Origin of the sequence: Streptomyces sp. NPDC102402 (assembly GCF_044765765.1) — a bacterium.
Taxonomy (GTDB): Bacteria; Actinomycetota; Actinomycetes; order Streptomycetales; family Streptomycetaceae; genus Streptomyces.
The window spans coordinates 1-57,671 of sequence record NZ_JBIWKR010000001.1; the positions used below are offsets into that span (position 1 = coordinate 1).

Genomic DNA, 57,671 nt, shown 5'->3' on the forward strand with positions numbered 1-57,671 from the left:
AGCCCTCCTGGCAAGTCCCATCGCCGCAGCTCAGCGGTACTCTCCGCCTATCTGATCAAGGTCCGCGCCGGCCCGCCCGTGAAAGCCCGAGGCTAATGAGGTCGGCACCGATGCCTCGAACCTGTGGATCATCGACGAGCGGCTCGCGTTCCACGACTACCTCGCCTCGGACAAAACCCTCAAAAGCATGCCGATAACGGGTTCCGATTCGACGAGGGAGCCCGACCTGCTCGCGACCCGGCTCGTCGGCTCGCCGGTCCTGGCCTCGGAGGGGCAATCGCTGCCGCTGCCGTCCATCGTCGTGGTCGAAGTCAAGCGGCCGATGCGCAATGACGCCTCGGAGGACAAGGACCCCATCCAGCAGTGCCTGGACTACGTCAAGCGTGTGCGCGCCGGCGGAGTGAAGACCGCGCTCGGGCGGCCGATTCCCCCTACACGTGAAGCACCTGCCTTCTGCTACGTCCTCGCCGATCTGACGAAGACGATGGTGGACAGATGCGAGTACGCGACTCTGCGGCCCACGCACGACGGCATGGGCTACTTCGGCTTCAACGAACCGCTCAAGGCATACATCGAAGTGGTGAGCTTCGACCGCCTCGTCAACGCCGCTACCGAACGCAACCGGGCGTTTTTCGACAAACTCGGGCTCCCCTCCAGTTGATCAGCCAATGGGGCCCTCCCCTTGGGTGTCGGTTTCAGCCGGTGTTGTTGCCATGGGCAGCGAAGGCAGCCTCCGCGGCCAGCTCATGCAGGACGCTCCCTCGTCGGAGGAGACCAGATGTCTTCCTCGTCCCAGTAGCAGCGCATCCATCTGGTCACCAGGCCATGGTGCCGGGCCAGATGCGCCGCCCTACTCCGCTCTGTCTCATGACTGGGCGATGAATCCTGCCGATCGGTCGAGCTGGAAAGGAGAACCGACCCGGGTTGGATCCCAGCCTTGATCCCGTGCCTCTCGCATGCTGGCAGCAACGTGAGCCGGACGAATGGGCTCCGTCTCGACGCCCACCCAGTTGCTGGGATGGGCCTGACCGCTGTTGACGATCAAGGTCGTGCCCGGCTGGTTGCCGCTGGCCGCTTCAACCGCATAGGTCAGCGGTGTCCAGCAGAGGCCCTGCATGTAGGAGGGCTTCCTGCGGATCCGCCAGCGGTACTCGATCCCGTCAACGGTTACGCGCCGGGAACCCTTCCTGTTCAGCGCCATCCTCGCCTCCTCCGCTGTGGGACTCTGCTCTATCGCCGCGGTCGCGAAAAGCAGGTTACGCGCGAACGTACCGAACGTTGTCGCTGACAAGCGCCTCCGGGACTACGGATCGGTTGATCAGCCCATAATCGGAGTCAGTGCCGAGCGACCCGGCACATCGCACCCGCCCCGGGTGCGCTCACCGCGATCGGAGAGCATCTTGAAGAACAGCCCGTTGTGGCGAGTGGTTGACAACGAGAGTGGTAGCCAGTCCCTCGTCAGCACGCCCTCCGAGGCAGTCGCGTTCGTCAACAGCCGGTTCGACACCGATGACGACGACGAGCCGTTCAGCATCACCGAGGTCGGTCCTCTCCTTCCGAAGCCGCTCGGGGTCATCACCGCATGGGCCGCCGAGAAGGACGGCGAGCGAACCGACGGGCGTACTGCCCCGATCACCATCAGGCCGGTTGTGACGGACAACGCCGGCGAGTGCGATGCCGTAGTGCTCTGGCGCGACGTGTACGTCTCCTGGGACCACGACATGTACACCGTCGAGGAGCCGGACAGCTCCGAGTACAGCGAGGCTTACAGCGCTGCCGAGTTGAGCGCGATCCTCGACGAGTACGCCGACGACTACGAGCACGCGCCTGAAGGGCCCGAGAGCCACAGGTGGCCGAAACCGGAAGAGTTGATTCCCTACGGCGCCCAGGAGTGCGCCAAGCGGTTCGGGCATCTCGACGACGACGCGCTGCTGTGGCTCGCTGCCACCCGCATCACGCTCGCGGTGTGGCGCAACACACCCATCGAGAACTGGCATGCCGGGAAGAGTCCGCTACACGACGGCACAATGATGCGGATCAACACGGCAACCACCCGACTCGTGCGCTCGCTGCTGTCGTTCGACCATGTCGACTGGATCGGTCTCGGTCTCACGATCATCAACCCGTCCCGGGTTCTACCGACCGGGCAGTCTGTTCTCGAGCTCGGGCTGGCCTGCCACAATCCTGACGATCCGGCGCACGAGGCTGATCCGCGCGAAGAACTCGCGGAGATGGCACAGGACGCGATCGCTTGGGGGCGGGCGTACTGCCTTCGCGAGAAGACGTTCGGCCTGCGAACCCTGATCGAATTCTTCTGCGCGTCCGACAACGGCTGGTTTGGAACACCGAGTTGGGGGCGCGTCGTCGATCGGTTCACTACGGCTGTCGACGACCGGGAGAATGCGCGCTGGAACGTGCACCGAGACAAGCCTTGGTTCGACGAGTGGTTCACCAACCGCCCAGCCGACATCGCGGACACCACGGAGCTCCGTCGGCTGCTCCATGCCGGGCCCGACCTGCTGTCCGAGGAGGCCGCCGAATGGTGCGTGGATGGTGGCATCGGCTACGTCTGCGGGGACGACCACGCGAACGGCTGCTGGCGGTGCGGCATCCCGCTGGCAACGGAGTCCCCCGACGAGTGAACGTGGGCACTGGCACGCTTTCTTGAAGTGGTAGCCGTAGGTGGACGCGGTGGGCGTCGTGCTCTTGCCGTGGGAACGCGGGGAGAAGAAGGCTTCAAGCCTGCGCTGCTTGCCCCTCTGCCCGATGAAGATCACGGGCACCGGCTTTCATGTCGACAGATGAGCCTCCATCTCCTGATCAACAAAGAGGGCAGTCGGGACGTCGCGATATTCACCCTCCGTCCGATTCTTAAGCGGCACGAAGACCGTGCGGCAGTCCGCACGGTGGGCCATGGCGCTGACCTGCCAACGGATCCTGACGAATCCGGACCGTCGACATTCGGTGGAGAAGGCGAGGGCCTCGCTTGGACGCTGGCCAGTACCTGCCTGCAGATAGACCGCGAGCCGGTAATGCGGCGATATATGCGCGCAATGACGCCCTGACTACCAGGGCCTGCGCGTCGGTGTCTTCGCGGTGGGTCGACGGCCAAGATCAACGGCCGGGAGGCGGGCAGCAGCGGGGTCGTCCGCCGCCTCGAGCGTCTCGGGGCCCGCCCGTTGCGCCCAGGGGAGGAACCGGCTCGCTGGCTGGCCGAGATCCTGCCGGCATCGGCGTGCCCGCGCAGCTCGTCACCCCGGAATCCTGCGGTTCTGCAGACAGTTCCGACGTGTTGCCACTCCCTGACGCCGCTACCAGGATGCCCACGCCGCAACGCCCCTGCCCGGTACACATCCAGGGAGGGTGGTGAGACGGTGCCCGGCCATCTGTGGCACGGGCCCGTGTATCTCGGTGTCGTCATTCGAAAGGGCCGAAGTCCGGCGAGGAGGCAACACGACTGGCCCTGAGCACCTGGGCAAGGGTCGAGAGCGCTTCGAAGACACCAAGGACCTCGCCGAGGAACTCGAGATACGTCATCCCGGAGGGGCTCTCATCGCTGACGACGCGGCCTGTCTGAAGGTCGTGATGTGCTGTCGCGTGCCCGATCGTGTTCCGGCGACGGTTGTTGAGCAAGCTCTCGAATGGCTCCCAACCCGGCACCTGTGCCACATATGCGATCTTGAAGGCATTCGGCAACTTGTCGAACTTGTCGAGGTTCCTGGGGCGCTTGTTCTCGGGTACGCGGTCGGGGTGGGCGGCTCCGAAGTCGTCCGGGCTTCCGCGCTTCACCGTGTTCTGTGCTGCAACAAGCGGCCACAGGCACTTGCAGGCGAGCTCGAATCCGTGCTGGTAAAGGTCCCTCACCATCGAGAACTCGTCGCGGTAGAGGACAAGGTCGTCGAAGGCATTATTGCCGCCCGGGCCGAAGAACCTCCCCAGGAGCCCCATCTCCCAGGACTCGTGATGTTCTACGAAACGGTTGAGCTCGGTGAAGACATCTCGTTCCAGAGCCGCCGAGGACTGTCCTCGACGCCGGAAGGTCGCGAGGTGATCCTTGTGTCGTTTCATCGCTGCGAAGTGCTTGCGCGAGAAACGGCCGATCACGTTGGCGCTGGTGGTCCCCGTGGTCCCTGTGATGACCGTCGTCACTGCGCCCATAGCCTGGTAAGCGACGGTCGTCCGCTCATGGCTCGTGCTCGGTTCCCATGCGAGTCCGAGCTGCTGCTGCGCGATGCGAACGAACATCGCAGTGTTGCCCTGGAGGTAGTACTGGAACAACATGCGGACCGTGGGCCATTGATCGCGGCCTGCTTCGAGCGCCGAATGCCGTTCGGACTGGAACTCCGCGAAGGCGTGGTCGCCGAGGGCCTGGAGGAGCGTCATCGTCGGGAAAGACCCCATCGGCGTGAACGTGTCGGCGTCGTAGCGCGACGGCACGAACGGATTGATGGTCACGACGCGTCCGTCAGGCGACTCTGGCGCGGAGTCGCTCAGCACCTCGCACTCGATGGCGATACGGTGGTCTTCGAGCTCAGTGCCCGACATCGAGCCCCGGATCGGCAGTCCGCAGTGCGGGCACGGCAGGTAGAAGCGCGTTCCGCGGGTCGGCTCCACACCGAGTCGGGCGTCGAACGCCTCTGCACATCCCGGGCACTTGAGGTAATAGCGGGAGATCATGGTGCCAAGCTAGACGCCCCGAACCAGGGCGGCCAAGCTCTTTCGATGAAGGCCGCTGCCAACGAGGGTGATGACCACAGCGAGCACCGCCTCATCCTTGATGTGCGTGACCGTGCCGTACTACGGACGGACTTGCCCCGACGGCGGCAACGGCCCAACCATCTGCTGGCAACTGTTGACCACGTGACTCCGCCAGTCGCGCGAGCCGAAGGGCGCCGGGCCATCGTCCAATCTCCTTCCAGCCGAGACGGCCGTAGAAGTCTTCGAGCCCGACCCCGCCCCGGGCAGCGAGGTGCAGCTGCTCGAGGTTCATCCCGTCGGGGGCGATCTCACGGGCCCTGTTCAGGGCGTATCACCGGTGTGGTGGAAGCAGCACGTCACGCCGGGGGCCGGTGCTCGTGGTCCCTCGGGGTGGGGGGCATACAGTGTGCGGCCGCCGGGGAATCGCCCGCGTTCGGCAACCAGGGCCGCGCCATTGTCGATCTCGTCCTTCGTCCAGTCCGTGATGTCCAGAAGCAGCCCGTCCAACGGCCCGCCGGTGAGCGCGGCATAGGTCCGCCACGGCGCTGGGACCGTGCCGGGGAGGCCGCGGCCGTCTCCGTAGACCCGGCGTCGCAGCAACTCCCAGCGCATGTTCATGCGGCCCAGCGCCTCCGGCGCCGACGGCATCGAGGGCTCACCGGTCGAGGTGGTGAACTTGTCCGCACGTGGTGTGGGCGGCTGTGTGATGTTCTGAAGCTGGCCGAACGAGATGCGCCAGGCGTAGGTCAGGGATGTCAGGCCGAGGGCGAAAAGGACCGGCCACAGGAACCAGCCCGGGGGCCAGCTTTGGCTGAGCATGAGGCCGGAGAGGGTCGTCGACGCGATCGTGAACAGCGGTGCGGTCCAGGAGATCGCAGAGGTTCCAGGTCGGCGGCCGCCGAAGACGCTCGCGATGGTCAGGTGCATCCCCACGTTAAAGGGAACCAGGAGCCACATCACCCAACCGTCGTCTTCGGTGCTGGTGGTGAGAGCGACGGCGGAGGGGACGGCCGCGACAAGTACCAGGTGGCAGAGGCCCAGGAAAGTGATGACGATCCGGGTGAGCCGGCCGACCTGTGGTTTGACGAGGACAGGGTGGGCGTCGCTGGCGGGCGCGTCCGGGGTCGGCTGTTGTGGAGTGTCGTCCTCCGGGGGGAGAGGGGCGCCGATCAGTTCCTGCAGGTCCCTGTCGTCGGCGGTACAGGCTTGGGCCTCGCTGATAAGGCTGGTGGCCCACTGGTTGATGTCGGGGTCGCAATCCGGATCGGCAGCCCGGTCGGCGACGGCGTGTTCGAGGTCGCTGAGCCACTGGCGGGCGTGGTCGGTGCTGAGTTCAGTGGTGGCGGTCTGGACAGCGAGCGGCAGGAGACGTTCGGGGTCGGCGGCGACGGCCCGGTGGGCACCGGCAGAGAGTCCGGGCTGGTCCTTGGCGGTGCGGGCGACGGTGCTGAGTGTCTGGTGACGTTGGCCGGTCGCCAGGGCGTCGTGCTGGAGGAAGGCTTCGATGAACTCCTCGCCGCTGTCGGCCTCGACTTCGGCGAGCCAGGCGGCGGCGAGCGGTTCACCGACGGATCCCCAGTGGGCTCCGTCGGTGGCCGGGTAGGCGGCGGTCAGGACGTCGTCGAGTGCGGCCAGCTGGCGGGCATCGGGAGGGGCGGTGGCCCCGTAGCCGCGGTGGTGGGTGTCGAAGCCGGCCCGGATGGCGGCGCGGCCCTCTTGCGCGGTTCGTGCTCCGGCGAGGAACTGGGCGGTGATCAGGGAGCGAAGCAGTTTGTCGTCAGCGGTGCCTGCAGGGAGGCGGGCTTCGGCGACGCGCCGAACGTACTCCACCTCGTTGGCGAGCAGGACCTCCATGGGGTGATCGTTAAGGGCGAACTCGGGGTTGGCGTGGGCCAGCACGTCGGCGAGTGCGGCGATGTAGAGGTAGATGACCGGTTGCCGGGTGCTGTGCTCGACGTCGGCTCCGTAGTAGCGCGGTGCATCGGCGACGACACGGTCCGGCCAAGTGCCGTCGCCGTGTCCGGCCTTCCGGAGCAGACGGATCCGGCGAGCGAAGGCCGCCTTCGCCTCTACATAGATGTCCTCCGCCGTGTGGCCGTCCAGCGCATTGTCGGGTGTAAGGGTGAAGGCATGTCCGATGGGGCCGACGCTCCGGGTGCGCAGGTGCCGACGCAGCGCCGGCCACCAGGTGTCGTGTGCACGGGCCAGGAGCAAAACCCTGACTGCGGCACCGTCGTGGGAGGCAGCCAAGGCCGCCATGAGATCGCGGATCTGAGGCAGGCGGGCCTCTGCAAGGTCGACGGCCAGGAGCAGCGGGTAGTTGGCCGCGGCAAGAACCTGGTAGTCGGTGTGGCTGGGGTGATCGGCGAGGAACCCTCCACTCCACGGCCGCTGATCGCCTGCACCTGTGGTGAGCCGGTGCAGGACCTCGATAAGAAGCCGGGATTTTCCCGTGCCACCCAACCCGGTCACGGCGGCGACGTCAAGGCGGTCCGGGCCTTTGCACCACTGCTCGATCTGCCGGACAAGTCCATTGACGCCGGTGAGTTCGGTGACCTTGGAGCGTGGATCGAGCAGGTAGGTGGAGGACAGCTGAGGATCGGGGGCGTTGTCCATCAGGGGCCGGAGGTCGGCGGGCTGGAGGCTCGGGGTCATGCCGGTGTGGGCAGCGACTGCGAGGATGAAGCCGTCGGCGGCCAGCAGATGCGAGAGGGGCACCACCATGAGGGTCCGGTCCCACTGGCGGTCGACGAGGCGGACGAGGCCGATCAGCACGCTGTTACAGAAGACCCCGGCGCCGGACAGTCCCTGCCAGTTTTTCACCTCGGTCGGCAGAGTGCCGTCGACTTCGAGACCGTACAGCCTTGAGCGGGATCCGGTGTGGGGAGCGATGATGCCCTCCACCGTCTTCAGGTCGTCGATGTACTGCTTGGAGCCAGAGGAGGCCCGACGGCGCATCGCTTTGGGGAACCCCGACGTCGAGCACACGGGGCGACGCTCCGGGTAGTCACAGACCAGCTCGCCCCAGCGCACGATACCCAGGTTCGCTCCGACCAGTGCACTGTCGGCCTTCAGCAGCACCGCGTCCAACTCGGTGTCCTCCCACACCACCACCGCCTCGGTGAAGTCAGAACTCGCGGTGTCCCGAACGGCGACAGCGCCCTCCCCGGGCCAGGCTACGTGGTAGGCGGTGAGCACCAGGCCCGGCGCGATCAGGCAGCCGGTCCCATAGGAGTCCTTGTCATAGTTGGTGACTTCAACGGTCCGCCGAGCCGCTGCCCCCGCCCTCACGCCGCCCCCTACCGCAGACCGTCCACCGGTCCGCCGCGGCCTCCACCCAGGTCACCGATCAGCAGATCGCTGCCATCGCCATCAGGAGTCACCGCCAAAGTGACCGTCATGCGGTGCGTGGCTGTCTTCGCCCGCTCTCCCTTGGCGTCTGCGGAGACCACGAACGCCTTTACTCCGCCGCTGGCCGACGCGGTGTGCCGCAGCTCGATTCCCAGGTCCAGCACGATCTCCTTGACCGTGAACCGGACCGGTGACCCGTCCCCATCCTGTTGCGCGGCGGCCAAGCCCCCACGCACCGCCTTGATCGCATCGGACAGTTCGGTGGGCTCCAACTCCATGATTCCCCCTAGGTTCTCCGTTACGGAGAGCTAGTTTGCCGGGCAGTGTCCGGGAGCGGAAGTACAGGGTCAGCCTGTTGAAAGCACCTGGTTTCTCACCTAGGCCGGTGTCAGGTCGTTCAGTGCACCTTGAAGGGCCGCACCGGTCACGGGTGCCGCCTGAGCGACCCTCCGGAGGTCTTCACCGGTCAAGTACCGGTAGCTCTGCGGTGGATGGAACGATCCCGAGGCACGCAGAGCGGCCAGCGGTACCGGGGCCTCGAAGGTGATCGGTTCTTCGAGTGACAGACCGCTGGCCTGGGTCGCTCCACTCATGTACTCGTCGTACTCACGCCGACTGATCCCAGCGCTCGTGCGGTTGGCCGACCAGACTTCCCGCGGCGAGGCTACTTGTACGGAAGAGATCCGCGCCATGCCCACAATGGCCATCGTGGGCGCGGTCGCGTACAGGAGCACAGGAGTTCCCGGTGAGGCGGCGACGCGCTGCCGGCGAACCTCGACCGTCTTGGTCCCAGCCAGGATCGCTGTGGCAAACCGAGGGTGGACGGACAGCAGCATCGCGCGTTCCGGATCACTCACGTCTTTCGGTGCCCCTCTTCGTACATGGCCTGGAACAGCGTGTTGCTGATCTTCGACAGCTGCATCGGCGGTACCCACCGTAGTCCCAGCCCCTTGGCCAACGCGGTCATTCGCGCATGCGTCACCTGGACGGGAAAGATCTCCGTGTCCGAAAACCTCAACGCCATGGCCTTCCCCGACCCGTCGGCTGCATCACGCACTTCGACATGACCATATACGCCCAGGTGTTCGAATCGCGAGAAGAGGGTGTCGGGGTCGTCGAGGACCACCTCGTCGAGGCGCGAGCAACCGATGACCATCTTGCCCTGCTGCCCGGAAGCCCCCTCACTGACGTACCACAGGATCCTGGCGGGAACGCTCTCTCCCCGGCGACCAGACGAACGGTAGTAGACGTGCTCGCGACTGATGCCCAGGACGTCGTCCCGGGGAACGAGCATGGCCGGAACGTCGAAGAGCTCCGTAGACCATCGCGGCTTGATGGGCGCGATGAAGGAGGGCAGGGCTGTGTCGATCAATTTGGCCGGCCACCACACCCGCTCGGCCATGCTCGCGACCTCCGGCGACACGCGCTCATCCAGCCGAGGAGCCGACCGTCTCATGCGTCCTGCGATCTCCGCCGCCTTCCGCGACACGGCCTCGGCAGGTCCGCAGACGTCGACCAGCAGGACGGTGTAGCCGCTCTCGTCCTCGGTGAAGCCGTCGGCACCGGCCGCCGACATCGCGGCCGGCGACAGAAACGGATCGGTCATGCGGATTGCCTGCGCCCCTCGCTCTCGGCCGAGCCGCTTGAGCATGAACAGCAGTTGCCGTGCAAGGGTCTCCTCCAGCCGGTGCGATGCCGTGCGGAGGAACGCGACGTTTAGCGTGCGGCCGTCCATGGCCCAGACGTAGAGGGCTACCGGATGTCCCTCACCGTCCCGGAGCAGCTCCCTGCGCCACACCACCCTGTCATTGGCGAGACTCCTCAGCCGTTCCGCGAAGGCCGTCCCACGGTCGCCTTCGGCCTGCTCGAAGAAGCCGACCAACTCTCTTTCACCGCCCGGCGCAATCTCCTCGGCGGAGAAGGTAGTGCCCATGAGATCGGCTGGACGGTACACCTGGGCCTGGCGCAGTTCGTCCACATGCAGCGTGACCACCGCCGGGGAGACGACCTTGACCCCTGCGATGTCCAAGGCGATATCTGCCAGAGCCGCCAGTGCAGGATCGCGCGTCACCAGTACCTGGAGCCCGGCACACGACGTCTCGGCCACGTAGCGCAAGCGGGCACGCTGCCGACCATCGAGAGGAACACCAGGCACCTCCTTCCCCGTTGTCGCGACCAGCTCCTCCAAGCGGACGGCAACGGCAGCACTGTCGGGAGACAGGGACCGCAGCTCGGCAAGGCCCGCCCGCTGATGGGTGCGCGCCTCACGTTCCTCGACATCACGCACGTCATGCAGAAGCTGCGGAGTGAAGGCAAGCTCGATCAGGTCGGCGAGCCATCCCGCTTCGAGAGCACGCGACTCCTCAACAGCGCGTTCCGTCCCCGTACCGCGCAGCCCGGCGAACACACCGTGGTCCACGGTCACCACCAGCAGCGCATCGCTCTGGGCCTCGGTGAACAGGTCCTCGTGCCCCAGATCGAGCCACCAGGTGTCCAGCGTTTCCTTGTCTTTGCCCCGCCCCAGGCTCTCTCCCCTGGGGACAAAGCCCAGCGCCGTCCACATGCTGCTGAGCCCGTAGTCGCGCCGGCACTTCGCACGGATACCGAGCCTATGGGCGTGCCGCGCACGGATCGCCTCGATCAGCTCACGAGCGACACCCTGGCCTCGGCGCTCCTCTGCAACGCATAAGTGAGCCAGCCTCACATGCAGACTCCGCTTGGGAAGCCCGAAGAGCGCGTAACCGACCACCTCCTCGCCATCCAGGGCCACCAGCAGGCCGTCGTCCTCGGCGTGCTTACGGTAGGCAGGCGGCGTCAGCAGCCCCAGGTACTTCGTGTACCGGTCGCCCAAAGCGATGATCGCGTCTAGCAGCTCCGACTGCTCCGCAGACACCGGCAACACTCTGATCGCCATGTTCCCCCTCCGGTCCTTCAACCGACAATGCCCCAGGACGGCATACTGCCCAACAGCGTTGGTAGCGAGCCACCGATTGATCAAAACCGGCTGACTGGCGGGAAACTGTCTGCTCTTGTTTCGTTCGAGTGGATGGGCGGCGGTGTTGGGGGGTGTGCCTGGCGGCGGCTTGACCAGGACCGTCGGTTGCTCGTCGGTGGTATCCCATGGCTTGCCTCAGAGCGGCCATCGCCGCCGCACCACGCGAGCCCACGCGGCTGGCCTCGGAGCGTACGCGACACGCACCCCGTCGGTCTCTCATGGGCAGAATCCGCAAGCTGGTTGACCAAGACCGTTCTTCCCCACGGCCGCGTAGGCGCTGCTTCTACGCTGACCGTCATGTGCGAAGTCGAATACCGGAGCAGTGGGGTTCCGTTGGAGGTGTACGAACTCACCCGTAGGGACCACCGTCGTCAGAAGCAGAGCGAGGAGAGAAGCGTATCGATTCGACGACAGGTCGAAGAGGACAATGCCAGATGCCGGGCAGACCCGGCGATGGCAGAGGCCCGCTTCACCCAGTCCCGCACCGCGGTCTCGGTCAGCTCGACGTCCTTGGCGACCTGTCCGACCGAGCGGTCACCGCGTCGGCACAGCCCGACGATCTCGGCCTTGAACTCCGGCGTGAACGAACGGCGAGGGCGGCGAGGCTTCTCTTTCCCCATGCTCTCCATGATGGACATCCTCCCGGGGATGAACCCCTGATCTCGAATGTCCGTCAAAGCGGATCAGGCTCAGGGTGAAGTCGCCGGCAACACAGATCAGGCGGGGGGCGCTCCACAGGACCTGCGCTGCGGTCGGCACTCCGAGCCTGTCGCGGACCAGGCTGTCGAAGGCGCTCCGGTACCGGGTGAGCCACGACAGGTAGTAAAGGCCCTGGTTGATCACGCGTTCTCTCAACCACGAACCTCGTCAGTGCCGGACGACCCGGGCCCGGGCAGGGAGCCGTCCGCAACCTCAGGTTCCTAGAGGGTGGTACTCCGTACGCTCGGGGTCGGGCCGGACGATCGTTCCCTCTTCGGTGAGTTCGCGCAGGATCCGGCGCGCTTCCTTCTCGCCGGCCTGCGAGGTAGCTGGCTCGTAGCCGGCGAGACGCAGTGCCAGAGCGGCGCGCGGTGGGTCCCACGTTCCGCCGAGAGCTTGTATGACTGCTGCCAGGGCTTGCTTGTGCGTTAGGGGCTTGGTCACCGTGAGTTCCTTCTCGAGGCTGGTATCGGCAGCGGTGCTGCTGGACCGGGGCGGTGGTCGGCCGCCGGCAGCGTACCGCCAGGCATTCATTGAGCTAACGCGCGTCCGTGGGTGCCGTCTCCTGTATCTGGCTCCTGCACTACCATCCAGAGCGATCATCGGCAGACTCGCCGGAGGGGGAGCCATGAGGAAGCGCATCGCGATGCTGGTGCTTGCTGGCGTCGTTGCCCTGACGGGGTGCGACGGGCAAGGCGGCACGGGAAGCCCGCAGAGCGACAAGGCACCTCCGTTGGCAAGTCAGGAGGGGAGGTCGTTCAATGATGCGGCGCTGACCGCCAAGGCGGCGGGTTACGCGACACGCTTGGACACGGGGGCTGGAGGGCGTGATTACAGCTCCCTGGACGACCCTGGGGGCGAGTGGACCGTCTGCTGGCATGAGACGGAGCGGGTCAAGGGCGATGAGACGACGGACGGGGATTTTTGGTCTGTCCTCTTCTACATGGTCGAGGACCCCGCTGACTGCGAAAGCGGCAAGCTCACGCCCGACGCCGAGCGACGGTACCGCGACATCGCGCGGGATGGTGTCTCGGCGTCGGAGGGGGCCGACGACGGTAGTGACTTCGCTCGCGACACCGGCCTGCCTGATCCTCAAGAGCGCAACCCCGATGGCTCCTACAAGTACAGCCTCTGTGAAGGCAGCGACCTTGCCACTGCCGACGACTGCTATCCATACATGGACGAGTACGAGAAGTACCTCGAAGATCACGAGTAAGGGCTGGCCCATTCTGGCCCGGTGAACCTGCGCTCCTGGTCGATCTCTGTCCTTCAGGGTGTTCTGCGTTCTGATGCCAGACAACGTGTCTGTCAGTGGTGGGTGAAACACTGCGGCGCATGACGACACGCGATGCCCGTCATACAGCAGCACCCCGGGCCCTGTTGCGGGACGGGCGGGTCAGCGAGGGCGAGCGCGCTTCCGCAGCCTGCTGCACTCCGATGCGCGGGCCACGCAACACGTCTCATCCGAACGAACGTCCTCTCATAACGCTCGGAATTACCGCGGAAGTTACGGGCATCATCTCCGGGGCAACACACCCGGGAGCCGCGAGAGGTCCACATGCACCAGACCCTCAACGAGCGGCAGCAGACCGTGCTCGATTGGGTGGGCCAGGGATGTCCCGACGGAGTCTGGCCGGACAGCACTTTCAAGGTCAGCGCTCAGGCACTGCAGAGTCGCGGACTCATCAGAATCACCAAACGCCGAGGGCACTGGAGCGCCAACCTCACCGCCAAAGGGCGGCAGCATCTCACCGACCGCGGCATCTGCCCCGTCGAGCAGAACGCCGCGCCACCCGCACAGCCCAGCCGCAAGCCGGCACCGCCACGCGCCAAGAGCGCACTCAGCGCCCGTACTAACTACACCGACCAACTCCTCGAAGAACTGGCCGCGAACGACGGCTGCCTCATCAAGCCCATCGAAACCGGACCGCACGCAGTGAATTGGACATCACGGGTGAACACCGCCCGCAAGTCCGGCAAGATCCCGCGCACACAAGAGCTCTACGCATACCGCACCCACCGCGGCTACGAAATCAAACTCGCCGACATCCCCGCCTGGCGCCTCGCCGAACTCAACCCGCTCCCCGTTCCGGCCAGACTCACCAAACCCCACCCCCTCGTGGCCGCCCTCCAACAACAGCCACAGCCCATGGGGCTCACCAAATCCATCCAAGGCCGAGCCCTGCGCATCATCCAGGCCCTCATCACCGCCACCGAATCACAAGGCCATAAGGCAGCACTCGGAACCACGCAAGGCGCTCCCCCACCCCACCGTCGCCGCAGCGCACCACCGCACTTCACCATCACCGCCCAAGGCGAAAGCGTCGGATTCCTCGTCCTTCAAGAACAGGACCGCAGCGAACACATCCCCACCGACAAGGAACTCGCCGACGCCAAGAAGCACTCATGGATGCGCATCGCCCGCTTCGACTACACCCCCTCAAACCGCCTGCGCTTCATCCTCCGCGGCGGCAGCCCGCACCGTGCGAGCGAATGGGCCGATGTCCCCGACCGGCCACTAGAAGACCAACTCGCCGAAATCGCACAAGAAGTCGACCTCCGCGGCAAAGCCGCAGAACACAAACGCCTTGCAGACCAGCAGGCCAGGGAAGCCCAGCAGAGACGCTGGGAAACCGCCATGGAGGAAGCGCGCACCGCATACGCCTACGCCTATCGCGTCAAGCACCTCGAAGAACAAGCAGACACCTGGCACCAGACCAAGCGCCTGACCGAATACGTCACAGCAGTACGCGACCACGCCACATCGCTGCCACCCGGACAGGAAAGAACAGAGATCGGCGCGTGGCTCGCCTTCACGGACGCCCGGCTCCAGCACCTCACCGAGTCCGCCGCAGCGCCGAAGCTGCCCAACCCACCCAAGCCCAGTGCCGACGACCTCAAGCCTTTCCTCGGCCACTGGAGCCCTTACGGACCCCGTTCCTACTGAGCCTTAAAACAGGCGATATCGAACACGGATTCACCAAGAGGCGATAAAGAGGCCCCCCCTCAAGCCGTACTCGACACACCGTCACCTGCAGTAATTATTACCTGACGCCTCATCAGAACGTGCGTCAAACGTGCGTCAGGCGTGCGTCACGTGCGTCGCTCATGCGTCAAGATATCGCCCGTAACGCCCACAGCGCACATAACGCACACTCAGCGAAACCGCAGGTCAGACGCCCTTTGCGGCAGGCTCAAGGATCGCGACGCACTCGACATGGTGGGTCATCGAAAAGATGTCGGTTCCAGCAGGCCCGGAAAAGCGCAGTTCAGAGCCTACTCAGCGGCCCGCTCTACCGTCTGCGGGCGTCAAACGAGCGTCATGGCCAGCAGCCACCCCCCTCTTCGGGAGGGGAGATTCGACATGAGTCACCGGCTCGAGCCGTGCGGTGCGGGCCCCTCCGCAGGCGTGGGTGTACCCCGGACCCGGCGGCGGGGCGGTGCGTGCCGGATCCGGGGTGGCTTTGGGGTGTTGCGGATGGGCTACTTGACGGCTCCGGCGGTCATACCGCGGGTGAGGGAGCGCTGGAATATGAGGAAGAAGACGACCATGGGGACGATGCCGAGGAGGGCTGCGGCGCTCATGGAGGTGGGGTCGCTGGTGTATTGGCCTTGCATGACGGACAGGCCGAGAGGGACGGTCTGGTTGTCGTTGGAGATGAGGAGGACGAGTGGGTAGAGGAACTCGTTCCAGCTCCAGACGAAGAAGAAGACGCACATCACCGAGAGGGTGGGCCAGCTCATGGGCAGGACGATGCGCCACAGGATGGTCCATCGGCCGGCTCCGTCCATGGAGGCGGCTTCGATGAGTTCGCGGGGGAAGCTGGCAAAGACGGAGGAGAGGAGGTAGGTGCCGAAGGCGCTGTAGGTGATGCCGACGAGGATGGTGTAGCCGAGTTTCCCGTCGTAGAGGCCCATCTCCTTGAAGAGGTAGTAGATGGGGTATACGAGGCCCTCTTGCGGCAGGACGTTGACGCCGAGGAAGAAGATGAGGAAGGGGGTGCGCCAGCGGATGCGGCCGATGCCTATGGCGTAGGCGTTGAAGAGGGCGAGCAGGACGGCGATGAGAACGACGCCGAGGCTGATCTGGATGCTGTTGAAGAGTTTCTGGGTGAAGCCGACGCGGTCCCAGACTTCGGCGATGATGCTCCAGTTCCACTGGGCGGGCAGGGACAGCGACCCGTTGGTGCGGAAGTCCGCGCTGGTTTTGAACGAGTTGAGCAGGATGACGATGAAGGGCGCCAGGAACGCGAGGACGAATACGGCGACGGCTGCCAGGACGGCGTAGGAGCCGGGGCTGCGGCGGTTGCCCGTCGCTTTGGCTTTACCCGCTTCAGCCTTGACCGCTTTGCGCCGGTGGCCGGGGGGTGCCGTGGAAGTGGTGTGCGTGGTCATGGTCATCCGTCCTCGCGCGCCTGGCGGGTGAGCATCGTTCCGGCGATGATCAGCACGAGCAGGGTGATCGTGCTGGAGATCGCGGAGCCGTATCCGACGTCGGCGCGCTCGAAGAAGTTCTGGTAGGCGAAGTACGCGGGGACGAGGGTCGAGTTGCCGGGGCCGCCGCCGGTGAGGACGAAGATCTGGGCGAAGACCTTCAGGCCGGCGATGGTGGTGGTGACAAGGACGACGTAGACCTCGGGCCGCAGGATGGGCACGGTGATGCGGGTGAAGCGCTGCCACCAGGTGGCGCCGTCGAGGGAAGCGGCTTCATACAGTTCGGGGTCGATGCGCTGGAGCCCGGAGAGGAACAGCACCAGGGGGTAGCCGAGCTGCATCCAGACGAGGACGGCGAGGACCATCCACAGGGCGAGGTCGGGGTCTCCGAGCCAGTTCTGGGCGAGGGAGTTCAGGCCGATCTTTTCGAGGACGCTGTTGACGGCGCCTTCGGGGGCGAGGATCCAGCCCCACATCAGCCCGGTGACGGCGACGGGGATGACCTGGGGGAGGTAGAGGCCGGAGCGGAAGAGGCTGACGAAGCCGTCTCCGTGCTTCTTGCCGATGTAGTCGAACAGGAGGGCGGCGAGGAAGAGCCCGAGCAGGGTGGGGACGACGGCGATGCCGACGATGACGAAGGCGATGTTGCGGAACGAGGCCCAGAAGTCGGCGTCGCTGAAGAGTCGGGTGTAGTTGTCGAAGCCGATCCAGGTGGGCTCTCCGACGCCCTGCCATTGGGTGAGGCTGTAGTAGAAGGTCATCACCAGCGGGACGACGAGGAAGAGCAGGCTCAGTAGCAGGCCGGGGGCGAGGAAGACGGCGTATCCCGTGGGCCGCGGGTGACGTGTGGTTTTCACTGTTGCTCCAAGAGGGGCGGGACGGCGGCCCGGTGCGGGCGGGCCGCCGTCCCCGGGAAGAAGGGACTGACGCGCGGGTTCGGGCGGGTCAGTCTCAGCGCCGGGTGGCGGTGTACTTCTCGTAGGGGGCCTTGAGCTCGTCGAGGACGGCGTGGGGCTTGCCGCCGTTCATGAGGTTCTGGGTGGCGCCCATCCAGGTGTCGTAGTAGCCGGGTGCCGGCCAGTCCGGGTAGAAGGCGAGCCCCTTGCCGTCCTGGTAGGTGTTGAACGCGGTGATGAGCTCGCGGGACTTGGGGTTTTCGATGGAGTCCGGCTTCACAGCGAGCGGGACGTTGCCCTCTTCCCCGAGGATTTTCTGGATCTTGTCCGACATGGTGATGTCGATGAAGTCCTCGGCGAGCTTCTTGTTCTTCGCCTTGGTGGGCACGACCCAGTGGTTGCCGCCGGAGCCGAGGGTCTTCTTGCTGCCGGGGTAGGGGGCGGTGGACCAGGTGAAGTCGGTGATGTCGGTGGTCAGGCCGCCGAACCACCAGTTACCGCCGACCATGATCGGGCGCTTCTGCGAGACGAACTGCTCGGTCATGTCGCTGCCCTTGAGGCCGACGTCCTTCTTCTCGAAGTAGCCCTTGTCGAGCCAGTCCTTGTACGTTTCGACCGCGTAGGTCCACTCCGGGCCGTGGAAGTCGACCTTGCCCTTGTAGAGCTGGTAGTCGTCGACCCAGGCGTCATTCGCCTTGGCCAGGGCCAGGAGGTAGAGCCAGTGGCCGGCGGGGTGGTCGTTGCCGGCGTTGGCGAGCGGGGTGATCCCGGCGGCCTTGAAGTCGGCCAGGGCGGCCTCGAAGCTCTGGAGGTCGGTGGGCTTGGTGATGTTGTGCTTCTTGAATAGGTCGTCGTTGTAGTACGCGAGGACGAACTCGCCGTAGTTAGGGACGCCGTACCACTTGTCGCCGCCCATTTCACCGTTGGCGTCGTAGCGGGCGGTGACGGACGCGCTCTCGCTGATCTTCTTGTCCCAGCCGCGTTCCTTCGCGACGGAGGTCAGGTCGGTGAGCAGGCCCTGCTTGGCGAGCAGGCCGGTGGTGGCATTGCCCTTGTTGTACTCCATGACGTCGGGCGCCTTGTCGGAGTTCAGGATCATGCCGGCGTTCTGCTGTATCTGCTCGAACGTCTTGCGTTCGAAGACGACCTTCACGTCGGGGTGGGTCTTCTTGAACTCCGCGATGGCCGAGTCCCAGGCGTTGCTCAGGGCGCCGTCCTCCTGCTCGTAGTGCCACAGGCGCAGAGTCTTGCCGTCTCCCTCGGCGGTGTCCGATCCGCCGCCGCAGGCGGTCAGCGGCGCCACGAGTGCCAGAGCGGACATGGCGAGCAGGGCTCGTCGGGTGGTGCGGCGCGGAGCACGGAAGCGCATGTTCGTCATGAGGATTCCTTGGGTGTGCAGGGTCAGGGCGGTGCGGGGGGAGGCGGTACGGGTGTTCAGGTGGGGCTGGTCAGGTATTGCGGCGGTGGACACGGGCTTCCCAGGGCTGCAGGGTGTGCGGGGCCGTGAGAGGTGTGGAGGCCGGGACGTTGGCGATGAGGGTCTCGCTGTGTTCCCAGCCGTCGGGCAGGTCGACGGTGAGGTCGGCTCCGCTGAAGTTGGCGAGGACCAGCAGTTCGGTGCCGGATGCCGCGTCGTGGCGGGTGAAGGCGTAGAGCTGCTCGTGGTCGGGCTGCAGCATGTGGAAGTCACCGTGGGTGAGGGCGGGCTCGGTGTGCCGCAGGGCGATCAGGCGGCGGTAGTAGTGGAAGACGGAGTCGGGGTCGGCGAGCTGGGCCTTGGCGTTGACGCTGGTGTGGTCGGGGTTCACCTGGATCCAGGGGGTGCCGGTGGTGAAGCCGGCGTGCTGGGTGGTGTCCCACTGCATTGGGGTGCGGGCGTTGTCCCGGCTGCGGTGGCGCAGTCCTGCCAGGGTCTGTTCCTCGTCGGCTCCGAGAGCGGTCTGCTCGCGGTGGTGATTGAGGGACTCGATGTCCCTGAAGTCGTCGATCGAGGCGAAGGGGGCGTTGGCCATGGCGAGCTCTTCGCCCTGGTAGACGTACGGGGTGCCGCGGTGCAGGTGGAGCACGGTGGCGAGGAGCTTGGCGGAGCGGTCGCGGTGGGCCGGGGTGTCGTCGCCGAAGCGGGAGACGATGCGGGGCTGGTCGTGGTTGTTCCAGTAGAGGCTGTTCCAGCCGGTCTCGCCCAGGCCGGTCTGCCAGCGGCCGAGGCTGGCCTTGAGGTCGGTCAGCTTCAGCGGGCGGACGTCGAACTTGCCGCCGGGGCCCTGGTCGAGGCCCACGTGCTCGAACTGGAACACCATGTCGACCTCGCGGCGGGCGGGATCGGTGAAGAGTGTGGCCTCCTCCACGGTGACACCGGGCATCTCCCCGACCGTCATCAGCTGGCGCGGGTGGTCTTCGAAGACCTCGCGGTGCATCTCGGCGAGGAATTCATGGATGCGGGGGCCGCAGATGTAGTGGGGGCTGCCGTCACCGTGCCGGCTGCCTTCGTGCACGGCTCCGTCGGGCAGGCCGGGTGTCTTGGAGATGAGGTTGATGACGTCCATGCGGAAGCCGTCGACCCCACGGTCGAGCCACCAGCGCATCATGGCGTGAACCGCCTGGCGGACGGCGGGGTTCTCCCAGTTGAGGTCGGGCTGTTTGCGGGAGAACAGGTGCAGGTAGTACTCGCCGCTCGCCTCGTCGTAGGTCCAGGCGGGGCCGGAGAAGAAGGATCCCCAGTTGTTGGGCTCGGCGCCCGGGGTGCCGGGTTCCATGCCGTCACGGGCGGGGCGCCAGATGTACCAGTCCCGATTGCTTCCCTGCAGGCCGCCGTCGCGGGACGCGGTGAACCAGGGATGTTCGTCGGAGGTGTGGTTGACCACCAGATCCATCACGAGCTTCATGCCGCGCTCGTGGACCGCGGCCAAGAGCCGGTCGAACTCGTCGAGCGTGCCGAAGAGCGGATCAATGTCCTGGTAGTCACTGATGTCGTAACCGTTGTCATCGTGCGGGGACGGGTAGACCGGGGAGAGCCACAGAACGTCGACACCGAGCTGGGACAGATGGTCGAGACGCTCGATGATGCCTTGGAGGTCGCCGATTCCGTCCGCGTTGGAGTCGGCAAAACTGCGCGGGTAGATCTGGTAGACCACCGCCTCGCTCCACCAGGAGTCGGCAGGATTGGCTTCATTCACGGGCACGTCAAACCTCATCGCGTTCGCATGATTACTTTAAGTGACATCGCTGGGGTGTTCGAGACCGCGGGTGCGCCCTGTGCGGCCTGGCGGGGTCAGGAGATTGCGGCGCCCACCGCGTCACGGATGACCAGGCAGGCAGCGCCTCGGGCCCAGAGATCGTGCCGGACGGGGTCGACATGGATGTCGCAGTCCGAAGCAGCCGTGGAGAATGCCTGCGCTTCCAGTGCCGCGGTCATGGCCGGGCCGAAGAGGTCGTAGGCGACCGCTCCCTCCCCGGCGATGATGATTTTCTGCAGGTTGAGCAGGTTGCACATGCCGGCCATGCCCCGTCCGAGGGCGGTGCCGGCTTCGGCGAACGCGGAGCGGGCGACGGTGTTCGCCGCTCCGCTTGCGCCACGTGCGAGGTCGATGGCTTCGGCGATCGTGTCGCAGGCGATGCCGGCGTCCCGGAGGTGGCGCAGGACGGCTCGGTCGCCGGCCAGGGCCTCCAGGCAGCCGCGGCGGCCGCAGCTGCACATGGGACCTGCGGGGTCGAGGGGAAGGTGGCCGAGCTCTCCGGCAAGTCCGGTGGCGCCGGAGAAGAGGGAGCCGTCCAAGAGCAGGCCGCAGCCGATGCCCGGGCCGACGGTGACCACGGCGAAGGAGTCGGTGTCCCGGCCCTCGCCGAACCAGCGTTCCGCGACGACCAGGGTGTTGACGTCGTTGTTGACGACCACCGGCAGCCCGGTCGCCTCCATCAAGGGGCCGGCCACGTCGACCTTGTTCCAGTCGAGCAGGGATGAGTAGCGGCAGATTCCGGCCGCCGAATCGACGTGGCCGCTCACTCCTACTCCGAGGCCGAGCACCCTGTCCGTCGCATCGGGCGCCTCTGCGAGGAGCCTGCCGGTCAGGGAGGCAGCGGCGGACAGGGCGGTCTGAGGGGTGCAGTCGTCCAGTGGCTGCTCGGCGCGGGCCAGGACGTTGGCCGCCATGTCGGTGACGACTCCCGACACCTGCGCGGGGCCGATCTTCAGACCGACGACCAGGTGCTTGTCGGGGTTAACGTGCAGCATCTTCTGCGGCCGGCCGCGGCCGTTCGGTGCGGTGTCGCTCTCACGCAGATAGTCGTGCTCGAGAAGCGGCGGCAGCATGCGGGTCACCGAGGAGGGCACGAGGCCGAGTCGCTGGGCGAGCTGGGTGCGCGAGATGGGCCCAGCGGTGAGGACGGTCGCGAAGATCTCCGCGCGCGTCTGCTCACTGACAAGCTCCGAAAACCGGATCTTGGACGGGCTCATCACTCGGTACCTCCAGGTGGTGGTCGGTCAGGGCGGTCGGGGGCGGTTCAGCGCCATCGATCCCGGTGCGGGCGCCGCGATGTGCCAGCAGCGGGAGCTCCGTTGTCGCCAGGCATTGCGGAGATCGTCATCGTGCCTCCTGCGGCTGCGACGCCTTCGGCCGGGATGGCCCCTGTCGACTGCGTATGACGGGAGTGTGTCCCCCACCCTTTTAGTGCGTCAAGAAAGAAAACACTGCGTTACTCAACCGTGACGAGCCGCCGCCGGTCACCCCGAGTGGCCTTATTGCACGCCTTTGTCGCGTTGGCCGCTTCGCTGCGCAACCCAGCAGTCGGTAATTCTCGCTCATTTCATTGACACGGCGAAGAAATGACGGGACGTTATCCGGCAGCCGGGACCGTGGACCACAGGGCCCGCCACACCTGCAGCCCGTCACCCTCGGGTCGACAGAACCGGTCAGCCCACTCGCAGGACCGGTGTCCTGTGCTCCCGGCCCTGCGAGTGACCCGCGCGTGGACTCCGCTCTTCAACTCCCCCCGAGAGGAGAGAAATCGCCGGCTCCCACCGGCTGGACCGGACGGATGCCGCGCACGGCCGAACCTCCCGCCAAGCACGGCACGCGGACGGCCGCACACCGATGACGCCGCCAGGCTGCGGTCAGCTGCCGGCCCGGAGTCTGCGCCCGCCAAGAGCGTGCGCCTTGGGGCCATGCCCCGATTCATCAAGGAGAGGACATCAACATGCCCGCAGGAAGACTGCGACGGCTCAACCCGCTGGCGGCCATCGCCGCCGGCCTGGCCTTGGCGCTCGCCGGCGCCGTCACGCCGGCCAGCGCTCTGGCTTCGGCCACCCCCTTGCCCTCGGGCCGGCTTGTCCCCGCGGCAGCCCTTGCCGCCGCGGCCTCGGCACCCGCGCCGGGAGCGGCGGGAGAGACCGCGAACAGCGAGCAGCTGCAGACCTGGTGGCACGACAACCACGAGTTCAACACGAGCAGCCCGGTGGGCGGTGACAAGGTGCGGCGGTCCTCCTTCTACGACGTGAAGGTCGCCACGGCCGCGGCGCCGACCACGAAGTACGACTCGTTCGCGTACATGAGCATCCCCCGCAGCGGCAAGGGAAAGATCGGCTACACCAAGGAGGACGGCGCGGAGTTCTCCGCCTCGGCGAACCTCACCATGAGCTGGTCGTCGTTCCAGTACACGGCCGACGTGTGGGTCGACGTCTCACTGCGCACCGACCAGAGCATCTCCTCGGCCGACCAGGTCAAGATCAAGCCGAGCAGCTTGAACTTCGACATGGAGCTGGTCAACAGCAAGACCGTCCGGGTCAAGGTGCCCTACAGCTCGAAGGGCTACCGGTTCTCGGTCGAGTTCGACCCGCAGCTGTACACGGCCTACAACGACATGTCCGGCCCGGCCAACGACGCCGGCAAGCTGACCACCACCGGCGGCGGCAACAACCGGGCCATCCACACCGAGCCGCGCAACTCGATGATGATCTTCGCCGAGCCGACGCCGACCGGCGCGGAGAAGGAGCGGCTGATCCCCACCGCCGCGTCGGGAAGCATCCACTACCCCGAGCCCGGCCAGGTCACGAACCTGAACAACATCAGCCAGGACATCATCTACTTCCGCCCGGGCACCTACACCATGGGCTCGAAGTACCACGCGGTGCTCCCGGCCAACGTCAAGTGGGTCTACCTGGCACCCGGCGCGTACGTGAAGGGCGCCTTCCGCTTCTTCCACGACACCCAGGGCCTGTACAAGGTGACCGGGTACGGAGTCCTCTCCGGTGAGCAGTACGTCTACGAGGCGGACACCAACAACAACTACGACCACCTCAGCGGGGCGTCGAACTGTCACGCCTCCTGCGTGAAGATGCTCCAGTTCCAGTCCGCCGACGCCCAGCAGTACCTCGATCTGCAGGGCGTGACGATCAACGAACCGCCCTACCACTCGTTCGTCGTCTACGGCAACGAGCAAACCTTCCAGATGCGCGTCGACAACTACAAGCAGGTCGGCTCCTGGTACTGGCAGACCGACGGCATCGAGCTCTACCGCGGCAGCACCATGAAGAACACATTCTTCAACGCCAACGACGACGTCCTGAAGATGTACCACAGCGACGTCAACATCGATAACACCGTCATCTGGAAGAACGAGAACGGCCCCGTCATCCAGTGGGGCTGGACCCCCCGCAACATCGACAACGTCCGGGTGACCAACACCCACGTCATCCACAACCGGATGTACTGGAAGGACGTCAAGTACAACACCTGCATCCTCAACTCCTCCTCCCACTGGGAGGACATGGGGTCCACCACCAAGGGCGACCCCAACACGAAGGTCCAGAACATGACCTTCGAGAACATCACCGTCGAAGGCCAGACCAACTGCGCGATCCGCGTCTTCGCCCTCTCCAGCACCGAGAACATCCACGTCAAGAACCTGAAGATTGACAGCTGGAACGGCCTCGACCCGGGCAGCCAGGTCAGCCTCCTCAAGCGCTACACCAACACCGCCGGCCAAAAAGTCACCCTGGGCAACGAAACGACCCAGAGCAAGGGCCTCAAGCTCGAGAACTACACCGTCGGCGGCACCGTCATCAACAAGGCCGGCACCAACTGGGGAGCGGACCAGCCCGGCCGCCTCGGCTTCGACGCGGAGACCTGGGACAACTGGAACGCCTGGGGCGCCGGCGGCAATCCCGATCCTGGCTCCGAACCGACCACGGGCTCCGGCCGGATCGTCAACGGCGGCAACACCAAGTGCATCGACCGCGCCGCAGCCGGTACGGCCAACGGCACCGCGATCCAGCAGTGGACCTGCGCCAACACAGCCTCGATGACGTGGACGCTGGACGGCCAGCAGCTCAAGTCCGGCGGCAAGTGCCTGGACGTCGAGGGCGGCGCCACCGCCAACGGCACCAAGGCGCACCTGTGGGACTGCGGCGGCTGGGACAGCCAGAAGTGGGCCTTCCAGGCCAACGGCACCCTGAAGAACCTCAAGTCCGGCCGCTGCCTCGATGTCGAAGGCCAGAGCACTGCCAACGGTGCCCGCCTCCACCTGTGGGACTGCAGCACCTGGGCCAGCCAGAAGTTCAGCCTCACCGCCTAGCCACCTGATCGCGGGTGGCCACCACCGCAGCGGGCCACCCGCGACCGGGCCCAGCAGTACCCCTATTCCTCCTCCCCCGCAGAAAGGCATGCGGCACATGCCAGCAGCCAGGTTCGAACAGCCCATCCTGAGCCTCTTCCGCATCGTGACCGGCCTGCTCTTCGCCTGCCACGGAGCCGCCACCCTCTTCAACGTCCTGGGCGGCCCGCACGGCGCGATGCCCAGCACCGGGGAGTGGCCCAGCTGGTGGGCCGCGGTGATCCAGCTGATCGGTGGAGTACTCGTGCTGATCGGACTGAGCACGCGCACGGCAGCACTTCTGTGCTCCGGGTCCATGGCCTACGCCTACTTCGTCAACCACCAGGGCGACGGGCTGCTCCCCATCGAGAACGGTGGCGAGAGCGCCGTGCTGTTCTGCTGGGCCTTCCTGCTCATCGCCGCCCTCGGCCCCGGCCAGTGGTCCCTGGCCGCCCTACTGAACCGGCTCGCGCGCCGGCGAGAGGAGGTGAGCACCCACCTGAGCAACGCCTGACCGCACCACAAGCTGTCATGTACACCTAAATCACTGGTCGGGGATCGGCCTGTGATCTCCACACACACAGAGGAAGAGCACCATGAACCGCATACCCGCAACGCTCTCCCGCGTCGTCGCGCTGAGCTCGGCCTTACTGGCCACCGCACTCCTGGGCGTCATCCAGGCACCGACGGCCTCCGCACACGGCACCGTCATCACCCCCGAGACCCGCAACTACGGCTGCCTGCAGCGCTGGGGATACACCGAGCCCAACGAGTCCCAGGACCCCATGTGCTACCGGACCTACCACGAGAACGCGAACGCCATCGGCGCGTGGAAGGCCGTCTACGCCAACAACACCGGCGACAACTACAAGCAGGTCGTCCCCAACGGCCAGATCTGCAGCGCCGGCGGCCAGGGCGAGACGAACTACCGTCCCCTCGACCGCCCCGGACCGTGGAAGATGACCAACATCGGCTCCGACTTCACCATCGACCTCTACGACGAGGCACGACACGGTGCGGACTGGCTCGAGGTCTACGTCACCAAGCAGGGCTTCAACCCGGAGTACCAGCTGATCGGGTGGGACGACCTCGAGCTGGTGAAGAAGACCGGCAGGTACCCCTACCAGCCGCACTACGTCACGGACGTCAGTACCTCCGGCTACAGCGGACGCCACGTCGTGGTGACGGTCTGGAAGGCATCGCACATGGACCAGAAGTACTTCCTGTGCAGCGACGTCAACTTCAGCTGACCGGGACCGGCTGACCCGGGACCCCGCGGGAAGCAGTGCCTCCCGCGGGGCTCGTCCCCTCTCGACTCCGTAGGACCCTGGGCCGGCCAACAGCCACCGCCGGACGCCCAGCGCCCCGGCTGTCCGAGGCCTTCTCCAGCGGAGGATCAATGATGACCAATACCTCCCACCACCACCCCAGCGAGAAGCCCGCCCGCGCCAACCGCTCACTCACCTCGACGTTGGGGACACAGCAGCCCCTGCGGAACCGCCTCGCAGCCCACGCGTACCGCTACACGCGGATCAGCACCCTCGTCCTGCGCGTCTGCATCGGCCTGATCTTCTGCTGGTTCGGCGCCCTGAAGTTCTTCCCCGGCGCGAGCGCGGCCGAGAACTTCGCCATCAGCGCCATGACCGAATTAACCATCGGACTCATCCCCGACCCGGTCTGCCTGCTCCTGCTCGCGGTCCTGGAGACGGGCATCGGGCTCGCGCTCCTGACCGGCTTCCTGCTCCGCTGGGCCCTGGCAGCCTTCTTCCTCCACATGACCGGAGTCTTCCTCTCGCTGCTCCTACTGCCCGACGCCGCCTGGCACACCGCGGCTGTTCCCACCCTCGAAGGCCAGTACGTCATCAAGAACATCGTCCTGGTCGCCGCCGGCCTCCACGTCGCCGCCGCCGAACTCACCCCCTGACCGGCCCCTCTCTTCTCCCGCCAAGCGCGACACGTACCAGGAGCACCCGTGGGCAGCACCATCACCCTTCACGACCTCACCAAGACCTACCCCAACCGGCAAAGGGCCGTGCGCCAGCTCTCCCTGACCGTCGAGGACGGCGAGTTCCTCGTCCTGCTCGGCCCCTCCGGATGCGGCAAGTCCACCCTGCTGCGCATGATCGCCGGCCTGGAAACCATCAGCGGGGGCGAGTTGCATCTCGACGGAAAGATCGCCAACGATCTCCAGCCAAGCGAACGCGATATCGCGATGATCTTTCAAAGCTTCGCGCTCTACCCCAACATGACCACAGCGCAGAACATCGGCTTTCCCCTCGCGGTTCAGAAACAGGACCCCGGCCAGGTGACGGCCCACGTGCAGTCCGTCGCCCAGACCCTGGGCATCGACCACCTCCTGAACCAGATCCCCGGCCGGCTCTCCGGTGGGGAGCGCCAGCGCGTCGCCATGGGCCGCGCAGTAGTCCGGCGCCCCTCGGTCTTCCTGATGGACGAGCCGCTCTCCAGCCTCGACGCCCGGCTACGTGCCCGCCTGCGCACCGAAATGCTCGCGGTCACCCGCAGCACCGGTGCGACGACCATTTACGTCACCCACGACCAGGCCGAAGCCATGGCGCTCGGCGACCGGGTGGCAGTCATGCGCGACGGAGTCCTTCAGCAGGTCGACACCCCCCGCACCCTCTACGCACTGCCCGCCAACGCCTTCGTCGCCTCGTTCGTCGGCACACCGAGGATCAACCTGCTGCACGGCACGGTGTACGCCCCCGTCGACGGCGTCATGGCGCTCAACTTGGGGGCCCAAAAAATCACCCTCTCCTACCCGCTCACGCATGACCACCAGATGCTCCGCGTCGTCCAGGGACAGCCGCTCCTCATCGGACTGCGTCCCGAAGCCATCCGCATAGCCGACAAGACACACGCCACCGCCTCCGAACGAGCCATGACCGGGGTCGTCGAGCACACCGAGTTCCAGGGCCACGAAGCGCTGCTCCACCTCTCACTGGGCGGACAGCAGGCCGACGTACCGGCCCAGCTCTCCGACCACATACCCCACCACCAGGCCCGCACAAGCGCCGCCGACGTCCTGCGGCAACTCCGCCGCCGCATCAGCCTCTTCGGCCGCCACCCCGCGCTCCCCGGCGCCACAGAGCCTCCGGCGCAGTCCCCTACCCGCAAGGGCATCGGAGAACTCGTCATCCGCGATGAACCGGGCGCCCGTCATCGAAGAGGCCAGCACATCCCCCTCCTCATCGACGTACGCAACCTGCTCGTCTTCAATGCACGCGGCGAACGCATCAGCCCCGACCCCACCCAAGTGCCGCAACTCTGACTACAGCTAAAACACCCCACTCCAGCCCTGACCAGCCAGCCTTCCCCCGCCGAGGACAGAAACCGGCGACCGTCCAGAAGCACCACAAGGGGCACGTGGCGGTCGAGCACATCCGGACTTCCGAGTAGCCCATCGGCGGTCCGCTCGACAGGGCAAGACCGGGGTCCCGGCCGGACCGGGAGCAGGAACTCCTCCAAGCCGAGCGGCGGCGCCGGTGGCACGCGGCTATCGCAAGGGCATGTGAGCAACAGATTGGAACCTGCGCGCCTTCGGATGTGAGACGGCGAAGTTGAACCGACGCGCCCAGGTAGGCCAGCAGACGTGCTTCTCCGCGCTAGCGGAGGTGAGCTGCCCATCGCGGCGGGGGAACAAAGGCCGACCTCCGCCCACAGCCCCGGCCCCGGCCCCGGCCCCGGCCCGCCACGCTGCCCCACGTCGAGTGAAGCCGAAAGAGCCTCCGTCAGCCGTGGGAGCGCTCTGGGACTTTTCTGGGACTTTCGGCTCCATCAACTGGCACGAGCATGAAACAACTGAAAGACCATTCTCCCAGGTCAGCGACCGAATCCCTCTCATCGTCGCAGGCCACCTCGCTGGCTGGTTTCTTCCGGGACATCTGAGAGCTCTGAGGAAAGGTAGCGTGGATCCCCTCCTGACCTGCACGTATGCGAGCCAGGAGGGATTCGGGGCCAGCCGGGTACTCGACTCACTACCTCACTATCACGCCCAGACACCCTCCACGAGCCCGTCCCGCTCACTGCAGAGGCAAGCTCGCGCATCCTGCCCCTTATCGCTCCCCTGCGGTCATGATCGACGTGGTCGCGGCCAACTCCCAGGCCGCGCAGGCACCGTCGGGCTGTCAGCAAGGTACGGGAACAGCTCAAGAACGAGCGCTCCGGCAGCGGTCCCCGGGATCTGGAGAGCACAGTGACACTGCTGGAGGAGCCAGGCGCAGCGGAGAGGCGATCGCCCTGCCGGACATCTACCGGCTGGACGACTGGTCGGCAGCCGAGCTGCGGTACCCGGTAGCGAGGCGGAACATCGGGCCCCGCCCGGCGACCGCGGTCCGGTGTCAGCCGAGGGGCATGCGGCACACAGGGCCGCTGTTCATCGAGCTGCTCTGCGCTGCGCGTTCCGTGCCGCCTGCGGCGCCTCCTCCCCGCTCAGCGTGGCGAGCACGAGGTTGCGCTGTCCTCGGAAGCTGCGGATGACCTGCTGGCGGACGAGGTCGGTACTCGTGCCGGTGGTGCCGATCTGGCCCGTCTCCACCAGGCGGGTGAACAACGTGTTGTCCAGGTAGGCCGGAACGTTCTTGTAGCCGAACCGGACGGCGCCACCCCGCCCGTCCTTCAAGCGGGCGTCGTCGCGCAGCGATTCGAACTGCCGGCGGGAAAAATACATGCCGTGGATCATCTCCGTCGTGTGCGGCAGCACGGAACGCGGATGGCAGAGCTTGATCCAGCTCGGGCTGGGGTCCAGCCGCTGCTCGTCGGACAGACCGGCGTGCCTCTCCGCGTACCGGTCCAGGCTCTTCATCCGCCTGAGCTCCTTGGCGAGGCTCCTGTCACTTGTCGGGTAGTAGAAGCCGCCTCTTTCGGCGTCGAGCTTCTTGTACTGCACGAGGACAAGGCTGTGGCGTGTGACGTTGTAGAAGATGATGTCGCAGCCGAGGGCCTGTTCCGCCTGGGTGCGGTTGGCGTTCGCGACCAGCAGCGTGCGGCCGTGCTCACGGAACCTGCGCCAGGCCACATGGTTGGTTTCCTCGCTGAGCCACCCGTGCATCGCGCGAGTGTCCTGCAGGATGAGATGGTCCTCAAGAGCCCGCTGATTACTGAGCCTGTCGGAACGGGCCGGAGGGTCCTGCGGACGCTGCTCCGGCAGGTCGAACAGTTCGTCAGGATGGCGGGCTGCTCCCACCATGTCGAGGAAGAGCGGGGGCACCGTGTCGTCGTACAGCTCCTCAGCGGGCGGGTCCCACTCCGCCAGCTGTGGGTCCTGCATCCCTGCCATGCGTGTGACGGCCAGTGTCGCGTCGCGCTGCAGTGCCACTTCCTGTGCGGCACGCGAGTCGCCGAAGTCCCAGGAGTCGATGGCTCCCTCGATCAGCTGGACCGCTTCCGTCAGCTCTGGCCGCAGGCGCAGGAGCCGGGCGCGTATCGCCTCGCCCGTCCCCTTGCTCTGGTGGCCCTCCTCGACCAGACGGCGCCGCTGGGCCGCGGTCAGTCCGTCGAGCAGTTCGGCGAGCAGAAGAGGCCTACGTAGTCGGCGCACATGAGTGACGCGCAGTTGCTGGTCCTGGTCCTTGGCCCCACGTCGGCGGACGGACTTCCCCACACGGGTGACATAGAAGCGCCCGTCAGCGTCCATGGACGCGATCAGGAGCAGATGACGGCCCTTGGACCACAGATCACGCCCGCGCGTGAACGACCACTCCCACTCGTGTCGACGGGATTGGTGCAGCTTTTCGAGGAAATCCAGATACTCGTCTTCATTTGCACGGCACTTGATGATCGCCACCATGGCCGTATTCTTGCCGGTCTTTCTGACAGGCCGGTCCCTTCCGGCCAATTGCGCGGGCTGTTTGAAGCCCCCCGCCTGCCGCCCAGGTAGGCCAGTTCCCCGTCGTTGCGCTGCGCCTCGACCGGCCGACCGTCCAGGTGCGGGTCCTGGGTGCGGGACTCCAGGCCGCCTGGAGAGTGACCAGGAACGTACAGCCACCCTCGTCCCAGTACTGAGCGATCAGACCCGCGTCGTGGAGGAAGAGCACCGTGCGCGGTCGGCGGAGCGGGCGGCGATCCTCTCGGCTGTGCCCTGCAGACGGTGATCCACCGATCCGGTCGCACGGCGGCGGCCCGGACGACCGCCGGTGACCGGGCCCGTACGCGCTCACGGCTGTCGTCCTGCTCGCGCCGGGCAGGGCCCGCAACTCCTGCGCGGCCTGCGCGGCGGTCCTCCGTCAGTGCGAGCCGGAGGGTCGTTCCTTTCCCAGGGGCGAGCACTGGTAGCGAACTCCCCGGCTCACCATCCTGAAGCGGTCGCGTCCCTGGGCCGAGAAAGGGTTCGGCAGGTCGAAGACGCGGCGTTCCTCCGGGACGAGGGCGCAGGTGATCAGCAGGATGCGGTAGCGGTTGCTCCGGGCGTGACGGCGGGCCGCGTCCACCTCGGACGGTCCGAGCTCGAACTCCACCCGTTCGGCCCCCGGGTCGCTCAGCGCCTTCACCTCGTACAGCCGAGTGGTGTCACGCCAGGCGACCTCGAAGTCGTAGCCGAGGGAGTCGGAAGCCTCGTCGTCGCCGTTGATCACGGCGGCATAGCCCGACACCCACTGAACGTCGGGGTAGTGGCGCTGGAGCCAGGCGCGCGCCGCCACCTCCCCGACAAGGCCGATGGCAGACCGCTGGTCCTCACTGGCCCGCTTCGTCTTCGCGACGACGATGCGCGGCTTGGCGGTGGAACCGCTTCCGCTTCGCGGTCTGGGCACACCGGCCACGGTGTCCAGGCGTACCCTGCCCGACTGGGCGAGGAATGCCTCGTCCACGGTCCTCGATGCGATGTCCGCGATGGTGGAGAACTGATCGCTTCCGACCCTGATCTCGGCGTCACCGATGGTGATCGTACGCGGAGCCACGATGGTGGAACTGCCGGAGCCCTGGGACAGTGCGGCCGTCTGCGCGAAGTCCTTGTCGGTGAGGCCCAGTGACACGGGGTCCGTGGCGTGCGGCATTCCGTCGGGCCATCCCACGGCAAGCTCCACCGCGTCGAGCAGGTGCTTCTCACCCAGTGGCAACAGGTCGCCCAGCCCGGTCCCGTCGATGTGACTCCTGCATTCCATCAGCACCGCTCCATGCCATCCCGCAGGCACCTGAACGCCGTGGCGGCGGCACCAGGCGGTCACCAAGGGGATCAACGTCGGTACGAGCGCGTCGACTGCGGCCGTGTTGCGCGCGCGTAGTCGGTCGGCGGGCTCGAGTTCTGTGGGCCGCTCGAGGTCGTCGTCGGCTTCGTGTGCCCGGAGCCACTCCCTCAACCTGGCGCACATCGCCTCTTCGGGCGGGGTGATGAAGCAGGAAAGCCACTCCGGGGCCGGCTGGAGGTCGTGCAGACCGCGGGCCGCGGCGTAACCGGAGATGTCCTCTCCCTGCCGAGCGGCAGCGGCGTACCGCTCGCGGAGCCGGTCGAGGAGAATTCCGAAGCGGGCACGCACGAATTCACCGAAGACCTGTTCATGGCGGTCGGGATAGTAGTCCGGGGAGTATCCGGGACCGAGGGCGGCCATCGCGGCATTGAACTGCTGGAAGTCGATACGCAGTTCGTCCCTGAGCTCGGCCGGTTTCGTGCAGGAGCGGGCCAGGGCGACCAGCTCCGCCGACGGCAGCGGCAGATCGGGCGCCAGCCTGTCGATGATCCCGGCGAGTTCACGCTCACCGGCCGCACGGTCAAGGAGATGCGCGACCTCCTCATCCCAGGCATCGGCGGCCAGACACGCCAGTACCGGGCGGAGCAGTCTCACCGTGTCCTGCACGTCACCAGTGAGGTTGCGCCGGATCTCCACGACCTTGGCCTCGGTCGTGTCCAGCGCTGCGGCGAGGACACTGTCGTCGACGAGTGTCGGACTGACGCCGCCGAAGCTCCGCTCCAGTTTGACAAGAACCAGTTCCAGCGCGTCCTGCAGCCACGGCCTGCCCAGCAGCTGTGCGATGGCGGGCGTCCCCGCCTGCAGTTCGTCCCAGCCTTCCTCGCTCCTCCAGACGACCACCGTGGGGTGCTCGTCGTCCGGCAGCGGCAGGGCGCGCGTCGACGACGGCGGTTCGGCCGGTTTCCCGGAAACGGTGATCTCCACGTCGTCGGCGTGTACTACGCGGAGGGCGCGGAGTCGTTCGAGCGCAGCACGAACGCCTCGCTCGCTGCGGCGCACGAACGCCCCGGACTTGAGCTCCATGGCGAGTGCTACCACGACGACCAGCCACTCCCTCCCTCTGATGAACACCGCCGCCTGCCCCGACGGCATGATGGGGGCGCCGTCACGATGACGGACCTGCACGTGGGTGGCCGACGTACGTTGTGCCCTCAGTCCATTCGCCTCGGCCAGGCGGACGACGGCGTCACCGGACTCCGCCGGGGCTACGAGGACGGAATGCCCCGCCGGCTCGATAAGCGCTTCCTTCAGAGGGTCCGTCTCGTCACAGACGATGACCGGTACTTCGTCGGACGACGGGGCGAAGGTGCCGAGCACGTGAGCGCGACCGACCACGAGACGGGCTTCCTCACCCTCTGTCCAGGGCCACTGGCCCGTCCGCGCGATGTCCGACCACGCCCGCTCGTAGTGACGTTTGAAGGAGACACTGAGGCACTCGGGCACGTCACCCTTGTCGAGCACATCCGCCAACTGTTTCACCACCGCCCCGGCGTGGTGCGGATCGTCCCACCTGCGGAGTCCCAGCCGGACCATCCGCTCGACGACACTCTTGTCACTGAGAAGGCGCCTCGTCGACAGGGGCAGCGCGGGCACGAAGGCCGGCAGTTCGCCGTCGGCGCTGAACCAGGCCCGGCGGGGCTCGACGAAGGACGGGCCCCCCGGGTCCTCCACGGGGAGCCAGTCCATGCTTCGGAGGTACGAGGCCAGAGGAGTGGGCCAAACGTGCGCGTCCTTGAAAGGGTATGTGGGCCTGTGGACCGTGACTGTGAGCACCTCCTCGTCCCAGGTGCGGAGCCCGTGCATCAGCAGTTCGGCGAACTCGCGCCTGGCGGCGGAGCCGAGTCCCGCGACCTCGGTCGCGCCCGCCAGGTGGGCCGGCGCCTTCGCGAACTCGTACGGCGTGTACGGGTGTGCGAACTTGGTCCACCCACTCCTGACATCGGCCGGCCAGGCTTCGGCGAGGGCATCCTCCAGTTCGAGGCGTATGGCAAGGCCCGAGGGCCGCAGTTCGTATCCCTGGCAGGCCCCAAGTCGTTCCCCGATGGCTCCCGGCCTCAGGCCGTCACACACGCCCAGAGCTTGCAGGAACTCGGCGTAGTCCGCACGATTCCGGACCGGCGCGGGCCAGTTGTCGGGGCCGCTGATCCACTGGTCCCGTTGTGCGGCCAGAGCCGGGATCCGGGACCCTCCCTCGGCGAGGAACCGCTCCAGCCGTCGCGCGCCCTCGGTGCTCCAGGCGGGTGAGAAGGAGCAGCGCGAGGCTCTGTCCCACCGGCCGGTGCCGGCCAGCGGCAACCGGAAGGGAATGCTTGCCAGCCGTCGGCGCTGGGCCTGGGTGAGCAGGGGGTACTGCCGGAAGGCGAAGGTGAGGGCGTCGCGACTGAGCGCCTCCGAAGGATGCTCGGAGAGCAGGTCATCCAGGGCATCGAAGACGCGGTCCAGTTGGTAGGGGCGCACGAGTTCGTGGCGCTCGAGAAACCCGCGAGCGGCTATGTCCCAGGCGATCGCCGGGTGGGTGAAGGAGATACGGCGTCGCAGTGCCTTGAGGTCGCCCGGGACTCGGGTGGCGGTGTCGCCGTCCGTGATGTCGTCGGGCCCTGGGTGGAAGAAGACGGTCGCGTCCTGCCTGCCGGACCCGGTCCGGCCCCCGAGGGCGCTTCTCAGCTGTACGTCCTGGGTGAGGATGATGCGTCGCCCCCGCAGCACGGCCTGGTCCCGGGCGAACGCATGGGAGAGGTCGCTGTAGAAGTCCGCCCATACTTGTCCTGCCGGTTCCGTACCGCCGAGCAGTGACCGGGCCACGGCCTCGGCCCACTCTGCGACCAGCAGCGCCGGAGGACGGAAGGTCCTGGAGAGGACGGCTCTGCACAGCTTGTCCAGACGCGTGTGGCGGACCGGGCCGACGGACGGGGTCAGCAGGTCGGCTCCCGTCTTCGTGAGTGCCTCGGTGGTAAGGACGCGCCAGGAGCGCTTGCCGTCGGGACGCCATCCGAAGGAGTCCTGCAGCGAACCCCACGCTTCCCGGCCGTGCAAGGGCACGATCGGTTCAGCGGCGAGCTTCTGGTTCAAGACGGCGTCCAGCCTGTCCGGCTCGTCCCAGCACATGAGGTCCAGCACGAGGTCCGCGGCACGGAGGTGGGGGGTCTGCGAGCGGATGCGCCTGCCCAATTCCACCGTCAGCACGGCGAGCTGGTTGAGGAGGAAGGCGTTCAGGGTCACCGTCTCGCTGATGTCGAGACGGGCCAGCTTGGTGAAGAACGGGGCATGTGCGTGGCCGGAGAATGGGGCATGGACGCCTTCAGCCATCGGCAGGAAGGTGTACATGCGCCCGTGGGTGAGCGGCGCGTCGAGGCGCAGCGCGACCGCCACCCATGCCTTGGCATCCCAGTTCTCCCAGGCGGCGTCGATCTCGCGTGCCTGGACGCTGCGGCTGATCGCTCCATTGAGGGCCTCGGGATCGAGTGTGCGGCGTGCCAGCAAATAGCGGCCGGCCCCAGCGAGGTTGACTTCCCGTACCCAGTCGTTCTCACAGGCGACGACCAGGTCCGATGCACACTCGGCACGCGAGAGAACGCTTCGGAAACCAGTGCCGGAACCATCGCGTACCTCAACGAGGAGTTCGGTGACCCGGTCGAGGAAGAGCAGGAGTGGTGCCTCTCCGTCCGCCATGTCCCGGGCCTGCGCCACGGCCAGCCCCCAGGCGTGCCGGTCGCGCAGCGGCAGCCGGACGACCGTGGAGTATCCGTCCTCGGCGAGTTCCTTGAGCACGGGATCGGTGGCGTCGGCCGGTACCGGCAGCGCCAGCGGGGAGATGTCCTCGATCACCCGGGCCGCGAGTGCCGGGGCGTCCACCAGGGTGCGCACGTCCTCGGGCCTGGCGAAGCGGAAGCAATAGCCGTCGAACACCTGGGAGTCGGGTGAGGACTTCGAGTAGATCTCCGGCCAGTCCGTCAGTTGCAGCACGCTGCGGAAACCGAGACCCTTGTTGCCGATTCCCTCACCCGCAGCCTTGCTCGACAGGGCCAGCTCGGTGATGGCGCGGAAGTTCTCCTCGGCGAACACCGCCCCCTCGTTGGCGACGTAAAGGACGCCGTTATCCCCGTGCGGGATCGCCAGCACGGCGATCCTTCCCGGAGCGGATTCACCGATGGCGTCGTGGCCGTTCTGGAGGAGTTCGAGGATCGTGCGGCCCTCATACTCCTGGGCGGTGTCCTCGCTCACGGACTTCAGGCTCTCAGCGAACCGCCATGTCTCGCCTGCATCCCTATAGATCTCGACTCGCCGCCGGGTCAGGGCGAGTACTGCCGACCGGAATTGGTCGCACTCCGCGGCATCCCACATCGATGACATGGCTGTTCCCCCTCGTTCGTGCACAGCCCTGTGCCTGCCAGAACCTGGCAATGCCATCCAACCGAATCAGGGGCATGATTTCTGGTGAATGTCACAACGTGTGACACATGAGTAGCCGGCCGCTCTCGCTGCTCCACACATTCCCATCAGGATGTGCCTCCGCCGTCCTGTGGAACCGCGTCACCCAACGCCTGCCGCCGAAGGCGCAGTGTCGAAGGACACCGCCTGGTCACCACTGCCTGCGACATCGGGGCGTCGGATCGACGGGCGGCCGCGGACACGAGCGGCAGGCCCCAGTGGCCTCCGCACGCCCCCCCACCGCGCTCGTACGCCCTGCGCTAGCATCCCTGGGACTTCTCTGGGACTTTGAACCAGGAGCGACGGCTTCCGAACGTCGAATCGGTCGACCGTCACCGGGTCCCGTAGTCCTCGACCAGTTCGCCGATCAAAGCGAGGAGAGCATCAGCCCGGTTCCGGTCCTCACGCTGGTCGCGCAGCCAACTACAACCACCTGCGACGATGGTTACGCGGGCGAGGCATTACCCACCGCATCTCCCGCAAGGGAGTTGAGTCCTCACAACGCCTGGGCCGCCACCGCTGGACCGTGGAACGCACGATGGCATGGCTCGCTGGATGCCGCCGCCTCCACCGCCGCTACGAGCGCAAAGCCGACCACTTCCTGGCCTTCACCAGCATCGCCTGCACCCTCATCTGCTACCGCAGACTCGCCAAACGAGATGGTCGCTAAGCGCTTGCTCATCCTGTGTCCGTCGAAGTTACTCATCGGTCACCCAGTCTGTCCGGAGTCCGAGTCTGTGATCCAGCGCCCTTCGGCTGAGTCATGCACGTACGCCGGCCTCCCCCTGGTCCCGCTCGTGCGGAACGGCTTCCCGCCGTCCGTGATCCGCACCGTCCCCGTACGGCCCCCGGCACTCCATTCCAGCTCCAGGTACCAGCGGCAGTCGCAGCCCGCCGTCCGCGCGGAGACCAGCAGCTCCTCGGGGTCGGAGGAGGTGACCTTGTACGGGAACGAGACGGCCGGGATCTTCCGGACCTCGGCGCCGGAGGCGTCAAGGCCGTCGACGGGCCTCGCGAGCGGGCGCGGCCGGTCGAGGTCCACGGCGAAGTGGCGCGGGGTGACGGCGCCGCCACAGCCGTTGTCCATCCGGTACGCGTTCCACGGCAGCGGCGCGGCGCGGTCGACCACGCGCACGTGCAGGGCATGGAGGACGACGGCGTCGGACGGCGACCGGCCCTGGACCGTGATCCGCACCAGCGCCTCCCCGCCGTGCACGGCACCGTGCGTCCCGGCCCACGCCCCGGAGTCGGCCGCGACCGGCGGCGGGGCGACCGCGCGGGGGGCCCGGTCCACGAGGTAGGTGTGCCCGCAGCCGCCCTCCCACATCTGGGAACCGATGCTCCAGGTGAAGGGGAGGGGGGCCGCGGTCCGCCCCGGAGCGGTGGAAGCAGGAGCGGGGGCGGAAGCCGTACGGGTGGGGTGGCCGAGCAGGGCGGCGGCGAGGGCGAACACGACGAGGGCGACGGCGGCGGCGACGAGGGGAGCGGGGGCGCCACGACGGGGGCGGGCGCGGGGCGCCTCCGGCGCGGACAGACCCGCGGCGGACGGGTCCGGGGCGGTCGGGTCCGGGGCGGACAGACCCGCGGCGGTCGGGTCCGGGGCGGTCGGGTCCGGCGCGGACGGGTCCGGCGCGGACGGGTCCGGCGCGGACGGGTCCGGCGCGGTCGGGTCCGGGGCGGGGCCGGGACCCGGTTCCGGCGCGGACGGGTCCGGGTTCGGTTCCGGCGCGGCCGACACGGCCGGCGCAGGCGTGGGCGCGGGCGCGGCCGCTCGGCGGCGGGCGCGGTCCGCCTCCGTCCAGGCCGCCTCCAGGGCGCGCCGTTCCTCCTCGTCCGCCCCGCACAGCAGGGCGAGGCGGTCGACCACGGCGAACTCCTCCGGGACGGTCGCGCCCGAGCAGTAGCGGTGGAGGGTGGACGCGCTGACGCTCAGCCGCCGGCCCAGCGCCTCGTAACTCCTCCCGTCCCGCGCCTTCAGCGCGCGCACGAGCCTCGCGAACTCCTCGACGGCGGCGTCCTTCGGCATTTCATCCCCCTCGACCCTGCGTCCCATCCTTCAGGTCCTTGCACGTCAGCGGGGGTGGAATGGTTCCGGGACGGCTGGTGGGCGTGTGATCGTTGCAGTCGGCGGGCGCCGGCCCCACCCTGGTTGAGCACTGACCGAACGAACGACCCGACGGGGGATCCACCACCATGAACAAGCTCCGCACCGCACTCGCCACCGCAGCCGCCGCCGCACTGGGCCTCGCGGCCCTCGCCACAGCCCCGGCGCAGGCCGCTGCCCAGCCCGCCTTCCTCGCCGCCTCCCAGATGCCGCCGTCGTCGACGCCGTGGACCGCCACCCAGGTCTTCACCGGCGTCCCGGAGAACGGCGGCGTCCTCTGCGCCCCGTACAAGATCCCGGCGCAGAACACCCGCTACCGCGAGTTCAGCACCGAGCTCGACACCAACGGCGTCCAGGTCACCACCGTCGCCCGTACCGAGGCCGACGCCGTGAAGCTGGTCGACACCCTCCGCGGGGCCCTCGCCGGCTGCGGCCCCCTGCTGGAGCAGCAGAACCCGGGCCTGCAGGCCGCCAGCGCCTCCCACGGCAAGCTCGCCGTCGAGGAGGGCGCCTGGGTCTACAGCCTGGACACCGCCGACCCGCAGATCGGCATCTCCGACATCCACCTGTTCTCCGTCGGCCGCGACGGCCGCACCGTCACCCTCGTCCGCTGGGGCCAGATGGGCGACCTCGAGGACGCCCCGCTGACCGCCTTCCGCACCACGACGAAGACCGCCGTCAACAAGCTCCACTGACCCGAGGGCTCCCCCGAGGGCTGACCACAGCTCGTCAGCGGCGCGGCCGGAACCCGGACGCGCCGCTGTCGTACCCACCTGCTCCCGCCGACGGCGACCACTTCCTGGCCTTCACCAGCATGGGCCTTGACCGGCCTTGACCCCTGATGCCGGACACACGAGGCACTGGGACGGATGCTCGTGGAGGAAGCAGACACAGGTAGTGAGTGAGAAGAGCACAACGACAGGGCGGTATACGGCCGGGTTCGAGCGGGACGCGGTCACCTTGGCGTCGTCCTCGGCGAGGACGGTCACCGAGGTCGCGAGGGATCTGGGCGTGAGTCCGGAGGGGCTGCACGGGTGGGTGAAGCAGGCGAAGATCGACCGTGGTGAGGGGCCCGCCGGGGCTTCGACCACAGCGGAGCGTGAGGAGTTGGTCCGGCTGCGGCGGAAGGTCCGCGAGCAGGAGGCCACGATCGAGGTTCTGGGAAAAGCGACCGCCTCCTCTCTCAGGACGAGATGAGGTAGACACCGCCGCCACGCGGTGTCGTTTCATCGATGCGGAGAAGGCATCGGAGGGTAATCCCGCAGGTCACGTCGTTGCGTTTCCGTGCCGCGTGCTGGGAGTGGCCCGTTCCGCCTACTACGTGCACAGGGCGTCACGGCCGGCCCGGACGGTGCGGCAGCGGGCCTCCTGATCTCCTGCCGATTCCAGACGGCCCTTTCCGGCTCGGCTGACGCCCGGCAGGCGACGCGGGAGGTCAAACCGCCCGGACACGCCTCGCTCCCGTCGTCACGCGCCTTCACCCTCGTCACCGTACGGCGGCGCCGGGGCCGGGCCCGTACTGCCTCTGGGGACGAGCTCCACAGGCAGGACCACGTGGCGCTCCCGGTACGCCTCGGGGTCGTGGATCACGCGGTGGACCAGCTCCGCCGCCGCCTCGCCCAGCCGGCGGGCGGGCTGCGCCATCGTGGAGAGGTCCCACGGCTCGGACATCGCGTGACCGTCGAAGCCGAGGATCGACATCCGTTGCGGCACCGGGACGTTGACCCCGCGCAGCACCGTGAGGAGCCTGAAGGCGATGTCGTCCGTCTCGGCGAAGATCGCCGTGGGAGGCTCCGCGAGGCTGAGCAGCCGCCCCACCGCCGCTTCCAGACTCGGTCCCTGCCACTCGGCGACATGGCGGACGAGGTCGTCGTCCCGCTCGATACCCGCCTCCGCCAGGGCGGTGCGATAGCCGTCGAGGCGGGCCCTGCTGCTCCAGGCGAATCCCGAGGCGTCCGCGGGCACCAGGTAGGCGATGCGCCGGTGGCCCAGGTTGAGCAGATAGCGGGTGCCGCGCTGGGCGGCCTCCACGTCGTCCACGTAGACGCCGGCTCTGCCTTGTTCGTGCTGACTGACGAAGACCAGGGGCATGCCCAGGTCATCCAGGCGCGCGCGCTCCTCGGGAGAGAGCGCGAAGCTGACGACGAGCAGGGCGTCGGCGTTGCGGCGGGCCGGCAGACGGTCGAAGAACTGTGCGCGCTGCTCGGCGGTGGTGACGCTGTAGACCAGCATGTCCAGGCCGGCCGCGTTCAGCGCGGGCGCCATACCGGCCAGCGCCGCGCCCAGGAACCAGGAGTCGAGGTTGGGCACGAGCACGGCGACACGCCCCGTACGCCCCGTGACCAGGCTGGACGCGCTGCGCGAGATGGCGAACGACAGCTCGCGCGCCGCCTTTTCGACGCGCGCCCGGGTCTCCGGGGACACCGTCGACAGACCGCGCAGCGTGCGCGAGACGGTCGAGGGCGAGACTCCGGCCCTCTGGGCGACATCCGCCAGCGTGGCGCCCCTCACTGCGGATTCACCGACCATGCGCTGGACGCTAACACAACGATCACCGCGCACCACTAGCCATTGTGGCAGCGCTGTCATTACGCATCTCCACTCCATGCAGGCGACTGTGACCATTGACACGACTCATGAACCTCCCTAGCGTGACAGCGCTGTCATTTGACAGCGCAAGAGGGAGGGAGTGCGCCATGACCCTGGACCGCAGAGCACTGCTGACGAGCGCTGCGGGCGTCGCCGCGGCGGGTCTGCTGGCCGGGTGCGGAGGAAAGGACCTCGACGACCTGCTCACGCAGGCCGCGACCGTCCCCCGAGAACCGGCCCGGCTGACCTGGTGGGTCTCCGAGATCCCCTCCCGGCGGGGCGCCGTCGTCGCGGATCTGATCATCCGTGCCTTCGAGCGGCGGCACCCACTCGTCCGCGTCTCGAAGATCAACGCCCTGTCCACGTCGGACGGCAACCGCAGCGCCATCGCCACCCAGCTCGCCGGCGGATCCCCCCAGCCCGACGTGTATCTGGGCGACACGACATGGCCCGCGCAGTTCGGCCACGCCTCGCTCGCACTGCCGGTGGAGACGCTGCTTCCCAGCGGCTTCTGGGACGCCTTTCCGGCCGCCCTGCGTGACAGCTCCACGTTCGGTGGCAGCGCCTACGCGGTTCCGTTCTTCACCGACAGCACCTATCTCTTCTACCGCAAGGACCTCCTCGCCAAGCACGGGCTGCGCACGCCGCGCAGCTGGGAGGAGCTGCTGCACACCTCCCGCACGGTGCAGAGGGCCGGCGACGTGGAGACCGGATTCCTGTGGCAGGCCGGGGTCTCCGAGTCGCTGACGGCCAACGTCACCGAATTCCTCGCCGACGCGGGCGCCGAGGTCCTGGACGCGCGGGGCAGGGCCGTACTGGGCGGGGCCGAGGCGGAGCGGGCCTTCTCGCTCATGGCCGACTTCACCGCACACGGGGTCTCGCCCCGCACCGTGGCCACGTACAAGGAGTCGGACTCGCAGGACGCCTTCGCCAACGGGCGCGGGCTGTTCCTGCGCAACTGGTCGTACGCCTGGGTCAATGCGAGCAATCCGAAGGTCTCCCGTGTCAGCGGCAGGATCGCGGCCATGCCGCGTCCGGGCTTCGAGGGGACCGGCCGGTCCGGTGTCTCCTGCGCGGGCGGCTGGAGCAATTTCGTCAACCCCAGCTCCCAGGAGCTGGGTGCCGCCGTGGAGTTCGCCCGGTTCTGCGCCGGGAGCGAGGTGCAGCGCCTCCTCGCCCAGGAGGCCGGCGTCATCCCCGCGATGACCTCGGTGCTGAACGGCCCTCAGGCGCGTGCGGCGGGCGACCCGACGGTCCTGCGCGCCGCCGACCTGCGACTCGTCGCCCGGCCCGTGCAGACCCCGTACTACCCGCAGGTCAGCAAGGCGCTGTACACCCCGGCGAACGCGGTCGTACGCGGCAGCCTCTCACCCGCGGCCGGTGTCCGCGCCGCACGCGAGGGGCTGCGTACGGCCCTGGAAGGAAAGGCGCTGTGAGTTCAGTACAGCAGACGAGGACAGCGACGAGGACAGCGGTGACGGCGACGACCGGCCGCACCGGCGACGCACCGCCCCGGTCCCGGCGGCACCCGAAGAGCGCGCCCCCAGGCTTCGCCGCCCGCCGTCGCGCCCGCACCGGGTGGCTGTTCGCCTCCCCCGCTCTCCTGGTCATCGCGGCGGTGACGGTCTTCCCCGTCGTCTTCTCGCTGGTGCTGTCGTTCTGCGAGGTCCGGCTGGAGTACGGCGGCCTGCGGATCGGCTCGCCCACCCTCGCGCACTACGAAACGCTTCTGACGCACTCCGAGTGGTACAGGGCACTCGCGTTCACGCTGGGCTTCACCGTCGTCTCGGTCTTCATCGAGCTGGTCCTCGGGACGCTCACAGCGCTCGTCCTGGAACGGCTCGGTGCTGCCCGCGGGTGGATCCTCGCCCTGCTCCTGCTGCCGTGGGCGCTGATCAACGTGGTCGCGGCGCAGCTGTGGTCGTATCTGTTCAACGGCACCTACGGCGCGGTGACCTGGCTCTGCGAGCAACTGCTCGGCACCCGGCCCGACATCCTCGGTGAGCCGGTGCCCGCGATGGCGGCGATGGTCGCCGTCGACGTGTGGAAGACGACGCCGTTCGTCGCGATCGTCGTGCTCGCCGGTCTGATGCTGATCCCGGGCGACGTCTACGAGGCCGCCGAGATCGACGGGGCGAGCGCCTGGACGACGTTCTGGAGGGTCACGCTGCCGCAGCTGCGGCCCATCGTCGCGATCGCGGTCCTCTTCCGCATCCTGCAGGCGTTCGGGATCTTCGACCTGCCGTTCGTCCTGACCCAGGGCGGCCCGGGGACGGCCACCCAGTCGGTCGCGATGCTGGGGTACCGGATCCTGTTCCAGAACCTCGACTTCGGGGGCGGTGCCGCCGTCGCGATCACCACCGCCGCCATCGTCCTGGCCTGCTGCCTGTTGTTCCTGCGCGTCTTCCGCGCCCAAGTCGACGAGGAGGGGCGGGCATGAGCCGCCACGTCCCGCGCACAGGCGTGCGCCGTTACGTCAATGCCGTCAACCTCGGCGGGCTGGTGATCGCCGTGTGCGCCACGCTGCCCCTGATCTGGATGGCGTCCGCCTCCCTGAAGGGGCCCGGCGAGATCAGCGCGACGCCGCCCTCGCTGCTGCCGTCCCATCCCACCCTCGGCAACTACGAGACGGCGTTCTCCCGGAACGGCATCGGCCACTACTTCCTCAACAGCGTCGTCGTGGCCTGTTGCTCGACGGTGCTGATCCTGTCCCTGGCGTTCTTCGCCGGTTACGCCCTCGCCCGGCTGCCGTTGCGCGGCCGCGGGGCCGTCATGACAGCGCTGCTGATGCTGTCGGTCTTCCCGCCGATCGCCCTGCTCGTCCCACTGTTCCTCATGGAGCGTCAGGCAGGGCTGCTCAACAGCTACCCGGGGCTCATCATCCCGTACGTGGCACTGAATCTGCCGTTCGCGATCTGGATCATGCGCAACTACCTCAGCGGCATCCCGGGGGAGCTGGAGGAGGCCGCGGCCATCGACGGCGCCGGCCCGCTGCGCACCGCCGTGACGGTGATCCTGCCTCTGGCCCGGCCGGGGATGTTCACGGCCGGGGTGTTCTCCTTCACCGCGACCTGGTCGGAATTCCTGCTCGCGCTCACCTTCAACGGCTCCGACGACCGGCGCACCGTCTCCGTCGGTATCGCCCTGTTCACCAGCCAGTACCAGGTGCCGTACGGGGTGATCTTCGCCGGTGCGATGGTCGCCACCGTGCCGATCGCGGTCCTGGTGCTGATCTTCCGCCGGTCCGTCGTCTCCGGCATGACCACCGGCGCCGTGAAGGGCTGACCGGGCCCCGTACGGCGTGACGGCCGGTCCGGCCGTCATGCTCCTGACTTCCGCACATCCGAACCCCGTCCTGGGCGCAGCCCGAGAGGTACACACATGCCCCACCACGACTCCCCCGTCCCCTCCCCGTCCTCCCCCTGCGACGCGGACTGGTGGCGGCAGGCGGTCATCTACCAGATCTATCCCCGCAGTTTCGCCGACTCCGACGGCGACGGCCTCGGCGACATCCCCGGCGTCACCTCACGGCTGCCCTACCTCGCCGACCTCGGCGTGGACGCCGTCTGGCTGAGCCCGTTCTACCCTTCACAGCTCGCCGACGGCGGCTACGACGTCGCCGACTACCGCGATGTGGACCCGCGGCTCGGCACCCTCGACGACTTCGACGAGATGGTCGCCACAGCCGGCCGGCTCGGCCTGAAGATCATGGTCGACATCGTCCCCAACCACTCCTCCGACCAGCACGTCTGGTTCCAGGAGGCACTGCGGGCCGCGCCCGGATCGGCCGCCCGCGAGCGCTACGTCTTCCGCGACGGGCGGGGGGACGACGGTGAACTGCCGCCCACCGACTGGCCGTCCAGCTTCGGCGGCCCCGCCTGGACCCGGGTTGCGGACGGCCAGTGGTACCTGCACCTCTACGCGCCCCAGCAGCCCGACTTCAACTGGGACAACCCGGAGGTCCGTGAGGACTTCCACGACACCCTGCGGTTCTGGTCGGACCGGGGTGTCGCCGGTTTCCGCGTCGATGTCGCCCACGGCCTCGCCAAGGACCTGCGCGCACCGCTGCGCGACCTCGGTGACCAGCAGAGCTACCAGCCCGACGCCCTGCCGGTCGACGGCAGTCATCCGCTGTGGGACCGCGACGCGGTGCACGAGATCTACCGCGGCTGGCGGCAGGTTTTCAACTCGTACGACCCGCCGCGCTTCGCCGTCGCCGAGGCATGGGTGGGCACCTCACGGCGTATGGCGTACGCCTCCGCCGACGGGCTGGGCCAGGCGTTCAACTTCGACTTCCTCGGCGCACGGCTCGATGCCGACGAGATGCGCGCCACCATCGAGACGGCGCTCGCCGACGCCCGCGAGGCCGGTGCGACGAGCACCTGGGTGCTCTCCAACCACGACGTCGTACGTCATGTCTCGCGCTACGCCCTGCCCGGCGACCACCGCAAGCGCGACATCGAGGCGTGGCTGCTCACCGACGGCCGGGAACCGGTCCCGGACCTGGCGGCGGGTGAACGCAAGGCGCGGGCCGCCGCCCTGCTGATGCTGGCGCTGCCCGGATCCGCGTATGTCTACCAGGGTGAGGAGCTGGGCCTTCCCGAGGTCGCGGACCTGGACCGCGCGGACCTCCAGGACCCGATGTGGGTACGCAGCGGCGGACGCGTCAAGGGGCGCGACGGCTGCCGCGTACCGCTGCCGTGGACCACCGAGGGCACCAGCTTCGGGTTCGGTTCCGGTGGCTCGTGGCTTCCGCAGCCCTCCGGCTGGGGCCGGTATGCGGCGGAGGCACAGAGCGGGGACTCGGAATCCTTCCTGGAGCTGTACCGCGAGGCCCTGCGACTGCGTCGCACGCTGGTCGCGGACGAGGCGCTGGCGTGGGCCGGCCCGCGGGAACCGGTACCTCAGGGGCTGCTGCACTTCGAGCGCACCGGCGGCTGGCAGACCGCCGCCAACCTGTCCGACGAGCCCGTGCGGCTGCCCCAGGGGGAGGTCCTCCTCACCTCCGCGCCGCTCACCGGTGACACGCTCCCGCCGTGGACCACCGTCTGGCTGCGGACCGGGGCCGCGTCCGTCTCCGGGCCCGGCCGCTGAGGCACGGCGTCCGGCCCCTCGCACCGTGAGCGGAGGGGCCGGCTCACGGCCGGGCTCCGCGGCGCCAGCGGTCCGGGTCGATCCGTCCTGCGTACAGGGGGAGTTCGAGCGGGAGCTGGTCGTCCGCGAACGGGTCCCACACCCGGGTGAGGCCCGCCGTCCCCCGTGCGCGCACCCTCCGTGCCTCGGCGAGGTCCAGCACGTCGGTCAGGACCTCCTCGGGGCCGGGCCCGGCCTCGGCGCGCGTACGCCCCTCGGGGTCCACGACGACGCTGCGTCCGATGCCGTCGGGCGACGCCGCGTTGAGACTGGCCATGAAGACCTGGTTCACGATCGCGTTGGCCTGGGCCAGCACGACCTCCTGGGCGCGGTCGACGGTCGGTGTGCGCACCAGGTTGAGCACGAGGTCGGCGCCCTGCCAGGCCAGGTGGCGGGTGGTCTCGGGGAACCAGGCGTCGTAGCAGATCGTCAGGCCCACGCGTCCGTGGCCCTCCAGGTCGAAGACCACGAAACTGCTGCCGGACGCCGTGGTCTCGTACGGCCGCCACGGGAAGATCTTGCGGTACTCGGCGACCCGTTCACCGGTGGGCGAGTAGACGGGGGCGGTGTTGTAGATCTTGCCGTCCGAGCCTTGTTCGTAGACGCTGCCGGGCACGAGCCAGATGCCCAGTTCGCGGGCGAGGGCCGCCAGCCGGGTGCCGCGAGGGCCGTCCAGCGGCTCGGCCGCCTCGGTCATGACCGTCCCGGGATCCTCGCCGGGCTCGTGGCCGCACAGATGCAGCTCCGGGTAGGCGAGCAGGCGTACGCCGGGATGCGTCTCGACGACACGGCGTACGTCCGCGGCGAAGGCGTCCGGATCATCGGCTTCGTGGTGGAGCGCGGCCGCCTGGACCAGGCCGATCGACAGGGGGACCGTCATAGTGGGCAACTTTCCGCACAAGGGGGGTGTCCCGTGGCTGTCTGGTGGTGCCCGGGGCGCTGGTCCCGGGGCGCTGGTCCCGGGGCGCTGACGAGCCAATCATCGCGTCTGCCTCAGGACAAGGCCCCCTTACCCAGCGGGATCCACAGGGAGAACCAGTGGCTCCGTGGTAGAACGAGGGCCACCGCGTCCGCGCTGTGCACGACCACCCCGGACGCGCCTCACCGATCCGACAGGACACAGGAACACGCATGACCCTCACCCAGCTGAGGGCCTTCGTCGAAGCGGGGCGACTCGGGTCGTTCACCGCGGCGGCGCAGGCCATGGACATCGCCCAGGCGTCGGCCTCCGAACTGGTGCGGCGCCTGGAGACGGAACTGGACGCCGAGCTGTTCGCACGGGGCAGCCGCACGCTGACCCTGACCTCGGCCGGCCAGGAACTGCTGCCGTACGCCCAGCAGGCGCTGGAGGCCGCCGAGGGCGGGACGAGGGCGGTGCGCTCCCTGGGCTCCCTGGGCGGAGGGACGGCGACCTTCGGTGTTCTGCGCAACGCGGACTACTACCTCCTGTCCAACCTCGTGCAGATGTTCCACGCCCGGTATCCGTCCGTCAGGGTCAGGCTCGTGGGGCAGAACTCGTCGGAGACCGCCGCCGCCGTGGCCGCGGGCAGGATCGAGGCCGGCCTGGTCGTCCTGCCGATCGACGACGAGGGGCTGGTGGTGACCCCGCTCCTGCGCGACGAGGTGTTCTACATCAGCGCGAGCGAGGAACGGACCCGCGTCCCGGTGACGATGGAAGCGTTCGCCCGGGCTCCGCTGGTTCTCTACGACGCGCATTACGGCTGGCAGGACCCCACCCGGCGGCAGCTCGCGGAGCGGGCCCAGCTCGCCGGGGTCGCCATCGACCCGCTCATCGAGCTGGAGCGCGTGGAGGCCGCGCTGGACCTGGTGGCGGCCGGGGTGGGCGACACGATCGCCAGCCGGGCGGTGGTCGCCGGTCCGTCGTTCCCGCCGGGGCTGCGCACCGCTTCGTTCGCCGATCCCCTCTACGACACGGTCGCCCTCGTCAAGCGGCGGGGACATCCGCTGTCGCGGGCCACGAGGGAGCTCGCCCGGCTGGCCGAGGACACCCTTCGCGAACTCCGTACCGAACTCGGTCTCTGAGTCGCAGCCTCACCGCGGGGGTCAGGGAAACCCTGTGGATTGGACAGGACCTGCCCCTCTGGTCCTGTGGCAGCGAGACGTCTAGCGTCCCTGCCATGCAGATCACGCACGACGAAGCACAGGCCCTCCCCCCGTTCCAGTGGCTCAAGAAGCCGTCCGTGGACGGTCCCCCCGCCCAGCGCGACCCCAAGGTGGTCGAGCGGGTCTCTCAGATGCTGAAGGAGATCGAGCACAAGGGCATGGACGCGGTGCGCGCCTACGCCCAGGAGCTGGACGGCTGGTCCGGCGACGTGGAGATCGGGGCCACCGAGCTCAAGAAGTCGGGGGACGCGCTGCCCCCGGACGTCCGCACCGCCCTGGAGATGGGCTACGAGCGCACCCACCGGTTCGCCTCCGCGCAGCGCGAGCACCTGACGGACTTCGAGGTCGAGGTCGCTCCGGGTGTCGCCGGCGGCCAGCGCTACGTCCCCGTCTCCCGGGTCGGCGCGTATCTGCCGGCCGGCCGATTCCCGCTGCTCGCCAGCGCCTTCATGACGGTGAACGTGGCGAAGACCGCCGGTGTGCCCACGGTGCTGGCATGCACTCCGCCATCGGGTGAGCACGGCGCGCACCCCGCCGTCCTGTACGGCGCCTATCTGTCGCGCGCCGACCGGGTGTTCGCGCTCGGCGGCGTCCAGGCGCTCGGCGCGATGGCCTTCGGCCTGCTCGGCGAGGCCCCGGTCGACATGCTGGTCGGCGCGGGCAACGCGTTCGTCACCGAGGCCAAGCGGCAGCTGTTCGGCCGGGTCGGCATCGACCTGCTGGCCGGCCCCTCCGAGGTCGCCGTCATCGCCGACGACAGCGCCGACCCCGAGTGGGTCGCGGCGGACCTGCTGGGCCAGGCCGAGCACGGCCCCAACTCTCCCGCCGCGCTGATCACCACGTCCGAGAAGCTGGGACGCGCGGTGATCGCGGAGATGGACCGCCAGCTGGAGTCCCTGGTCACCCGGGACATCGCCGGCCCGGCGTGGCGTGATTTCGGGTCCGTCGTCGTGGTGGCCGACCGGGCCGACGCCGTCGCCGTGGCCGACGTCATCGCCCCCGAGCACCTGGAGATCCAGACCGAGGACGACGACTACTACCTGGAGAACCTCTCCAACTACGGCTCCCTGTTCATCGGGTCGTGGTCGACGGTCGCCTACTCCGACAAGGGCATCGCCGGCACCAACCACGTGCTGCCCACGGGCAAGACGGCCCGCTACAACGCGGGGCTCTCCGTCTCCCGCTTCCTCAAGCCGCTGACGTACCAGCGCGCCTCGAAGGAGGGAACCGCTTCCCTCGCACCCGCCGTCGAGCGCATCTCGGCGTTCGAGGGGCTGGCCGCCCACGGCGCCACGGCGACGCTCCGCATCGACCGGATCGGGCGGACGTCCGGCGCGTTCGACGAGATCCCGGCCGCTCTGCGCGACCAGCTCTGACCGCTCTCCCGTGCCGCCGCTCCGCGTGCGGCGGCACGGGGTCGCCGGTGCGCACCCCGCACGAGCGAGCCCTGTCGGCCGCGCCCCGGGCCGCACCGGCTCCCCCTGACACCGCCCACACCCGAGGTCCCCCCATGCGACATCGCCCGTCCGCGCCGCCCTCGCCTCCCGGAGGCGGGAGCGGCACCGCTCTCACCCAGGGCCTGAAGGGCCGCCAGATCACCATGATCTCCATCGGCGGGGTGATCGGCGCCGGCCTCTTCGTCGGTTCGTCCACCGCCGTGGCCGCCGCGGGGCCGGCCGTTCTGATCTCGTTCCTGCTGGCGGCCGCGCTCGTGGTGCTCGTCATGCAGATGCTGGGCGAGATGGCCGTCGCCCAGCCGGACACGGGCTCCTTCTCCACCTACGCCGACCGCGCGCTGGGCCGCTGGGCGGGCTTCTCGATCGGCTGGCTGTACTGGTGGTTCTACATCCTCGTCATCCCCATCGAGGCCATCGCGGCGGGCGAGGTGATCGCCGGCCTGACCTCGGTCCCCAGCTGGATCCCGGCGCTCCTGGTGATCGCCGTACTGGCGGGCAGCAATCTGCTCGCGGTGCGCAACTACGGGGAATTCGAGTACTGGTTCGCCCTTTTGAAGGTCATCGCGATCGTGGCGTTCCTGGTCCTGGGCGTGCTCGCCGTGCTCGGTGTGCTGCCGGGCTCGGACACCCACGGCGTGTCGAACCTCTGGAGCCACGGCGGTTTCGCCCCGCAAGGCGCCATGGCCGTCATCGCCGGCCTGCTCACCGCGATGTTCAGCTTCCAGGGCAGCGAGATCGTCACCATCGCCGCCGCCGAGTCCGAGGAGCCGCGCAAGAACATCAAGAAGGCCGTCCGCGCCGTGGTCTGGCGGCTGGGCCTCTTCTACATCGGCTCGATCCTCATCGTGGTCTGCCTCGTACCGTGGAACGCCGGCGACCTGGCGGCCGGCTCCTACCAGGCCGCCCTCGACCGGATGAACATCCCGGGCGCCGCGTGGATCATGGACGTCGTCCTTGTCGTCGCCGTGAGCAGCTGCCTGAACTCCGCCGTCTACACCGCGTCCCGCATGATGTTCTCACTGGCCGGCCGGGGTGACGCCCCGGCCGCCTTCGCACGTACCTCGCGGCGCGGAGTGCCGGCCAACGCGGTCGTGGCCTCCACCGTCATCGGGATCGCCGCGGTCATCGCGAACTACCTGCTGCCGGAGGTCTTCTCGTACCTCATCGCCTCCAGCGGAGCGATCGCCCTGATGATGTACATGGTCATCGCGCTCACGCAGTACGCGACCCGCCGCAAGGGGGGCTTGCCGGCCGAGGTCCGGATGTGGGCGTTCCCCTACCTCACCCTCGCCACGGTCGCCTTCATCGCCGGGGTGCTGGTACTCATGGCCGTACTGCCCGGTCACCGGCTGGAGCTGTGGCTCTCGCTGGGGCTCGCCGCCGTGCTCGTCGCGGTGGGGGCGGCGCGGCAGCGCCGGGCGGGTGCCACGGGTGACGGTCCGGCGGCATGCCCCTCGGGCACGGAGCGGACTCCGGAGCGGGCGGTGTGACGGGGCCGGCGCGTCTCAGCGGGCCCGTGCGTGCGTGGCGCGGGGGACGAACTCCGTCGGCAGGACCAGGCGTTCACCGGCCGGGTCGACCTCCTTGGCGATCCGCCGCACCAGCAGACGCGCCGCCTGGCGCGACAGCTCCCGCAGATCGTGCCGGACGGTGGTGAGCCGGAACACCTCCCAGGCCGCCATCGGGAGGTCGTCGAAGCCGATGACGGTGAGGTCCTCGGGGACCCTGACACCCGCCGCGAGCGCCGCGTTCAGGACACCGATGGCGACGACGTCGTTGCCGCAGAACACCGCCGTGGGCGGCTCGTCCGCGTCGAGGAGGGCGGGCAGCGCCCGGTAGCCGGTCTCGTACTCGAAGGCCCCACGCACCACCCGGCTCTCCGGAAGCCCTACGCCCGCCTCGGCGAGGGCCAGCCGGAAGCCCAGCTCGCGCTCGCGCCCCGTCGTGGTGTTCGCGGAACCGAAGATCCCGGCGACACGGCGGTGCCCCAGGGCCGCGAGCTCCCGCGCGACGAGCCGTCCGCCGCCCTCGTTGTCGACGACGGAGGCGAAGTCGTCACTCCGTCCGGTGTCGCGGTTGAGGAAGACGAACGGCATGCCACGCCGCTCCAGCTGGGCCGGCAGGCGGGAGTCCGTGGTGGCGGTGGCGAGGACGACTCCGTCCATCGACTGGTCGAGCAGCTTCTCCTCGGCGACCGCCTCGTCGGACCGCTCGGTGATCAGCATCATCCGGTAGCCGAGACTGCTCAGTTCGTCGTGGAGCGGGGCGATGACATGCGGGTAGAAGGGATTCGTCAGATCGGTGACGATGACGCCCACCCGCCGGGTGGCGCTCGTCGACAGCGTGCGCCCGGCCTCGCTCGGCACGTAGTTCAGCGCCTGGGCCGCCCGCCTGACCTTCTCGCGGGTGGCCTGGGACACACGGGGGTCGTCACGCAGCGCGCGCGAGACCGTGGGCTGCGAGACACCTGCCAGCCTGGCCACGTCGTGACTGGTGATCCCCATCGGCTCTCTCCTCGTCGCCACCGGAGCCGCCCGACCGCGCCTCCGGGCCAGTATACGTATGCCGTACGCACGCGTCTCCGTGCACCGCCCGGTCGTCGCGGCGCGCGCACGGAAAAGCATGCCCCACCCAATTCCCCACCCAGCCCCCTTGACATCCAACGCACCGGCGCCTGTCATGTAATACATACGTATTCACACGCAAGGAGCAGTCATGGCAGTCATGCCCGACGTCGTCGTATCACCCGGCGAGCTGGCCCGCCGCACGGTCCCGCGCAGCGACTTCGTCTCGTGCAACCAGGCCTTCATCGACTGCCGTACGCCCGGGTCGGACCGCAAGGAGAACTACGCGATGATCGGGCCGGGCGTCTCCCAGGCCGCCGGTCAGCACGTCAACCTCCGGCTGCCGCACGGCTACAACATCGGCGCCGCCGCGATGCCGCACGGCATCACCAACAACCTCCATCTGCACTACACCGCCGAGGTGTTCGTCTGCACCGAGGGCGAGTATCTGCTCCGCTGGGGCGCCGACGGCACCGAGGGAGAACTCACCCTCAGGGCCGGCGACATCGCCTCCATCCCCACCTGGATCTTCCGCGGCTTCACCAACACCGGGCCGGACGACGGCTGGATGTTCACCGTGCTGGGCATGGACCACACCGGCGGCATCATCTGGGGCCCCTCGGTCCTGCGGGAGGCCGGGGAGCACGGCCTGTACCTCACCGCGGACAACCAGCTGGTCGACACCGTCGCCGGCGACACCCTCCCGCCGGAGTCCGAGTTGGTCAGCCCGATGGCGCAGGAGCACATCGACCGGCTGCGCCACTACACCCCCGACCAGATGAAGCGCCGAATCGCCGCCGCGGACGAGCTGGTCTTCTCCGAGCGCCCCTTCCTCGACAGCACCCTGCCCGGCGGTGGTGCCCGGCTGAGCTGCGTCATCGGGTACGGCATGACGGAGGACCCGCACCAGGAGCCCCGCGTGTTCAACCCGCACGGGCACAACGTCGCCTGGCTCCGCGCCGACCCCGGGCAGGGCGTCTCGGCGCACCGTCAGCACGAGACCCAGACACTGATCGTGAAGGACGGCCTGTGGGAGGTCACCCTCAACCGCACCGACCCCCTCACTGTCCGTCTCGGCCCCCGCGACATGCTCTCCGTCCCGCAGGACGCCTGGCGCACCGTGCGCAATGTCGGCGACGAGCAGGGCGACCTCCTCGTGGTCAACTCCGGTGACGGGCGCGTCCGACTGGAGTGGGACGAGGAGGTGCGCAAGAGCGCGGCGGACGCGGGCCTCGGCATCGACCACAACGGCTACGTCGCCCCGTACGCCCTGCTGCCCCGCTCCGCGCGCTCCTGGTGACCGGCGTGGAGCACGGGGACACGGGCCGTCCGCTGCCGTTCGTCGTCGTACCCGGAATGCTCTGCGACGCGAGCCTGTGGCGCGACGTCGGCTTCCCCGAGGGCCACGACGTCCATCACGTCGCCCTGCGGCGCGGGGACATCGGGGAGCTCGCCGAGGACGTGCTCGCCACGGTGGCGGGCCCGTTCGTGCTCGTCGGGCTCAGCCTGGGAGCCATCGTCGGCTTCGAGGCGCTGCGCCGGGCGCCCCGGCGGATCGCTGGTCTGTGCGTGATGGCGACCAACGCGGGCCCGCCGCGTCCCGAGCAGTACACGGCCTGGCGGGCGATGGACGAGCTGATCGCGGCCGGCCGGTTCGCGGACGTCGTCGAGCAGACGCTGCCGGACATGTTCCCCGACCGCGCCCCCACGCCCGAGGCCGCGCGGCGCTACCGCGCCATGGCGCACTCGGTGGGCGCCACCGCCGCCCGCGCCCAGCTCGCCGCGCAGGCGACCCGCACGGACGCGGCCTCCGCGCTGCGGGCGGCCCGCTGCCCCACCGCCGTACTGGCCGGGGAGCGGGACACCCTGTGCCCGCCCTCCTACCACCGGGCGATCGCCGACTCGGTCCCCGGAGCCGCCCTGACCCTGCTGCCGGAGGCGGGACACCTGCTGCCGTGGCAGCGCCCGGAGGCGGTGACGGACGCACTGCGCGGACTCGTCGCGGCCGCCGGCGGTACGAGACCTGCGCCCGCCGCTCCCTGAACGCACCGCCCCCGCCCCCTTCATCCTCACCCTCAGCCGAAGAGAGCCGTCATGCCCCGACACCTCAAGTCCCCCGTCCCCGCCGCGCAGGTGAGCGCGGCCAGGGCCGATGTAGCCGAGCGCGTCCACGCCATCCTCGACGACATCCGCCGGCGCGGAGACGACGCGGTCCGTGAGTACTCCGAGCAGTTCGACAAGTGGAGCCCCGAGTCGTTCCGCCTGAGCGCCGACGAGGTCCGGCGGATCGTGTCCCAGGTGCCCGACACGGTCCTGGACGACATCCGCTTCGTGCAGCAGCAGGTCCGTACGTTCGCGCAGGCCCAGCGTGACTCGATGGCCGACGTCGAGATCGAGACGCTGCCCGGCGTCCGCCTCGGGCACCGGCACGTCCCCGTTGCCGCCGCCGGCGCGTATGTGCCCGGCGGCCGGTACCCGCTGACGGCGTCGGCCCACATGACGATCGTGACCGCCAAGGTGGCCGGCGTTCCCCGCGTCGCCGCCTGCACACCGCCCATCCGGGGCGAGATCCCCGCCGCGACGGTCGCGGCGATGCACCTCGCGGGCGCCGACGAGATCTACCTGCTGGGCGGCGTCCAGGCGGTCGCGGCGCTGGCCGTGGGCACCGAGACCATCGGCAGCGTCCCGATGCTCGCGGGGCCGGGCAACGCGTACGTGGCGGAGGCCAAGCGGCAGCTGTTCGGCGAGGTCGGCATCGACCTGTTCGCCGGACCGACCGAGATCCTGGTGATCGCCGACGAGAACGCGGACCCGTTCGTCGTGGCCGTCGACCTGCTGTCGCAGGCGGAGCACGGTCCGGACTCCCCCGCCGTGCTGGTCACGACGTCCGAGCAGCTGGGCCGCGAGGTCGAGCGGCACATCGAGCGCCTGCTGCCGGGCATGCCCACGAAGGACTTCGCCGAACCCGCGTGGCGCGACCACGGCGAGATCGTGGTGGCCGACACCCTCGACGAGGCCTTCCGGATCGCCGACTCCTACGCCAGCGAGCACGTCGAGGTGCTGACCGAGAACCCCCGCCAGGCGCTGGAGAAGATGCGCGACTACGGTGCGCTCTTCCTCGGCGAGGGCACCTGCGTCTCCTACGGCGACAAGGTCATCGGCACCAACCACGTCCTGCCCACCCGGGGTGCCGCCCGCTACACGGGTGGCCTGTGGGTCGGCAAGTACCTCAAGACGGTGACGTACCAGGAGGTCACCGACACCGCGTCCTCCGCACTGCTCGGCGAGGTGTGCGGCCGGGCCGCGCGCGTCGAGCTCTTCGAGGGCCACGCCCGCTCCGGAGACGTCCGCGCCGCGAAGTACGGCAAGGGCACCCTGCCGTGGAACGAGGAGGGGGCCGCATGACCGGCCGCACCACACCGCTGACCGGCCGCACCGCGCTCGTCACCGGCGGCGGCAGCGGTCTCGGCCGGGCCGTCACCGGGTCGCTGCTCGCCGACGGCGCCCGCGTGGTGATCACGGGCCGCAACGAGGCCGCGCTCAAGGAGACCGCGGCGCACTTCGGCCCGCGGGTCTCGTACCGCGTCTGCGACGTCTCCCGCCCCGACGACGTCGAGGAGCTCGCCCGGGGTCTGGCCGGCGAGGAGATATCGATCCTGGTCAACAACGCCGGGATCGCCGGCCCGGTCGCCCCGCTGACCGAGATCACCCCGCAGGAGTGGGACGAGGTCTTCGACGTGAACGTGCGCGGGGTGTTCCTGATGTGCCGGGCCTTCCTGCCCGCCATGACCGCGCGGGGCGCGGGAGACGTCATCAACATCGCCTCGGTGTCGGGCAAGCGCCCACTGCTGCGGCGCACCCCGTACTGCGCGTCGAAGATGGCGGTCATCGGTCTCACGACCACGCTGGCCGGCGAGGTCGGACCGCTGGGGGTCACGGTCAACTCGCTCTCCCCCGGGCCTGTTTCGGGTCCCCGAATGGAGCGCAACTTCCGTCTGGAGGCGGAGCGCACCGGGAGCACCTACGCGCAGGCCGAGCAGGAGTTCGTCGGTCGCTCCGCCCTGGGGCGGATGGTCACGGAGGACGAGGTGGGCGAGGCCGTCACCGCGATGCTGCGCATGCGCGGCCTGTGCGGGGCCGACATCGACCTCTCCGCGGGGATGGTGGCCCGGTGACCGCGCACCGCAGCCTCAAGCAGCGGCTGGCGAACGGCGAGCAGTTGCGGGGCGCCCTGCTGCGGCTCCCCTCGGAGACGCTGGTGGAGATGGCCGGGGTCGCGGGATTCGACTACGTCGTCATCGACTGCGAGCACGGCCCCGCCGACACGGCCCTCCTCCAGCAGCACCTCACGGCCGCTGCGGCGCAGGGCACCGAGGTCCTGGTCCGGGTCGGCTCGGCCGAGCCGGCACTCGCGCTGCGCTGCCTCGACCTGGGCGCGGCCGGGCTGGTCTTCCCGCATGTCGACAGCCACGAGGACGCGGTACGGGCGGTGGCGGCCAGCCACTATCCGCCGTGGGGGGAGCGCGGCTTCGCCACCTACAGCAGAGCGGGCCGGTTCGGTACGGTCACGGCGGCCGATCATGTGGCCGCCTCCCGCGAGACCCTGGTCGTGGCGATGATCGAGACCCGGCGCGCCTGCGAGGACGCCGACGCGATCCTCGGCACCGAGGGGGTGGACGCGGTCCTGGTGGGCCCCGCCGACCTGGCCGTGGACTGCGGCTTCCCGGGGCCCGGCGTCGTCGAGGGGCTGACCGCACGGGCGCACGACGCGGCGCGGGCCAACAAGCGCGCGGTGATGACGATCGTGCCGAGCCTCGACGCCGGCCGGACCGCCGAGCGCCAGGGGGCGCAGCTCGTCCTCTACAACATGGCCCATGTCCTCATGGACACCATGCGCGCCCTCGCCGGGCCCGGCACGACGGACGCGGCCGACGCCCCCGCCTGACCGGGTCCGGAACGGCCGAAGACCCTGCCCGCGGCGTGGCGTCGCGCACCCCCTGCGCGCCGCCCCGCCGGGCTCCCGGCTGCCGCCTTCCGGAGCCTGCCGGCCCACTCCCGGCACACCCTTGACGCCCCGGACCCAGGTCCTTAGTGTTCTCGACCAGCCCCCACAATTCATACGTATGCATACCCCATTCCCCGCGTGATCGGAGCAGCCATGTCCGCCACGGCGCCACCCGGCCCAGCCGTCACCTCCCCCCAGGCCGACCCGAACAGGCGGAAGGCGATACGCCGAGCGATCGGCGCGGGCAGCATAGGTAATTTCGTCGAGCAGTTCGACTACGGTCTGTACGGCTACATGGCGCCGATCATGGCCCCGGCGTTCTTCCCCGAGAGCGACCGGACCGTGGCGGTCCTGAGCACGTACGCGATCATCGCCATCGCCTGTCTGTTCCGCCCGCTCGGCGGC

The 57,671-nt window shown here is 68.5% G+C and carries 43 protein-coding genes and 3 pseudogenes (1 of these 46 running past the window's edge); 25 read left to right on the forward strand and 21 right to left on the reverse strand.

Annotated features, from left to right (window positions below):
• Positions 1-187: 187 nt before the first annotated feature.
• Complete coding sequence (locus tag ACIRJR_RS00005) at positions 188-661, forward strand: hypothetical protein (RefSeq protein WP_403771337.1); 474 nt, start codon at positions 188-190, stop codon at positions 659-661.
• Positions 662-865: 204 nt separating this feature from the next.
• Here the strand turns inward: ACIRJR_RS00005 and ACIRJR_RS00010 are convergent, their stop codons facing one another.
• Positions 866-1,201 carry a hypothetical protein gene (locus tag ACIRJR_RS00010; RefSeq protein WP_306103168.1) on the reverse strand — a complete coding sequence of 112 codons (336 nt, stop codon included), beginning with the start codon at positions 1,199-1,201 and terminating at the stop codon, positions 866-868.
• Between the two features lie 199 nt (positions 1,202-1,400).
• Here ACIRJR_RS00010 and ACIRJR_RS00015 point away from each other — a divergent pair, with 199 nt between their 5' ends.
• The gene (locus tag ACIRJR_RS00015; protein WP_306103169.1) at positions 1,401-2,642 is read left to right on the forward strand and encodes a hypothetical protein; all 1,242 of its coding nucleotides are present in this window, start codon (positions 1,401-1,403) and stop codon (positions 2,640-2,642) included.
• Between the two features lie 775 nt (positions 2,643-3,417).
• Here the strand turns inward: ACIRJR_RS00015 and ACIRJR_RS00020 are convergent.
• From ACIRJR_RS00020 to ACIRJR_RS00060, 9 genes and pseudogenes are all read right to left on the reverse strand, one after another.
• Complete coding sequence (locus ACIRJR_RS00020) at positions 3,418-4,677, reverse strand: hypothetical protein (protein WP_143670956.1); 1,260 nt, start codon at positions 4,675-4,677, stop codon at positions 3,418-3,420.
• Between the two features lie 199 nt (positions 4,678-4,876).
• A pseudogene (locus ACIRJR_RS00025) lies at positions 4,877-5,002 on the reverse strand (GNAT family N-acetyltransferase); the annotation flags it as partial.
• A 17-nt stretch (positions 5,003-5,019) separates the two neighbouring features.
• Entirely contained in the window at positions 5,020-7,989 is a 2,970-nt protein-coding gene (locus tag ACIRJR_RS00030) for a hypothetical protein (protein ID WP_371934389.1), read from the reverse strand.
• An 8-nt stretch (positions 7,990-7,997) separates the two neighbouring features.
• On the reverse strand, positions 7,998-8,327 hold the full coding sequence (locus tag ACIRJR_RS00035; protein ID WP_069169202.1) for a trypco2 family protein: 330 nt from the start codon (positions 8,325-8,327) through the stop codon (positions 7,998-8,000).
• 99 nt (positions 8,328-8,426) lie between these two features.
• Positions 8,427-8,906 (reverse strand): ASCH domain-containing protein, encoded by a 480-nt coding sequence (locus ACIRJR_RS00040; protein ID WP_254667781.1) that lies wholly within the window; start codon positions 8,904-8,906, stop codon positions 8,427-8,429.
• Positions 8,903-10,963, reverse strand: a complete 2,061-nt coding sequence (locus ACIRJR_RS00045) for a GNAT family N-acetyltransferase (protein WP_306103170.1) — start codon at positions 10,961-10,963, stop codon at positions 8,903-8,905. Before ACIRJR_RS00045 ends, ACIRJR_RS00040 begins: the two co-directional genes overlap by 4 nt.
• Positions 10,964-11,415: 452 nt before the next feature.
• Entirely contained in the window at positions 11,416-11,682 is a 267-nt protein-coding gene (locus ACIRJR_RS00050) for a helix-turn-helix domain-containing protein (RefSeq protein WP_069170262.1), read from the reverse strand.
• Between the two features lie 25 nt (positions 11,683-11,707).
• Positions 11,708-11,887, reverse strand: a pseudogene (locus tag ACIRJR_RS00055) (transporter); the annotation flags it as partial.
• Between the two features lie 69 nt (positions 11,888-11,956).
• Complete coding sequence (locus ACIRJR_RS00060) at positions 11,957-12,187, reverse strand: hypothetical protein (protein ID WP_076968386.1); 231 nt, start codon at positions 12,185-12,187, stop codon at positions 11,957-11,959.
• Between the two features lie 184 nt (positions 12,188-12,371).
• On the opposite strand from ACIRJR_RS00060, the gene ACIRJR_RS00065 reads away from it, so the two are divergent.
• Entirely contained in the window at positions 12,372-12,959 is a 588-nt protein-coding gene (locus ACIRJR_RS00065; protein WP_076968385.1) for a hypothetical protein, read from the forward strand.
• 342 nt (positions 12,960-13,301) lie between these two features.
• The gene (locus ACIRJR_RS00070) at positions 13,302-14,690 is read left to right on the forward strand and encodes a hypothetical protein (protein WP_306103172.1); all 1,389 of its coding nucleotides are present in this window, start codon (positions 13,302-13,304) and stop codon (positions 14,688-14,690) included.
• Positions 14,691-15,226: 536 nt separating this feature from the next.
• Here ACIRJR_RS00070 and ACIRJR_RS00075 read toward each other — a convergent pair.
• The 5 genes from ACIRJR_RS00075 to ACIRJR_RS00095 all read right to left on the reverse strand — a co-directional run bounded on the left by ACIRJR_RS00075 (position 15,227) and on the right by ACIRJR_RS00095 (position 21,526).
• Positions 15,227-16,138: a carbohydrate ABC transporter permease gene (locus tag ACIRJR_RS00075; RefSeq protein WP_306103173.1), complete on the reverse strand. Its 912-nt coding sequence runs from the start codon at positions 16,136-16,138 to the stop codon at positions 15,227-15,229.
• 2 nt (positions 16,139-16,140) lie between these two features.
• Positions 16,141-17,034 carry a carbohydrate ABC transporter permease gene (locus tag ACIRJR_RS00080; RefSeq protein WP_219568418.1) on the reverse strand — a complete coding sequence of 298 codons (894 nt, stop codon included), beginning with the start codon at positions 17,032-17,034 and terminating at the stop codon, positions 16,141-16,143.
• 94 nt (positions 17,035-17,128) lie between these two features.
• Complete coding sequence (locus tag ACIRJR_RS00085) at positions 17,129-18,451, reverse strand: ABC transporter substrate-binding protein (protein ID WP_306103174.1); 1,323 nt, start codon at positions 18,449-18,451, stop codon at positions 17,129-17,131.
• A gap of 70 nt (positions 18,452-18,521) precedes the next feature.
• On the reverse strand, positions 18,522-20,255 hold the full coding sequence (locus tag ACIRJR_RS00090) for an alpha-glucosidase (RefSeq protein WP_306103175.1): 1,734 nt from the start codon (positions 20,253-20,255) through the stop codon (positions 18,522-18,524).
• 89 nt (positions 20,256-20,344) lie between these two features.
• Positions 20,345-21,526 (reverse strand): ROK family transcriptional regulator, encoded by a 1,182-nt coding sequence (locus tag ACIRJR_RS00095; RefSeq protein ID WP_306103176.1) that lies wholly within the window; start codon positions 21,524-21,526, stop codon positions 20,345-20,347.
• A gap of 740 nt (positions 21,527-22,266) precedes the next feature.
• On the opposite strand from ACIRJR_RS00095, the gene ACIRJR_RS00100 reads away from it, so the two are divergent.
• The 5 genes from ACIRJR_RS00100 (at position 22,267) to ACIRJR_RS00120 (ending at position 27,949) form a co-directional block, all read left to right on the forward strand.
• On the forward strand, positions 22,267-24,642 hold the full coding sequence (locus tag ACIRJR_RS00100) for a family 49 glycosyl hydrolase (protein WP_403771350.1): 2,376 nt from the start codon (positions 22,267-22,269) through the stop codon (positions 24,640-24,642).
• 97 nt (positions 24,643-24,739) lie between these two features.
• Positions 24,740-25,174, forward strand: a complete 435-nt coding sequence (locus tag ACIRJR_RS00105) for a DoxX family protein (protein ID WP_306103179.1) — start codon at positions 24,740-24,742, stop codon at positions 25,172-25,174.
• 82 nt (positions 25,175-25,256) lie between these two features.
• Entirely contained in the window at positions 25,257-25,910 is a 654-nt protein-coding gene (locus tag ACIRJR_RS00110) for a lytic polysaccharide monooxygenase auxiliary activity family 9 protein (RefSeq protein ID WP_306103180.1), read from the forward strand.
• A gap of 152 nt (positions 25,911-26,062) precedes the next feature.
• Complete coding sequence (locus ACIRJR_RS00115; protein ID WP_306103181.1) at positions 26,063-26,584, forward strand: DoxX family protein; 522 nt, start codon at positions 26,063-26,065, stop codon at positions 26,582-26,584.
• A 48-nt stretch (positions 26,585-26,632) separates the two neighbouring features.
• Positions 26,633-27,949: an ABC transporter ATP-binding protein gene (locus tag ACIRJR_RS00120; protein ID WP_306103182.1), complete on the forward strand. Its 1,317-nt coding sequence runs from the start codon at positions 26,633-26,635 to the stop codon at positions 27,947-27,949.
• A gap of 1,104 nt (positions 27,950-29,053) precedes the next feature.
• On the opposite strand, the gene ACIRJR_RS00125 is transcribed toward ACIRJR_RS00120, so the two are convergent.
• Entirely contained in the window at positions 29,054-30,313 is a 1,260-nt protein-coding gene (locus ACIRJR_RS00125) for a hypothetical protein (RefSeq protein WP_403771355.1), read from the reverse strand.
• A 589-nt stretch (positions 30,314-30,902) separates the two neighbouring features.
• Complete coding sequence (locus ACIRJR_RS00130) at positions 30,903-36,083, reverse strand: sacsin N-terminal ATP-binding-like domain-containing protein (protein ID WP_403771358.1); 5,181 nt, start codon at positions 36,081-36,083, stop codon at positions 30,903-30,905.
• A 637-nt stretch (positions 36,084-36,720) separates the two neighbouring features.
• Between ACIRJR_RS00130 and ACIRJR_RS00135 the strand changes: the two are divergent.
• Positions 36,721-36,960, forward strand: a pseudogene (locus tag ACIRJR_RS00135) (transposase); the annotation flags it as partial.
• Positions 36,961-36,999: 39 nt separating this feature from the next.
• On the opposite strand, the gene ACIRJR_RS00140 reads toward ACIRJR_RS00135, so the two are convergent.
• Positions 37,000-38,316: a helix-turn-helix domain-containing protein gene (locus ACIRJR_RS00140; protein ID WP_403771361.1), complete on the reverse strand. Its 1,317-nt coding sequence runs from the start codon at positions 38,314-38,316 to the stop codon at positions 37,000-37,002.
• Positions 38,317-38,483: 167 nt separating this feature from the next.
• Here ACIRJR_RS00140 and ACIRJR_RS00145 point away from each other — a divergent pair, with 167 nt between their 5' ends.
• Together ACIRJR_RS00145 and ACIRJR_RS00150 are read left to right on the forward strand one after the other, a co-directional pair.
• The gene (locus tag ACIRJR_RS00145) at positions 38,484-39,089 is read left to right on the forward strand and encodes a hypothetical protein (RefSeq protein WP_403771363.1); all 606 of its coding nucleotides are present in this window, start codon (positions 38,484-38,486) and stop codon (positions 39,087-39,089) included.
• A gap of 202 nt (positions 39,090-39,291) precedes the next feature.
• A complete protein-coding gene (locus ACIRJR_RS00150) occupies positions 39,292-39,591 on the forward strand; it encodes a transposase (RefSeq protein ID WP_403771366.1) in 300 nt (99 codons plus the stop codon).
• A 270-nt stretch (positions 39,592-39,861) separates the two neighbouring features.
• Here ACIRJR_RS00150 and ACIRJR_RS00155 read toward each other — a convergent pair whose 3' ends face one another.
• Positions 39,862-40,923: a LacI family DNA-binding transcriptional regulator gene (locus tag ACIRJR_RS00155; RefSeq protein ID WP_403771369.1), complete on the reverse strand. Its 1,062-nt coding sequence runs from the start codon at positions 40,921-40,923 to the stop codon at positions 39,862-39,864.
• A 167-nt stretch (positions 40,924-41,090) separates the two neighbouring features.
• Between ACIRJR_RS00155 and ACIRJR_RS00160 the strand changes: the two genes are divergently transcribed.
• From ACIRJR_RS00160 to ACIRJR_RS00175, 4 genes are all read left to right on the forward strand, one after another.
• Positions 41,091-42,419, forward strand: coding sequence for an extracellular solute-binding protein (locus tag ACIRJR_RS00160; protein ID WP_403771372.1), 1,329 nt, complete (start codon positions 41,091-41,093; stop codon positions 42,417-42,419).
• A complete protein-coding gene (locus tag ACIRJR_RS00165; protein ID WP_403771375.1) occupies positions 42,416-43,423 on the forward strand; it encodes a carbohydrate ABC transporter permease in 1,008 nt (335 codons plus the stop codon). The genes ACIRJR_RS00160 and ACIRJR_RS00165 overlap by 4 nt, the downstream gene beginning before the upstream one ends.
• Positions 43,420-44,268 (forward strand): carbohydrate ABC transporter permease, encoded by an 849-nt coding sequence (locus tag ACIRJR_RS00170; RefSeq protein ID WP_403771378.1) that lies wholly within the window; start codon positions 43,420-43,422, stop codon positions 44,266-44,268. The genes ACIRJR_RS00165 and ACIRJR_RS00170 overlap by 4 nt, the downstream gene beginning before the upstream one ends.
• A 96-nt stretch (positions 44,269-44,364) precedes the next feature.
• Positions 44,365-46,077 (forward strand): glycoside hydrolase family 13 protein, encoded by a 1,713-nt coding sequence (locus ACIRJR_RS00175; RefSeq protein WP_403771381.1) that lies wholly within the window; start codon positions 44,365-44,367, stop codon positions 46,075-46,077.
• A gap of 43 nt (positions 46,078-46,120) precedes the next feature.
• On the opposite strand, the gene ACIRJR_RS00180 is transcribed toward ACIRJR_RS00175, so the two are convergent.
• The gene (locus ACIRJR_RS00180) at positions 46,121-46,996 is read right to left on the reverse strand and encodes a carbon-nitrogen hydrolase family protein (protein ID WP_403771384.1); all 876 of its coding nucleotides are present in this window, start codon (positions 46,994-46,996) and stop codon (positions 46,121-46,123) included.
• Positions 46,997-47,247: 251 nt separating this feature from the next.
• Between ACIRJR_RS00180 and ACIRJR_RS00185 the strand changes: the two genes are divergently transcribed.
• The 3 genes from ACIRJR_RS00185 (at position 47,248) to ACIRJR_RS00195 (ending at position 51,187) form a co-directional block, all read left to right on the forward strand.
• Positions 47,248-48,159, forward strand: a complete 912-nt coding sequence (locus tag ACIRJR_RS00185) for a LysR family transcriptional regulator (RefSeq protein ID WP_403771387.1) — start codon at positions 47,248-47,250, stop codon at positions 48,157-48,159.
• A gap of 95 nt (positions 48,160-48,254) precedes the next feature.
• Complete coding sequence (gene hisD, locus ACIRJR_RS00190; RefSeq protein ID WP_403771390.1) at positions 48,255-49,616, forward strand: histidinol dehydrogenase; 1,362 nt, start codon at positions 48,255-48,257, stop codon at positions 49,614-49,616.
• 134 nt (positions 49,617-49,750) lie between these two features.
• Positions 49,751-51,187, forward strand: a complete 1,437-nt coding sequence (locus tag ACIRJR_RS00195; RefSeq protein ID WP_403771393.1) for an amino acid permease — start codon at positions 49,751-49,753, stop codon at positions 51,185-51,187.
• 15 nt (positions 51,188-51,202) lie between these two features.
• On the opposite strand, the gene ACIRJR_RS00200 is transcribed toward ACIRJR_RS00195, so the two are convergent.
• Positions 51,203-52,387: a LacI family DNA-binding transcriptional regulator gene (locus ACIRJR_RS00200; RefSeq protein ID WP_403771396.1), complete on the reverse strand. Its 1,185-nt coding sequence runs from the start codon at positions 52,385-52,387 to the stop codon at positions 51,203-51,205.
• A gap of 25 nt (positions 52,388-52,412) precedes the next feature.
• Here ACIRJR_RS00200 and ACIRJR_RS00205 point away from each other — a divergent pair, with 25 nt between their 5' ends.
• The 6 genes from ACIRJR_RS00205 to ACIRJR_RS00230 form a co-directional block, all read left to right on the forward strand.
• Positions 52,413-53,561, forward strand: a complete 1,149-nt coding sequence (locus ACIRJR_RS00205; protein WP_403771399.1) for a cupin domain-containing protein — start codon at positions 52,413-52,415, stop codon at positions 53,559-53,561.
• 5 nt (positions 53,562-53,566) lie between these two features.
• A complete protein-coding gene (locus ACIRJR_RS00210) occupies positions 53,567-54,304 on the forward strand; it encodes an alpha/beta fold hydrolase (protein ID WP_403771402.1) in 738 nt (245 codons plus the stop codon).
• Between the two features lie 51 nt (positions 54,305-54,355).
• Entirely contained in the window at positions 54,356-55,666 is a 1,311-nt protein-coding gene (gene hisD, locus ACIRJR_RS00215) for a histidinol dehydrogenase (RefSeq protein ID WP_403771405.1), read from the forward strand.
• Positions 55,663-56,436, forward strand: a complete 774-nt coding sequence (locus ACIRJR_RS00220) for an SDR family NAD(P)-dependent oxidoreductase (RefSeq protein ID WP_403771408.1) — start codon at positions 55,663-55,665, stop codon at positions 56,434-56,436. The genes hisD (ACIRJR_RS00215) and ACIRJR_RS00220 overlap by 4 nt, the downstream gene beginning before the upstream one ends.
• Complete coding sequence (locus ACIRJR_RS00225) at positions 56,433-57,206, forward strand: HpcH/HpaI aldolase/citrate lyase family protein (RefSeq protein WP_403771411.1); 774 nt, start codon at positions 56,433-56,435, stop codon at positions 57,204-57,206. Before ACIRJR_RS00220 ends, ACIRJR_RS00225 begins: the two co-directional genes overlap by 4 nt.
• Before the next feature lie 213 nt (positions 57,207-57,419).
• Positions 57,420-57,671, forward strand: partial view of an MFS transporter gene (locus ACIRJR_RS00230; protein WP_403771414.1) — the 5' portion only. 1,095 nt of this gene lie beyond the right edge of the window; only the first 252 of its 1,347 coding nucleotides appear in the window; the start codon lies at positions 57,420-57,422; the stop codon falls past the right edge of the window.

Bases quoted from the DNA above. Each gene is read 5' to 3' on its own strand.
- ACIRJR_RS00005 (WP_403771337.1), top strand. From the start codon at position 188: ATGCCGATAACGGGTTCCGATTCGACGAGGGAGCCCGACCTGCTCGCG.
- ACIRJR_RS00010 (WP_306103168.1), bottom strand. From the start codon at position 1,201: ATGGCGCTGAACAGGAAGGGTTCCCGGCGCGTAACCGTTGACGGGATC.
- ACIRJR_RS00020 (WP_143670956.1), bottom strand. From the start codon at position 4,677: ATGATCTCCCGCTATTACCTCAAGTGCCCGGGATGTGCAGAGGCGTTC.
- ACIRJR_RS00035 (WP_069169202.1), bottom strand. From the start codon at position 8,327: ATGGAGTTGGAGCCCACCGAACTGTCCGATGCGATCAAGGCGGTGCGT.
- ACIRJR_RS00045 (WP_306103170.1), bottom strand. From the start codon at position 10,963: ATGGCGATCAGAGTGTTGCCGGTGTCTGCGGAGCAGTCGGAGCTGCTA.
- ACIRJR_RS00050 (WP_069170262.1), bottom strand. From the start codon at position 11,682: ATGTCCATCATGGAGAGCATGGGGAAAGAGAAGCCTCGCCGCCCTCGC.
- ACIRJR_RS00065 (WP_076968385.1), top strand. From the start codon at position 12,372: ATGAGGAAGCGCATCGCGATGCTGGTGCTTGCTGGCGTCGTTGCCCTG.
- ACIRJR_RS00070 (WP_306103172.1), top strand. From the start codon at position 13,302: ATGCACCAGACCCTCAACGAGCGGCAGCAGACCGTGCTCGATTGGGTG.
- ACIRJR_RS00075 (WP_306103173.1), bottom strand. From the start codon at position 16,138: ATGACCACGCACACCACTTCCACGGCACCCCCCGGCCACCGGCGCAAA.
- ACIRJR_RS00085 (WP_306103174.1), bottom strand. From the start codon at position 18,451: ATGACGAACATGCGCTTCCGTGCTCCGCGCCGCACCACCCGACGAGCC.
- ACIRJR_RS00095 (WP_306103176.1), bottom strand. From the start codon at position 21,526: ATGAGCCCGTCCAAGATCCGGTTTTCGGAGCTTGTCAGTGAGCAGACG.
- ACIRJR_RS00100 (WP_403771350.1), top strand. From the start codon at position 22,267: ATGCCCGCAGGAAGACTGCGACGGCTCAACCCGCTGGCGGCCATCGCC.
- ACIRJR_RS00105 (WP_306103179.1), top strand. From the start codon at position 24,740: ATGCCAGCAGCCAGGTTCGAACAGCCCATCCTGAGCCTCTTCCGCATC.
- ACIRJR_RS00110 (WP_306103180.1), top strand. From the start codon at position 25,257: ATGAACCGCATACCCGCAACGCTCTCCCGCGTCGTCGCGCTGAGCTCG.
- ACIRJR_RS00115 (WP_306103181.1), top strand. From the start codon at position 26,063: ATGACCAATACCTCCCACCACCACCCCAGCGAGAAGCCCGCCCGCGCC.
- ACIRJR_RS00125 (WP_403771355.1), bottom strand. From the start codon at position 30,313: ATGGACGCTGACGGGCGCTTCTATGTCACCCGTGTGGGGAAGTCCGTC.
- ACIRJR_RS00140 (WP_403771361.1), bottom strand. From the start codon at position 38,316: ATGCCGAAGGACGCCGCCGTCGAGGAGTTCGCGAGGCTCGTGCGCGCG.
- ACIRJR_RS00145 (WP_403771363.1), top strand. From the start codon at position 38,484: ATGAACAAGCTCCGCACCGCACTCGCCACCGCAGCCGCCGCCGCACTG.
- ACIRJR_RS00155 (WP_403771369.1), bottom strand. From the start codon at position 40,923: ATGGTCGGTGAATCCGCAGTGAGGGGCGCCACGCTGGCGGATGTCGCC.
- ACIRJR_RS00160 (WP_403771372.1), top strand. From the start codon at position 41,091: ATGACCCTGGACCGCAGAGCACTGCTGACGAGCGCTGCGGGCGTCGCC.
- ACIRJR_RS00170 (WP_403771378.1), top strand. From the start codon at position 43,420: ATGAGCCGCCACGTCCCGCGCACAGGCGTGCGCCGTTACGTCAATGCC.
- ACIRJR_RS00175 (WP_403771381.1), top strand. From the start codon at position 44,365: ATGCCCCACCACGACTCCCCCGTCCCCTCCCCGTCCTCCCCCTGCGAC.
- ACIRJR_RS00180 (WP_403771384.1), bottom strand. From the start codon at position 46,996: ATGACGGTCCCCCTGTCGATCGGCCTGGTCCAGGCGGCCGCGCTCCAC.
- ACIRJR_RS00185 (WP_403771387.1), top strand. From the start codon at position 47,248: ATGACCCTCACCCAGCTGAGGGCCTTCGTCGAAGCGGGGCGACTCGGG.
- hisD (WP_403771390.1), top strand. From the start codon at position 48,255: ATGCAGATCACGCACGACGAAGCACAGGCCCTCCCCCCGTTCCAGTGG.
- ACIRJR_RS00195 (WP_403771393.1), top strand. From the start codon at position 49,751: ATGCGACATCGCCCGTCCGCGCCGCCCTCGCCTCCCGGAGGCGGGAGC.
- ACIRJR_RS00200 (WP_403771396.1), bottom strand. From the start codon at position 52,387: ATGTATTACATGACAGGCGCCGGTGCGTTGGATGTCAAGGGGGCTGGG.
- ACIRJR_RS00205 (WP_403771399.1), top strand. From the start codon at position 52,413: ATGGCAGTCATGCCCGACGTCGTCGTATCACCCGGCGAGCTGGCCCGC.
- hisD (WP_403771405.1), top strand. From the start codon at position 54,356: ATGCCCCGACACCTCAAGTCCCCCGTCCCCGCCGCGCAGGTGAGCGCG.
- ACIRJR_RS00220 (WP_403771408.1), top strand. From the start codon at position 55,663: ATGACCGGCCGCACCACACCGCTGACCGGCCGCACCGCGCTCGTCACC.